The 57,671-nt window shown below is 73.0% G+C and carries 45 protein-coding genes and 1 pseudogene (2 of these 46 only partly in view); 19 read left to right on the forward strand and 27 right to left on the reverse strand.

Features of this window, described 5'->3' with window-relative positions:
* A protein-coding gene (locus ABZ860_RS31690) for a TIGR03086 family metal-binding protein (RefSeq protein WP_357227064.1) crosses the window boundary here: on the reverse strand, positions 1–116 show its start. The gene continues 448 nt to the left of window position 1, outside the view; the window shows 116 of its 564 coding nt (coding positions 1–116); the start codon lies at positions 114–116; the stop codon falls past the left edge of the window.
* 61 nt (positions 117–177) lie between these two features.
* On the opposite strand from ABZ860_RS31690, the gene ABZ860_RS31695 reads away from it, so the two are divergent.
* A complete protein-coding gene (locus ABZ860_RS31695; RefSeq protein ID WP_357227067.1) occupies positions 178–768 on the forward strand; it encodes a TetR/AcrR family transcriptional regulator in 591 nt (196 codons plus the stop codon).
* On the opposite strand, the gene ABZ860_RS31700 is transcribed toward ABZ860_RS31695, so the two are convergent.
* Positions 769–1,416, reverse strand: a complete 648-nt coding sequence (locus ABZ860_RS31700; RefSeq protein ID WP_357227069.1) for an MOSC domain-containing protein — start codon at positions 1,414–1,416, stop codon at positions 769–771.
* Between the two features lie 67 nt (positions 1,417–1,483).
* The gene (gene lepA / locus ABZ860_RS31705; protein ID WP_357227071.1) at positions 1,484–3,307 is read right to left on the reverse strand and encodes a translation elongation factor 4; all 1,824 of its coding nucleotides are present in this window, start codon (positions 3,305–3,307) and stop codon (positions 1,484–1,486) included.
* A gap of 119 nt (positions 3,308–3,426) precedes the next feature.
* Here lepA and ABZ860_RS31710 point away from each other — a divergent pair, with 119 nt between their 5' ends.
* Together ABZ860_RS31710 and rpsT are read left to right on the forward strand one after the other, a co-directional pair.
* Positions 3,427–4,500, forward strand: a complete 1,074-nt coding sequence (locus ABZ860_RS31710) for a hypothetical protein (protein WP_357227073.1) — start codon at positions 3,427–3,429, stop codon at positions 4,498–4,500.
* 137 nt (positions 4,501–4,637) lie between these two features.
* The gene (gene rpsT / locus ABZ860_RS31715; protein WP_030506313.1) at positions 4,638–4,910 is read left to right on the forward strand and encodes a 30S ribosomal protein S20; all 273 of its coding nucleotides are present in this window, start codon (positions 4,638–4,640) and stop codon (positions 4,908–4,910) included.
* A 66-nt stretch (positions 4,911–4,976) separates the two neighbouring features.
* Here the strand turns inward: rpsT and ABZ860_RS31720 are convergent, their stop codons facing one another.
* Positions 4,977–6,182, reverse strand: coding sequence for an MFS transporter (locus ABZ860_RS31720; protein WP_357227076.1), 1,206 nt, complete (start codon positions 6,180–6,182; stop codon positions 4,977–4,979).
* A 66-nt stretch (positions 6,183–6,248) separates the two neighbouring features.
* Here ABZ860_RS31720 and ABZ860_RS31725 point away from each other — a divergent pair, with 66 nt between their 5' ends.
* Complete coding sequence (locus ABZ860_RS31725) at positions 6,249–6,746, forward strand: MarR family transcriptional regulator (RefSeq protein WP_357227079.1); 498 nt, start codon at positions 6,249–6,251, stop codon at positions 6,744–6,746.
* Positions 6,747–6,845: 99 nt separating this feature from the next.
* Here the strand turns inward: ABZ860_RS31725 and holA are convergent, their stop codons facing one another.
* From holA to ABZ860_RS31760, 7 genes are all read right to left on the reverse strand, one after another.
* Complete coding sequence (holA, locus tag ABZ860_RS31730) at positions 6,846–7,811, reverse strand: DNA polymerase III subunit delta (RefSeq protein ID WP_357227081.1); 966 nt, start codon at positions 7,809–7,811, stop codon at positions 6,846–6,848.
* A 64-nt stretch (positions 7,812–7,875) separates the two neighbouring features.
* Positions 7,876–10,452, reverse strand: a complete 2,577-nt coding sequence (locus tag ABZ860_RS31735) for a ComEC/Rec2 family competence protein (RefSeq protein ID WP_357227084.1) — start codon at positions 10,450–10,452, stop codon at positions 7,876–7,878.
* 290 nt (positions 10,453–10,742) lie between these two features.
* On the reverse strand, positions 10,743–11,834 hold the full coding sequence (locus ABZ860_RS31740) for a ComEA family DNA-binding protein (RefSeq protein WP_357227087.1): 1,092 nt from the start codon (positions 11,832–11,834) through the stop codon (positions 10,743–10,745).
* 266 nt (positions 11,835–12,100) lie between these two features.
* The gene (locus ABZ860_RS31745) at positions 12,101–12,955 is read right to left on the reverse strand and encodes a DegV family protein (protein WP_357227089.1); all 855 of its coding nucleotides are present in this window, start codon (positions 12,953–12,955) and stop codon (positions 12,101–12,103) included.
* A gap of 80 nt (positions 12,956–13,035) precedes the next feature.
* Entirely contained in the window at positions 13,036–14,244 is a 1,209-nt protein-coding gene (hutI, locus tag ABZ860_RS31750) for an imidazolonepropionase (RefSeq protein WP_357227092.1), read from the reverse strand.
* 452 nt (positions 14,245–14,696) lie between these two features.
* Entirely contained in the window at positions 14,697–16,100 is a 1,404-nt protein-coding gene (gene hflX, locus ABZ860_RS31755; RefSeq protein WP_357227095.1) for a GTPase HflX, read from the reverse strand.
* Positions 16,101–16,204: 104 nt separating this feature from the next.
* On the reverse strand, positions 16,205–19,552 hold the full coding sequence (locus ABZ860_RS31760; protein WP_357227098.1) for a BTAD domain-containing putative transcriptional regulator: 3,348 nt from the start codon (positions 19,550–19,552) through the stop codon (positions 16,205–16,207).
* 171 nt (positions 19,553–19,723) lie between these two features.
* On the opposite strand from ABZ860_RS31760, the gene ABZ860_RS31765 reads away from it, so the two are divergent.
* The gene (locus tag ABZ860_RS31765) at positions 19,724–21,088 is read left to right on the forward strand and encodes an FAD-binding oxidoreductase (RefSeq protein WP_357227101.1); all 1,365 of its coding nucleotides are present in this window, start codon (positions 19,724–19,726) and stop codon (positions 21,086–21,088) included.
* A 7-nt stretch (positions 21,089–21,095) separates the two neighbouring features.
* On the opposite strand, the gene ABZ860_RS31770 is transcribed toward ABZ860_RS31765, so the two are convergent.
* Both ABZ860_RS31770 and ABZ860_RS31775 read right to left on the reverse strand, forming a co-directional pair.
* Entirely contained in the window at positions 21,096–24,401 is a 3,306-nt protein-coding gene (locus ABZ860_RS31770) for a BTAD domain-containing putative transcriptional regulator (protein ID WP_357227103.1), read from the reverse strand.
* A 127-nt stretch (positions 24,402–24,528) separates the two neighbouring features.
* On the reverse strand, positions 24,529–25,914 hold the full coding sequence (locus tag ABZ860_RS31775; RefSeq protein WP_357227106.1) for an ATP-binding protein: 1,386 nt from the start codon (positions 25,912–25,914) through the stop codon (positions 24,529–24,531).
* 223 nt (positions 25,915–26,137) lie between these two features.
* Between ABZ860_RS31775 and ABZ860_RS31780 the strand changes: the two genes are divergently transcribed.
* Positions 26,138–27,490, forward strand: a complete 1,353-nt coding sequence (locus tag ABZ860_RS31780; RefSeq protein ID WP_357227108.1) for an FAD-binding protein — start codon at positions 26,138–26,140, stop codon at positions 27,488–27,490.
* On the opposite strand, the gene ABZ860_RS31785 is transcribed toward ABZ860_RS31780, so the two are convergent.
* Positions 27,491–28,171: a DUF4097 family beta strand repeat-containing protein gene (locus ABZ860_RS31785; RefSeq protein ID WP_357227111.1), complete on the reverse strand. Its 681-nt coding sequence runs from the start codon at positions 28,169–28,171 to the stop codon at positions 27,491–27,493.
* 145 nt (positions 28,172–28,316) lie between these two features.
* On the opposite strand from ABZ860_RS31785, the gene aceB reads away from it, so the two are divergent.
* The 11 genes from aceB to ABZ860_RS31840 all read left to right on the forward strand — a co-directional run bounded on the left by aceB (position 28,317) and on the right by ABZ860_RS31840 (position 41,385).
* A complete protein-coding gene (gene aceB / locus ABZ860_RS31790; protein WP_357227113.1) occupies positions 28,317–29,906 on the forward strand; it encodes a malate synthase A in 1,590 nt (529 codons plus the stop codon).
* Positions 29,907–29,930: 24 nt separating this feature from the next.
* Positions 29,931–31,382 (forward strand): FAD-linked oxidase C-terminal domain-containing protein, encoded by a 1,452-nt coding sequence (locus tag ABZ860_RS31795; protein ID WP_357227115.1) that lies wholly within the window; start codon positions 29,931–29,933, stop codon positions 31,380–31,382.
* On the forward strand, positions 31,382–32,752 hold the full coding sequence (locus ABZ860_RS31800; RefSeq protein ID WP_357227119.1) for an FAD-binding oxidoreductase: 1,371 nt from the start codon (positions 31,382–31,384) through the stop codon (positions 32,750–32,752). The genes ABZ860_RS31795 and ABZ860_RS31800 overlap by 1 nt, the downstream gene beginning before the upstream one ends.
* Entirely contained in the window at positions 32,752–33,981 is a 1,230-nt protein-coding gene (locus ABZ860_RS31805; protein ID WP_357227122.1) for a heterodisulfide reductase-related iron-sulfur binding cluster, read from the forward strand. The genes ABZ860_RS31800 and ABZ860_RS31805 overlap by 1 nt, the downstream gene beginning before the upstream one ends.
* A 158-nt stretch (positions 33,982–34,139) precedes the next feature.
* The gene (locus ABZ860_RS31810; RefSeq protein ID WP_357227124.1) at positions 34,140–34,925 is read left to right on the forward strand and encodes an IclR family transcriptional regulator; all 786 of its coding nucleotides are present in this window, start codon (positions 34,140–34,142) and stop codon (positions 34,923–34,925) included.
* A 30-nt stretch (positions 34,926–34,955) separates the two neighbouring features.
* Positions 34,956–35,174: a DUF2277 domain-containing protein gene (locus tag ABZ860_RS31815; RefSeq protein WP_142558590.1), complete on the forward strand. Its 219-nt coding sequence runs from the start codon at positions 34,956–34,958 to the stop codon at positions 35,172–35,174.
* Between the two features lie 89 nt (positions 35,175–35,263).
* Complete coding sequence (locus ABZ860_RS31820) at positions 35,264–35,932, forward strand: hypothetical protein (protein ID WP_357227127.1); 669 nt, start codon at positions 35,264–35,266, stop codon at positions 35,930–35,932.
* 104 nt (positions 35,933–36,036) lie between these two features.
* Positions 36,037–37,986: an FHA domain-containing protein gene (locus ABZ860_RS31825; protein ID WP_357227130.1), complete on the forward strand. Its 1,950-nt coding sequence runs from the start codon at positions 36,037–36,039 to the stop codon at positions 37,984–37,986.
* A gap of 109 nt (positions 37,987–38,095) precedes the next feature.
* Positions 38,096–38,797 (forward strand): RNA polymerase sigma factor, encoded by a 702-nt coding sequence (locus ABZ860_RS31830; RefSeq protein ID WP_357227133.1) that lies wholly within the window; start codon positions 38,096–38,098, stop codon positions 38,795–38,797.
* The gene (locus tag ABZ860_RS31835; protein ID WP_357227136.1) at positions 38,794–39,825 is read left to right on the forward strand and encodes a CU044_5270 family protein; all 1,032 of its coding nucleotides are present in this window, start codon (positions 38,794–38,796) and stop codon (positions 39,823–39,825) included. The genes ABZ860_RS31830 and ABZ860_RS31835 overlap by 4 nt, the downstream gene beginning before the upstream one ends.
* An 87-nt stretch (positions 39,826–39,912) precedes the next feature.
* On the forward strand, positions 39,913–41,385 hold the full coding sequence (locus tag ABZ860_RS31840; RefSeq protein ID WP_357227138.1) for a hypothetical protein: 1,473 nt from the start codon (positions 39,913–39,915) through the stop codon (positions 41,383–41,385).
* 10 nt (positions 41,386–41,395) lie between these two features.
* Here ABZ860_RS31840 and ABZ860_RS31845 read toward each other — a convergent pair whose 3' ends face one another.
* The 11 genes and pseudogenes from ABZ860_RS31845 to ABZ860_RS31895 all read right to left on the reverse strand — a co-directional run bounded on the left by ABZ860_RS31845 (position 41,396) and on the right by ABZ860_RS31895 (position 54,728).
* Complete coding sequence (locus tag ABZ860_RS31845; protein WP_357227141.1) at positions 41,396–42,142, reverse strand: HNH endonuclease family protein; 747 nt, start codon at positions 42,140–42,142, stop codon at positions 41,396–41,398.
* A gap of 217 nt (positions 42,143–42,359) precedes the next feature.
* Positions 42,360–43,310 (reverse strand): ABC transporter substrate-binding protein, encoded by a 951-nt coding sequence (locus ABZ860_RS31850; RefSeq protein ID WP_357227144.1) that lies wholly within the window; start codon positions 43,308–43,310, stop codon positions 42,360–42,362.
* Positions 43,311–43,472: 162 nt separating this feature from the next.
* Entirely contained in the window at positions 43,473–44,453 is a 981-nt protein-coding gene (locus tag ABZ860_RS31855) for an ABC transporter substrate-binding protein (RefSeq protein ID WP_357227145.1), read from the reverse strand.
* The gene (locus ABZ860_RS31860) at positions 44,450–46,384 is read right to left on the reverse strand and encodes an ABC transporter permease subunit (RefSeq protein WP_357227147.1); all 1,935 of its coding nucleotides are present in this window, start codon (positions 46,382–46,384) and stop codon (positions 44,450–44,452) included. The genes ABZ860_RS31855 and ABZ860_RS31860 overlap by 4 nt, the downstream gene beginning before the upstream one ends.
* Before the next feature lie 657 nt (positions 46,385–47,041).
* A pseudogene (locus ABZ860_RS31865) lies at positions 47,042–48,064 on the reverse strand (glycine betaine/L-proline ABC transporter ATP-binding protein); the annotation flags it as partial.
* Positions 48,065–48,417: 353 nt separating this feature from the next.
* A complete protein-coding gene (locus ABZ860_RS31870; protein ID WP_357227150.1) occupies positions 48,418–49,179 on the reverse strand; it encodes an SDR family oxidoreductase in 762 nt (253 codons plus the stop codon).
* 70 nt (positions 49,180–49,249) lie between these two features.
* Complete coding sequence (locus ABZ860_RS31875) at positions 49,250–51,526, reverse strand: tetratricopeptide repeat protein (RefSeq protein ID WP_357227152.1); 2,277 nt, start codon at positions 51,524–51,526, stop codon at positions 49,250–49,252.
* Positions 51,527–51,592: 66 nt separating this feature from the next.
* On the reverse strand, positions 51,593–52,360 hold the full coding sequence (locus tag ABZ860_RS31880; RefSeq protein WP_357227154.1) for a hypothetical protein: 768 nt from the start codon (positions 52,358–52,360) through the stop codon (positions 51,593–51,595).
* Between the two features lie 72 nt (positions 52,361–52,432).
* Positions 52,433–53,245, reverse strand: a complete 813-nt coding sequence (gene dapF / locus ABZ860_RS31885; protein ID WP_357227156.1) for a diaminopimelate epimerase — start codon at positions 53,243–53,245, stop codon at positions 52,433–52,435.
* 9 nt (positions 53,246–53,254) lie between these two features.
* A complete protein-coding gene (gene miaA, locus ABZ860_RS31890; protein WP_357227158.1) occupies positions 53,255–54,166 on the reverse strand; it encodes a tRNA (adenosine(37)-N6)-dimethylallyltransferase MiaA in 912 nt (303 codons plus the stop codon).
* Positions 54,167–54,194: 28 nt separating this feature from the next.
* A complete protein-coding gene (locus ABZ860_RS31895; protein ID WP_357227161.1) occupies positions 54,195–54,728 on the reverse strand; it encodes a methylated-DNA--[protein]-cysteine S-methyltransferase in 534 nt (177 codons plus the stop codon).
* 42 nt (positions 54,729–54,770) lie between these two features.
* On the opposite strand from ABZ860_RS31895, the gene ABZ860_RS31900 reads away from it, so the two are divergent.
* Entirely contained in the window at positions 54,771–55,475 is a 705-nt protein-coding gene (locus tag ABZ860_RS31900) for a class III extradiol dioxygenase subunit B-like domain-containing protein (RefSeq protein ID WP_357227163.1), read from the forward strand.
* Here the strand turns inward: ABZ860_RS31900 and ABZ860_RS31905 are convergent.
* Positions 55,448–56,398 carry a ribonuclease Z gene (locus ABZ860_RS31905; protein WP_357227166.1) on the reverse strand — a complete coding sequence of 317 codons (951 nt, stop codon included), beginning with the start codon at positions 56,396–56,398 and terminating at the stop codon, positions 55,448–55,450. The genes ABZ860_RS31900 and ABZ860_RS31905 overlap by 28 nt on opposite strands.
* A 914-nt stretch (positions 56,399–57,312) precedes the next feature.
* On the opposite strand from ABZ860_RS31905, the gene ABZ860_RS31910 reads away from it, so the two are divergent.
* On the forward strand, positions 57,313–57,480 hold the full coding sequence (locus ABZ860_RS31910) for a hypothetical protein (protein WP_357227169.1): 168 nt from the start codon (positions 57,313–57,315) through the stop codon (positions 57,478–57,480).
* A gap of 25 nt (positions 57,481–57,505) precedes the next feature.
* Here ABZ860_RS31910 and miaB read toward each other — a convergent pair whose 3' ends face one another.
* Positions 57,506–57,671, reverse strand: partial view of a tRNA (N6-isopentenyl adenosine(37)-C2)-methylthiotransferase MiaB gene (gene miaB / locus ABZ860_RS31915; protein ID WP_357227236.1) — the 3' portion only. 1,283 nt of this gene lie beyond the right edge of the window; 166 of the gene's 1,449 nt are visible here — the last part of the coding sequence; its start codon lies beyond the right edge, outside the window — the gene reads right to left on this strand; its stop codon occupies positions 57,506–57,508.

Consider the following 57,671-nt stretch of genomic DNA (forward strand, 5'->3'; position numbering starts at 1 on the left):
CGCACGTCCCACTTCCCGCACGGCGTGGGCGCACCCCACTGGTGCTCCTCGATCCCCCTCACGATGCCCGCCGTCATGGCGATGGCCTGGTCGATCCGCTCGATGATGTCGCCCATATCCGCCCCTCAGCTAGACTAACGCACGTTAGCTTACGTGTATAAGGTAACGTACGTAAACATGAGCATCGAGGGACAGCGGGCGCGCAACAGGCGAGGCGAGGGAGGCCGCCTCCGGGAGGAGATCGTCACGGCGGCGACCGCCCTGCTGGAGGAGAACGGCAGCGAGGACGCGATCACCCTGCGCGGGGTGGCGCGACAGGCCGGGATAGCCGCGCCGTCGATCTACGCGCATTTCGCGGACAGGGACGCGATCGTGGACGCCGTCGTCGCACGGGCGTTCGCCGAACTCGACGCCGCGCTGGCCGCCGCCGTCGAGGGCGTGGACGACCCGGGGGCCCGGTTGCGCGCCCTGTGCGAGGCGTATCTCGCCTTCGCCGAGGAGCGGCCCCAGCGCTACCGGGTGGCCTTCGAGCGGCGCCGGAGCGGCCCGGCCGAGGCGCGGGCGCTGGAGGATCTCTCGGGCGGGCAGGCGTTCGGCCGGCTCGTCACCGCCGTCGCGGGGGCCGGCAGCGGCGACTCCCCCGAACTCGACGCCACGGTGTTGTGGGTGGCCCTGCACGGCTACGCCGTGCTCAGCGCCGGCGTCCCGGCCTTCCCCTGGCCGGCCAGGCAGCGAATGCTCGACCGGCTCCTCGCGGGCACTTCGTGATCAGGTCGCGACCACGTCGGGACGGGTGCCGAGGACGCGCTCGGCGATTTGATCCCACTTGTCGCTGTGGCCGGGGAGGGCGAGGATCTGCAGCATCAGGTCCCGGTCGCCGTGGTAGGCCCGGAACGACTCGGCGATCGTCACGCCGTCCGAGGGCCGGTGGAGCACCTCGATCTCGTCGCCGGCGCCGAGCTCGCCCTGCTCGATCACCCGGAAATACGCCCCCGTGCGACCCGCCTCGGTGAAGCGCTTCACCCAGCCGCGTTCGTCCAGCCAGTTGCGGAACACCACGCAGGGGATTCGGGGGGCGGTGACCTCCAGGACGGCCGTGCCGATCCGCCACCGCTCGCCGAGGACCGCGCCGGTCAGGTCGACCCCGGACGTCGTGAGATTCTCCCCGAACTGGCCGTCGCGCAGGTCGCGGCCCATCCGGGGCTCCCACCAGTCGTAGTCCTCCCGCGCGTAGGCGTACACCGCCTGGTCCGGGTGGCCGTGATTGGCGACGTCGGCGCGCTCGTCGCCCGCCAGGCCGTTCTCGCGTACGGCGACCCGGCCCTCGACCTTCCGCTTGTCGATCGCCGTACGCCGCAGACTGCCGGCCCACTCGGCGTCCATGGCTCGGCCAACGTTCACAGAGAGGATGCGCATGAGCAAACGTTAACCGAGGGTCAGGTTTTCCGCGATCGCAATTAAGCTGTGGTCAAACCAGGGACGCCTACTTCTTGTTCTTGTCGGGGGCCTCGGACGAGAGTGCGGCGACGAAGGCCTCCTGGGGCACCTCCACCCGGCCGACCATCTTCATCCGCTTCTTGCCTTCCTTCTGCTTCTCCAGCAGCTTGCGCTTACGGCTGATGTCACCGCCGTAGCACTTGGCGAGGACGTCCTTGCGGATGGCGCGGATGTTCTCCCTGGCGATGACGCGGGCGCCGATCGCGGCCTGGATGGGCACCTCGAACTGCTGCCGCGGGATGAGCTCCTTGAGCTTCTTGGCCATCTCCACGCCGTAGGCGTACGCCTTCTCGCGGTGGACGATCGCGCTGAACGCGTCCACGGTCTCGCCCTGCAGCAGGATGTCCACCTTGACCAGGTCGGCCTCCTGCTCGCCGGACGGCTCGTAGTCGAGCGAGGCGTACCCGCGGGTCTTCGACTTCAGCTGGTCGAAGAAGTCGAAGATGATCTCGCCGAGCGGGAGCGTGTAGCGAATCTCGACGCGGTCCTCCGACAGGTAGTCCATGCCCTGCAGCTGCCCGCGGCGGCCCTGGCACAGCTCCATGATCGCGCCGATGAACTCCGCAGGCGCGAGCACCGTGGCCTTCACCACCGGTTCGAAGATCTGGCCGATCTTCCCCGCCGGGAACTCCGACGGGTTGGTGACGACGTGCTCCCTGCCGTCCTCCATGATCACCCGGTAGATGACGTTGGGCGAGGTCGAGATCAGCGACAGGTTGAACTCGCGCTCCAGCCGCTCACGGACGATCTCCATGTGCAGCAGGCCGAGGAACCCGCAGCGGAAGCCGAAGCCGAGCGCTGCAGAGGTCTCCGGCTCGTACACGAGCGCGGCGTCGTTCAGCCGCAGCTTGTCGAGGGCCTCGCGCAGCTCGGGGTAGTCGTCGCCGTCGATCGGATAGAGCCCGGAGTAGACCATCGGCTTGGGGTGCTCGTAGCCGCCCAGGGCATCCTCGGCGGGCTTGGCCGCGTTGGTGACCGTGTCGCCGACGCGGGACTGGCGGACGTCCTTCACGCCGGTGATGAGGTAGCCCACCTCGCCGACGCCGAGCCCCCGCTCGGACGGCATGGGCTCGGGCGAGATGACGCCGATCTCCAGCAGCTCGTGCTGCGCGCCGGTGGACATCATCAGCACGCGCTCGCGCTTGGACAGATGGCCGTCGACCACCCTGACGTACGTCACGACGCCCCGATAGGTGTCGTACACCGAGTCGAAGATCAGCGCCCGGGCGGGGACGTCGGCGTTCCCGACAGGCGCCGGGACGTGCTCCACGACGTGGTCGAGCAGCTCCTTGACCCCCTCGCCGGTCTTGCCGGACACACGCAGCACGTCGGCGGGGTCGCAGCCGATGAGGCCCGCGAGCTCCTCGGCGTACTTGTCCGGCTGCGCGGCGGGCAGGTCGATCTTGTTGAGCACCGGGATGATGTGGAGGTCGGCGTTCATGGCCAGATAGAGGTTGGCCAGCGTCTGGGCCTCGATGCCCTGCGCCGCGTCGACCAGCAGGATCGCGCCCTCACACGCCTCCAGCGAGCGGGACACCTCGTAGGTGAAGTCCACGTGGCCGGGCGTGTCGATCATGTTGAGGACGTGGCCGTCCCACGGGAGCCGCACGGCCTGCGACTTGATGGTGATGCCCCGCTCCCGCTCGATGTCCATGCGGTCGAGGTACTGCGCGCGCATCGACCTGTCGTCCACGACGCCGGTGAGCTGCAGCATCCGGTCGGCGAGTGTCGACTTGCCATGGTCGATATGCGCGATGATGCAGAAATTGCGGATCAACGCGGGGTCGGTCTGGCCAGGCTGAGTGCGCACCGAGGTCCGTTTCGACAAGATGATTGACTGCTGATCGGGCGGGCCGTCCGCCTCGCCTCGCGCTCGGCGGGCCCTCCCGAGGCTGGCGGACCAGCCACCCTCCATGGTGGCATGTCCGGGTGCTTGCCTTGACCACCAGACGTGTTCTGCGATTAACCGCCGTCGTCGTGGCCGTACCGCTCGCGCTCGCCCTGGCCGGCGCGGCCGCGCTGCGTCTGCAGTTCGCCGGCACGCCCGCCGGATGGGCCGGGACCACCGGCCACGACGCTCTGTGGATGGGCCATGCGTGGGTGGACGGCCGCCGCACCGAGGCCGACGTGCGGGCCCTCGCCGTACGGCTGCGCGCGAGCGGGATCAGGGACGTGTACGTCCACAGCGGGCCGTTCAAGTACGACGGGACCCTGCCGCCCGACCGCTACGCCAACGCCGGGAATTTCCTGAAATGGTGGCGGAAGAGCGTGCCGGGCGTCCGGGTGTCGGCCTGGCTCGGCCAGACGGTGAACGACAACGGCAAACTCCACCTGAGCCTGGCCGACACGGCGACGCGGGCCCGCGTCGTGGCGGGCGCCCGCGATCTGGTCGCCCTCGGGTTCGACGGGATCCACTACGACTTCGAACCGGTCTCCGACGGGGACGGGCCGTTCCTCAGCGTCCTGCGCGAGACGCGGCAGGCCATCGGCGCCCGGCCGTTGTCGGTCGCCACCCAGCAGATCGAGCCGCTGACCGGCATGCGCGCCCCCGCCGCCCTGGCGATCGGCCACGACAAGTACTGGACGCCGGACTACTTCCGCCAGGTCGTCGGCCTGACCGACCAAGTCGCGATCATGACGTACGACTCCGGGACGCCCCTGCCATCCTTGTACGGCGGCTACGTCGCGCGGCAGACCTCGCTCGCCCTCGGCCTGGTGCCCGAGGACAAAACCCTCCTCATCGGGGCTCCGGCGTACCACGATCACGGCATCGCGTACCTCGACTGGGCCGAGAGCGTCGAGGCCGCGGCCGAGGGCGCGCGGCTCGCGCTCAGCGAGCACGGCCCCCGCACCGAGTTCGGCCTGGCCCTGTACGTCGACTTCTCGGCCACGGAGGAGGACTGGCGGGAATACGAGCGGGCCTGGGTGCGCGGCGGCGGAGGGAGCGTGAAGTCGTCGGGCGGGCGGTCCGATGTGCGGACCGCGGCGGCCGCGGCGCGATAGCATGAGCGTGGGCGGCCCTGTCGTCGTGATTTGAGCGGCGACCCGGGCTGTTGGTATCCTGTCCAACTGCGTGTGGCGCGCCCTCTCACCAGCCCGCGCGCCCCATCCGACCAAGACTTAACACTGAGGCTTTCTTCGTGGCGAACATCAAGTCCCAGATCAAGCGCAACCGGCAGAACGAGAAGCGCCGGCTGCGCAACAAGGCCGTCAAGTCGTCCCTGAAGACCGCGGTCCGCAAGTTCCGCGAGGCCGCCGACCAGGGCAACGTCGACGACGCCCTCGTCGCGCTCCAGGCCGCGTCCCGGCAGCTCGACAAGGCCGTCAGCAAGGGCGTCATTCACAAGAACCAGGCCGCCAACCGGAAGTCGGCGATCGCCAAGCGCGCCGCCGCCCTGCAGGCCGCCAAGTAGCGCACCGACCGCGCCGCATCTCCCCTCGCGGGGGATGCGGCGTTTTCGTGTGCCCGCCGCCGGACGTCAGGCGGGCACGGGCTGCGCCGCCTCCTCCGTCGTACGCCGCCGGACCTCGGGCAGGGCGAGCACGGCCAGGTTGACCACGGCCACCAGCACCGCCGCCGTGAGCAGCGGAGCCGTGGCGCCGGCCCAGGCGGCGACCGGCGCCGCCGCGGCGAGCCCGAGCGGCCGGGCCGCGAAGGAGATGAGGGCGTCGAACGAGTCCACCCGGCCGAGGGCCTGAGGCTCCACGCGCTGCTGCACCACCGTCTCCCACAGCGGCATCAGCATCCCCAGGCCCAGCATGGCGACGACGTACGCGGCGGTCACGACCACGGCCGGCGCGGGCAGCGCAGTGGAGAACGCGAAGGCGGCGAGCGGGCACGCGTAGACCGCCGCCCCGACCGCCGCCACGGCGAGGGGCCGCCGGATCGGCAGCCTGGGGGCCGCGAAGACGCCGAGCACCGTCGCCACCGTTCCCGCCTGCGCGACGACCACCCAGACCGCCTCCCCGCCCAGGCTGCGTACGGCGATGACCGGGCCGAGGGTCAGCAGGACGCCCGCCCCGAGGTGCCAGACGCCGTGCCCGGCCACGCTGATCAGGAACCAGCGATGCCGCCGCGCCTCGCGCCACCCTTCCCGCAGGTCGGCGAGGAAGTGATCGCGTTCGGTCGCCGGCCGGGGGGCCGTGACCAGGCCGCCCAGCGTGAGCGCGGATCCGGCGAACAGGACACCGGTCAGCAGGAAGGACCAGCCCGGGCCGAGCAACAGCGTCAGGCCTCCGGCGAGCGCGGGGCCGGCGATCTGGGCGAGGCCGCCCGCCACTCCGATGTGGGCGTTCACCCGCAGCCGGCGCTCCGCCGGCACCACCCCGATGACCAGCGGTGACACCGCCGGGACGCCGAAGGCCACCGCGGCTCCGGTGAGCGCCGCGAGCCCCGCCATCACGGCGATGCCGGGGTGCCCGAGGAGGAGCAGCGACCCCAGTGTCACCTGGGCGGCGCAGCGGACCAGGTCGGCCACGAGGATCACCCGCCTCGGCGGGAAGCGGTCCGCGATCACTCCGCCGACCGGGAGCAGCAGGAGCATGGGCAGCATCTCGGCGGCGAGGACGACGCCGAGATCGAGGGCGGAGCCGGTCACCCTGATGACGGCGAGGGTGAGCCCGGTGGGGATGAGGGCGGTGGCGAGCGCCGCGACCGTCCGCCCGGCGACCAGACGTGCAATCATACGGAGGAAGGTATTTCGCCAGCGAATGTTTCGTCAACGTATTTTTATCTGTCGTAGGATTGTCCTGTGGACGACTCGGTGGACCGGCACATCGCGCGGTGGCGCGGGAAGGCGCCCTTCGACGAGCGTGTGGAGGCGATCGTCACGCGCATGCAGTTCCTGGTGAAGCATCTGGCTCAGGCGAAGGACGGCGCGCTGGCCGCGGTGGGCCTGCAGGACTTCGAGTACGAGACCCTTCATTGGCTCGGCGCCCGGGGGGAAGGCGGCCGCGCCACCCCCTCGGAACTCGCCTGCGAGTTGAGGGTCTCTCCCGCCGGCATGACCGGCCGCCTGGACACCCTGGAGAAGGCCGGGCTCGTCCGGCGCATCCGCAGCGCGGAGGACCGCCGCCGGGTGGACGTGGAGCTGACGAGCGAGGGCCGCGCGATCTGGCTCAAGGCGATGGACCTGCGCGGCGAGGTCGAGGACGCGATGGTGGGCGTCCTGGGACCGGACGACCAGGACGTCCTGGCGGCGCTGCTCAAGCGGATGCTGCTCCGGATGGAGAACCCCGGCCACGCCTGAGCCGGCAAGCGCGGTCGGCGAGCCCCGGGACCAGGGGTCGCGACCGGCTCCGGACGGGTGCCACGGCACCCTCGGCCACGCCCGAGCCGATGGCGGAGGTCAGCGCTTGTTTCGACTGGCCACGATCGTGTGGACGGCCTTCTCCAGCGCGTACGCCGGGTCGGTGCCGCCGCCCTTGACCTGCTCGTCGGCGGTGGCCACGGCCTGCAGGGCGGCGGAGATCCCCTCCGGCCCCCAGCCGCCCAGCTGGCGCTTCACCCGGTCGATCTTCCACGGCGGCATGCCCACGTGGCTCGCGAGCTGGCCGCCGCGCAGGTTGCGGGGCGCCCCGCCCACCTTGGCGAGCGAGCGGAGGCCTCCGGCCAGCGCGCTGACGATCAGCACCGGAGCCACGCCCGTGGCGACGGCCCACCGGACCTGTTCCAGCGCCTCACCCAAGCGGCCCTCGATCGCCAGGTCGGCGATGGTGAAACCGCTGACCTCGGCGCGTCCCCGGTAGTACTTCGCGACCGCCGCCTCGTCGATGTTCTTGCCCTCGGTGTCGAAGGCGAGCTGGTTGCAGGCGGCGGCCAGTTCGCGCAGATCGCTGCCCACGGCGTCGAGCAGCGCCTGGGCGGCGGCGGGCGAGATCGAGCGGCCCTCCCTGCGGACCTCGGCCTTGATGAAGTCGAGCCGCTCTCCCGCCTTGGTCGGCTTGACCACGGTGACGACGTCGGCGCCCGCCTTCTTCACGCCGTCCACCAGGGCCTTTCCCTTGACCCCTCCGGGATGGCCCAGCACCAGCACCGTGTCGTCGGCCGGATGGGCGGCGTATTTGACGATCTCGGCGATGACGTCCTTCGAGAGGTCCTGTGCCCCGCGGATCACGATGACCGACCGGTCACCGAACAACGAAGGGGAGGCGAGCCCGGTCAGCTCCCCCGGCTCCACCTTGCTGCCCTGAAGGTCGTGCAGCTCCGCCCCGGGATCCTCGGCGCGTACCGCCGCCACGATGGAGCCGACGGCGCGATCGGCCAGGAACTCCTCGTCGCCGACGACCAGGGTCACAGGTGCTGGGTTCGCCATGTCACGCAGCATGCCACGCCCAGGCGGCGGGGGCACAACCGCCGCCGGTCCGCCCTCGCCTGCCTCACCTGGCTCGCGGTTCCTTGCCGCGTACGACCACGGCGAGGCCGTTGCGGGTGGCGACGACGGCGATGTCCCCCGACAGGTCCGTACGGTAGGGGCGCATGCCGAGCAGGCGCAGGCGCCGCAGCGTCAGCGGGGCGGGATGCCCGTAGTCGTTGACCGCGCCGACGCTGATGAGGGCGGCCCGCGCCCCCGTGGCGGAGAGGAAGGACGGTGCCTGCCGGGACGACCCGTGATGGGGCACTTTCAGCACGTCGACCCGTGGCAGGCCGCGCCGCACCAGGGCTTCCTGCGCCTCCGTCTCCAGGTCCCCGGCGAGCAGGGCCGCCCCCAGAATCGGCCCTGACGCCGGCGGGGTCCCGAGCCCTGCCGTCGCGCCCTGCGCTCCCTGTGTTCCCTGTGCTTTGGGCATCCCGGGCGCTGCGGCTGCGCCTTGTGCCGCGGCGGATGCCGTGGGCGGATCGCCTCGTGCCGTGGGCGGCCCTGACCAGCGGACCAGCAGCACGACGCTGGCATTGTTGGCCGTCGCCCCCTCGCCGGGGCCCTGCGGCGCCACACCGGGCTCGGGGGCGAGCACGGTGATCTCGCTCGGCCCGAACCGCCACCGCATGCCGGGGGTCGCCTGCCATTCCGGAATGCGCGCGGTCCTGAGCTGCGCGGAGACGCGACCGGCCTCGCCCTCGGGCACCCGGCTCGGGCTCACGACCACCGCTCCCACCGCTCGGCGGCGCAGCACGCCCGGCAGCCCGCCGACGTGGTCGAGGTGGGGGTGGGTCAGGACCACGAGCGGCACCTGCCGCACTCCGAGAGCGCGCAGGCACCGATCGGCGGGGCCCGGCTGCGGCCCGGTGTCGACCACCACGGCACGGCCGGGACCGGCCGCCAGCGCCAGGGCGTCTCCCTGGCCGACGTCGCAGACCACCAGCAGCCATCCCGGCGGCGGCCAGGGCGACACCACCGGCATGGCGACGAGGCCGGCGAGCAGCGCTCCCGCGGCGAGCGCCGCCACCAGGCGTCTTCGCGCACGGCCCCGCAGGACGAGCCATCCCGCGACGGCCGCCGCCGCGAGCGCGGCGAGGCCCGCCCCTCCCCCGAGCCACTCCGCCGAGGCGAACGGAAGGTCCGCCGCCCGCTGCGCCACCGCGATGATCCAGCCCACGGCCCACCCGGCTGGGCGCACCAGCAGCCGGGCCAGGTCCATGCTCACCGGGGCGATCACGGCCGCCCCGAACCCCAGCACCGTCGCCGGCGCCACCGCGGGCTCCGCGAGCAGGTTGGCCGGGATCGCGGCCAGGTCGAGCCGCCCGGACATCAGCACCAGCAGGGGCGTGACCGCCGCCTGCGCCGCGGCGGTCACGGCCAGGGCCTCGGCGAGCAGGCGGGGTACCCGGCGCGCCGTCAGACGGTCACGCCACCGGGGCGCGAGGACCAGGATGCCGCCGGTCGCGAACACCGACAGTGCGAAGCCCCACTGACGGGCCAGCCCGGGATCGAACACGACCAGCCCCAGCACGGTCGCCGACAGGGCGGCCACGCCGTCTCGGGTGCGGCCCGTGCCGAGGGCCACGGCGGCGACGGTTCCCATGACGAGGGCTCGCAGCACGCTCGGCGACGGCCTCGCGACGACCGAGAACGCGATCATCGCGACCACCGCGACGACGGCCCGGAGGGCCAAGGGCAGGCCGGCGAAGCGCCCGAGCACCAGCACGGCGCCCGCCACGATGGCCAGATTGGTGCCGGACACCGCGGTAAGGTGCCCGAGCCCCGCTGTCGCCAGGTCGAGCCGGACCTCCTCGTCCAGGTGCGACACGTCGCCGACGACCAGGCCGGGCAGCAGCCCGCGCTGGTCGTCCGGCAGCACGTCGCTCGCCTCGCGCAGGCCCGCGCGCAGCACTCCGGCCGCACGCTGCACGGCCGAGGGCGTGCCGATCGGCTCGGGCGGCCCCCGGACGAGCATCACCGCCGCGACCGGCTCACCCGGCTCGGCCGGGCCCAACCGCCCGCGCACCCTGACCCGCTGGCTCGGCAATATCGGCCGCCAGCCGTCGGCCGGGCCGAGCAGCACGACGGGCACGTCCACGGAGTACCGCTCCCGAGCGGCCGACACCAGCAGCATCCGGGCCCGGACGACCGCCGTCTCCCGCCGGGACACCCCGCCCTGGTGCGGCCGGATGCGCGGATCATCGGTGATCTCGGCCTCCGCCGTCACCGTGACGTCACGGCGGGCCATGTCCGGCACCGGCCCGGTCGTCACCCGGTGGACCGTGAAGGCCGTCACCACGGCCGTGACGGCCACGGACGCGAGCACCGCCAGTGCGACCCTTGCGGCGGCCCCGCCCGTCCGCCACTGCTCCTCTCCCAAACGGTGCCGCAGCTCCTGGCCTGCCCGTCTCCCTTCCACGGCAAGGCGATCTCCTGCCGGAGCCCGGTCGGGGGTCGCCCCGTGGTTGCGGCGCCGCGGCGCGGCCCACGCCGCGGCCCATAGGACGGCGCCGGCGACAGCCGCGGCCAGCGCCACGACGGCTCCGAAGACGGCGGGGCAGCCGAGCAGCACCAATGCCGCGAGCCAGGAGGCCACAGCAGGAGCGGCCAGAGCAGCCGGACCGGAGACCGCTCTGCCGCACCCTGGCTCGTCACCACCCCGCTCGTCACCACCCCGCTCGTCACAGCCCGGCTTGCCACGGCCCGGCTCGTCACGGCACGCGTCGTCACGATCCGGCGCGTCACGGCCCGATTTCTCGCGCCGCGGCTCCCCACGGCCCGACACGTCACGACCCGGCTCATCGCGGCCCGATTTCTCGCGCCGCGGCTCATCCTGCCCCTGTTCGTCGCGCCTCTTAGGGAGGTCGTGGGGGAAGCCGGCGGTGGTCACACGGAGACCTTGTCGCGCATCTCGGCGAACTTTCTGTCTCCGATGCCCGGAACGTCCTTCAACTGGTCGACGCTCTGGAAGCCTCCGTGCGCGTCCCGGTAGTCGACGATCCGTTGCGCGATCACGCCGCCGATCCCGGGTAGCGCGTCGAGTTGCTCTACGGTGGCGGTGTTGAGGTTCACCACCCCGGCTCCCGGTGTCCCCGGCGCCATGCCCGATCCAGGGCCGGTAGCGGAGCCCGCACCGGCCGTCGCCTGGCTTCCGGCCACGATCTGCTCACCGTCCACCAGACGCCGGGCCAGGTTGATCCCACCCGGTTTCGCGCCCTTCCGCAGACCTCCCGCGGCCTCGATCGCGTCGGCGACCCGCGCGCCGGACACGAGGACGAACACCCCCGGGTTGCGGACCTTGCCCGTCACGTAGACCACGACTCGCGCCGATGGACCGGGGGTGGCGGCCGTGGGACCACCGGCGCCCGCGACGTAGGCCGTCGCGCCCTGCCCGCTATCGGCTCCGGGGCCCGGCACCGCAGGCGAGGCCGCACCCGGGGCCGGGGCCGGGCCGGCGGCGGAATCCGCGGCATGATCGACTGCGGGGTGGAGGTCGCGAACCGCGGCGGCCGGGAGCGGCGGGGCGATGGGCTCGGCCACCGGCCTCGACTGCCAGGCCAGGATCCCGGTGACGAGCGCGGCGAGCAGCCCGGCGGCCACCAGCACCCGCAACCCGGGCATTCCGGGGTCGAGCCGTGGCAGGGCACGACCGAGAGCCGCCCGTCCGAGCGTCCGCAGGTCCCGCACGGACGTTCCCGGCCCGTCCACTCCTCCTTCCCGCCGATCGGCGACCTCCTCCGGCATGTCCAAGAACTCCTCCCGATAAGGGCCGTCCTCGGCCTCCGACGGATGCTCCGGCAGGTACGTCTCCGAACGGACGACGTGGGGAGCGCCGAACGACGGCGGCGGCCCGGGCGGGGACGGCGTCGACCGCAGGCGCGCGGACGGGGGAACCGGATCGAGCGGGCGCAACAGCCCGCGCAGGCGGGACTCGCCGACGACGCCGCGTGCGGCCCCGCGAAACTCCTTGCTTCGCACGCCATGGACGGTAGGCAGACGCGAGGGCCTCACCTGGCGCCGAACGCGATTCTGTGGACAACCCACGAACCGGACAACTGACGAACCCCTGAGGGTCCGCCGGGCGAGGGACGAGGGGTCCGGACTACCGACCAGTCGGCGCGACACAGCACGCGGCACGACCAGCACAGCATCCGGCACGGCAGGGCAGGGCGCGGTCGGCACCGGCACTGCAGAGCGCGGCACCGGGTGGGCGGCGCGGGGGTGAGATGCCGCCCCCGGACGGCTCAGTCCACGGCGGCGGGGGCGATGGTGACACCCAGCATGCCGGGGCCGACGTGGGCGCCGAGGACCGGCCCGATCTCGGCCACCCACATGCGTACGAGCCTGGGCAGTCGTGCCGTCAGGCCCTTGGTGAGCGCCTCGGCCCGCTCGGCCGCCATCAGGTGCTGCACGGCCACGTCGACCGGCCGGTCCCCGGCCACCTCCACGGCCAGGTCCTCCAGGCGGGCGAGGGCACGGCTCCCGGTGCGGACCTTCTCCAGCACGCCGATCTCGCCGTCGGCCATGCGCAGCAGCGGTTTGATCGACAGCGCCGATCCCAGGAGGTTGGTCACGCGGCCGATGCGACCGCCGTGCCGCAGGTAGTCGAGCGTCTCCACATAGAAGAACGTGCTCGCGGCAGCGGCCCGCCGCCGGGCCACCTCGGCCACCTCGGTAGCCCGGGCTCCCGCCACGGCCGCCCGAGCGGCGGCCAGCACCGCGAAGCCGAGTCCCATGGCGATCGACCCGCTGTCGACGACCTCGACCGGCACGGGGGCCTCACGCGCGGCCAGACGCGCGGAGTCCGCGGTGCCGGACAGCGCACCGGACAGGTGGACGGAGACGATCGCGGTCGCACCGTTCGCGGCGGCGCTCCGGTAGGCGTCCGCGAAGCGCTCGGGGGCCGGGCGGGAGGTGACGATCGGCGAGCGGCCCTTGAGCGCGTGCGCGAGAAGACCGGCGTCGAACGGGGTCACGTCGTCGATCTCGCGATCGCCCAGGACCACCTGAACCGGTACGACGGTGATGTTCCATCTGCCGGTCGCCTCGGCGCCGAGGTACGCCGTGGAATCAGTGACGACAGCGACAGATGGTGACATATCGCGAGATTACCCGCGGATGATCGCCCGGCAACCTCTTCGTGAACGGCAACCTCTTCGTGAACGTCAGTCCGCGCCGGTCACTGGACCGGCACGCCGCCCCGCCAGACACGGCGCGGCTTGAGGCCGAACGACCAGGCGAACGCGCCCTCGTGGTCGGCGTCCCACTGGACGATGTCGGCGAGGCGGCCGGGAGCGAGGATGCCGCGGTCGGGAGCGCCGAGGACCTGGGCGCCGCCCAGCGTGGCGGCCCGCAGGGCGTCTCCGACGCTCATCCCGAACGCCGCCACCGCGAGGCTGATGACCAGGGACATCGAGGTAATGCCGCAGTGGCCGGGGTTGTGGTCGCTGCCGAGCGCCACGGGGACGCCCTGGGCCAGCAGCCGGCGCACCGGCGGGAGGTGGCCCACCTGCAGGGCCGCGCCCGGGCAGACGACGGCGGGCACGCCGTACCTCGCCATCAGGGCGACGTCCTCGTCCGAGGCGTGGTGGAGCAGGTCGGCGGAGGCGCAGCCCATCTCGGCCGCGAGCTGGACGGCGCCGCGCCGGTTGTAGGCGCCCGCGTGGATACGCGGCAGCAGCCCGACGTTGCGGCCGGAGGCCAGCACCCAGCGGGCCTCCTCGGCGGTGAAGTGGCCGTCGTCGCAGTAGACGTCCACGCTGTCGGCCCCGGCCCCGGCGGCGTCCGCGCACCACGAGGCCACGGCCTCGACGTAGTCGCGCTGGCGGCCGAAGTATTCCGGCGGCACCACGTGGGCGGCCAGGAACGTGACGTGGACCCGCGGCATCATCGGCTCTTTCTCGAGCTCGCGCAGCAGCCGCACGTCGGCCAGCTCGCCGTCGCGGGTCAGGTGGTAGCCGGTCTTGGCCTCGACGGTCGTCGTGCCGCCGAGCAGCCACTCCCGCAGCCGCTCGCGGACCCCGTTGCACAGCGTCCAGGGGTCGGTGCCGCGCGTCACGGTCACGGTCGAGCCGATGCCGCCGCCCGCCGCCGCGATGGCCGAGGCGCTGGACCCGCCGGAGCGCATCGCCATCTCGGCGTAGCGGTTGCCGGCGTACACGGGGTGGGTGTGGGCGTCGATCAGGCCGGGCGTGACGAGCGCTCCGCCGAGGTTCTCCACGTGGTCGACGTCGACGATGTCGTCCACGACCCCGGGAACGCTCTGCGGGAGGTCGGCGGCGCGCCCGACCCACGCGATCCGGTCGTTGTGCACCAGGATCGCCGCGTTGCTGCACACATCGTGCCCGGTCCAGAGCCGGCCGATGTTGGTAAGAAGGCGCACGGTCATCCGACCACCTGCCAAACACCCCGGGACGACGAACGGCCCCCGCCTGCGGGCGCCTGGCCCACCGGGTCCGCTTCGTGTCCGGACGTCATTGGGGGGTCTCCTGCCTCATCGCGCACCGATGTTGTGCGATGACCCTACCGCCGGGATCTCGAACCCGGGCGATTCAGTTCAGTTACGGTATTTCACTGGTGGGCTTGATGTACAGGGTTAGCGACAGAAACGTACGCCGGTCTCATGCGCATCGCCGCGCATCAGTAGTCTCACACGCTGCGGCGAGATCTGGTTCGACGCGACCGATCCGATGTCCGCGAACGCCTTGGAAAGGGTGACCGCACTGCCTGGAGTCATGTTGTTACCCACGCCATAAGGTCCCATTAGGCTTTCCTTATCGTAGCAAGGGCAACCCTTGGCGGGCCACCGACACGCCGGAGGTGACCCGCCGATGAGAGGCGTCAGACGGTCTCGACGGGCTTGGCCACGCGGTCCAGCTCCGCGAAGAGGTCGGCGAAGACCCGGGCGTGCAGGATCGTGCCGTCGCCGGTGTGCTCCAGCGACAGGACCTCGCCCTCGCTGTGCGCCCGCGCGATCAGGTCGCCCCTGTCGTACGGCACCAGCATCCTGACCTCGTGGTCGAGGTGGGGAAGCTCCCGCTCGATCACGGACATCAGCTCGCCGATCCCGGCCCCGGTGCGGGCGGAGACGACGACGCTGTGCCGCTCCTTCATCGTCAGCCGGGTCAGCACGACGGGGTCGGCGGCGTCGGCCTTGTTGACGACCACGATCTCCGGAATGTCCCGCGCGCCCTCGATCTCGGCCAGCACCTCGCGGACGGCCGCGATCTGCGATTCGGGGTCGGAGTGCGACCCGTCCACCACGTGGAGGATCAGGTCGGCGTCCGCCACCTCCTCCAGGGTCGAGCGGAACGCCTCGACGAGCTGGTGGGGCAGGTGCCGTACGAAACCGACCGTGTCGGCCAGCGTGAACAGGCGGCCCTCGGGCGTGCGGGCCTTGCGCACGGTGGGGTCGAGGGTCGCGAACAGCGCGTCCTCGACCAGCACGCCTGCGCCGGTCAGCCGGTTGAGCAGCGACGACTTGCCGGCGTTGGTGTATCCGGCGATCGCCACGGCCGGCACCTCGCGGGCCTGCCGCCGGTGCCGCATGGTCTGCCGTGCGGTCGACATCTCCTTGATCTGCCGCCGCAGCTTGGCCATCCGCTCGCGGATCCGCCGCCGGTCCAGCTCGATCTTGGTCTCACCGGGGCCGCGGCCGCCGATCCCGACGCCGCCGGCGGCGCGGCCGCCGACCTGACGGGACAGGTTGCCACCCCAGCCTCGCAGGCGCGGCAGGAGGTACTGCAGCTGCGCCAGCTCGACCTGCGCCTTGCCCTCGCGGCTCTTGGCGTGCTGCGCGAAGATGTCGAGGATCAGCGCGGTCCGGTCGATGACCTTGACCTTCACGATCTCTTCGAGCTGGCGGAGCTGACCGGGGGTCAGCTCGCCGTCGCAGATCACGGTGTCGGCGCCGCTGGCGGCCACGATGTCCCGCAGCTCGATCGCCTTGCCCGATCCGATGTAGGTGGCGGGGTCGGGCCGGTCGCGACGCTGGATCAGACCCTCCAGCACCTGCGATCCGGCGGTTTCGGCCAGCAGCTTCAGCTCCTGCAGCGAGTTCTCCGCGTCCAGCGCGGTGCCGCCCGCCCAGACGCCGACCAGGACGACGCGCTCCAGCCGCAGCTGCCGGTACTCGACTTCGGTGATGTCTTCGAGCTCTGTCGACAGACCCGCTACGCGGCGGAGCGCCTGGCGCTCTTCCAGTTCGTAATCGCCCACGGCGAGGTCTTCGGGCTCGTTTCGCATATATGTCATCTCTACTAGACAGAACAGTCGGACACCCCGATGCCTTCCCGGCCCCGGATGCCTTCCGTCGATGGTGACACGACCCCCGGGACCTACGCACTCCCTTATGCGCCCAGTTCGGCCAGGAGTCGCGCGCTCCGCTCCGCCCAGTGGTCCAGCCCCAGGCGGATGTGGATCTCGTGGGCCCGCCGCGCGTGGTCCAGGGCCCGCTCCCGGTCGCCCATCGCCGCCGACAGCATCGCCAGCGCCTGGTGGATCGAGCCCCAGCCGACCGTGCCGCTGCCGTGCAGGGCCAGCCGGTCCCCGTACGGCGCCAGCCTGGCGTACAGGCCCGAGGGATCGGGGACGCCGAGTTGCGCCGCCACGTACGACCAGACGACGGCGACGAACTCCCCCGACCAGTCGTCGGGGACGGCCGTGCCCCATCGGGCGATCAGGTTCCCGGCCAGCTCCCGATCGCCCACGTCGAGCGCCGCGAGCACGGCTATGGGACGCAGCGGGTCGTTGTGCGGCTGCGACGCCGCCGCGATGACCTCATCGAGGATCTCGGCGACCCTGCCCTGTCCCCGGCGGCAGGCGTAGAGCATCGTCGGCCGCACGATGCCCAGGCCCCACATGCTGCTGTCGCCGAAGACCTCGCCGAGCTCGCCGGCGAGGCGCTCGACCTCGTCCCAGCGGCCGTCCAGGGTCAGCCGCGCGGCCTCGGCGATGCGCACCATGGCCGTCAGCTCGGATCTCCTGACCTCCTGCAGCAGATGCTCGGCGCGGGCCAGATCCCGCTCCCATCCGGTCAGCTCCCCCGCCCTGAACAGGCACGCCATCCGGTGCACCCGGGCCACGATCTCAGCCGCGGCGGGAAGATCGGGCACCGTGAGCATCTCCTCGGCGGCACGGCGCCGTTCGTTCTCCCGCTCCGGCACCCAGGACGCGATCATGTAGTTGTTGAGCACCTGGACGAGCAGGGCCGGGTCGCCGATCCCGCGGGCGATCTCCACAGCCTCCGCCACCATCGCCTCGCCTTCGGCCCGGCGGGGCCCGTAGTTGAGCTCGATGCCGAGAGTGCCGAGCAGTGCCGCCCGGTGGGCGTCGTCCAGGGGGCCCGCCAGCAGGTTCTCGATCAGGGCGATCGTGTGGTCGTCGACCACTCCGTACGACCGCCAGTTCCAGACGCTGAGGGTGCCGAACACCGCCACGGCCTCCACCAGGGCCTCCCGGTCGGCCGTCTCCTCCGCCAGCTCGATGGCCTCCTCGAGTGCCGCCCGTGCCCGCGCGGCGTCCCCGACCACGCGCAGCGACCGGCCCAGCTCGATCAGCAGGCGGCATCGCCTGGCCGGATCGCGCGTGCCGAGGGCGAGCAGCGCGTCGTCCCACAGCTCGACCGCCTCGTCGTACGCGCGCTGCGCGGTCGCCTGCCTGGCCGCCCTGGCGGCGTAGCCGACGGCCTTGTCCGCTCCCCCGACCCGCGCCGCCATGGCGAAGTGGTGGGCGAGGACGGGCAGGCGCGCCGCCTTGTCGTCGCCGGGCGGCGCTGTCGGCAGGGACTCCAGGGCCTCCGCCACGCTCAGGTGGAGCCTGGCCTTCTCCAGGCGGCCGAGCCCGGCGTAGAGCGCGTCACGCACCAGGGCGTGTGAGAAGCGGTAGTCGAAACCGTGCGGCGCCTCGGCGAGGAGGCCGACGGCGACGGCGGGCTCCAGCAGCGACATCACCTCCTCGGCGGGGGTTTCCGTGAGCGCCTCCAGCACGTCGAGGCTGACGTCGCGGCCCAGGACGGCGGCCCGCCGCAGCAGTTCCCTGGTGGCGTCGGGCAGCCGCGCCGCCCTCCGCTCGATCACCTCCATGACGCCTTCGGGCACGCCCAGCGACGCGGCGTCGAGCCGGCGCTCGCTGCCGAGCAGCCGCAGCAGCTCGCCGAGGTAGAAGGGGTTGCCGCCGGTGCGGCGGTAGAGCACCTCGGCGAGCGCGGGGTCGGTCAGGTCGTGCCGCCGCAGGAAGGCGCCGACCTCCTCCGCGGTGAACGGCGCGAGGGTGAGCCGCTCGGCGCCGGGCTCACGGGTGAGGGTGGCGAGGGTGTCGCGCAGCCGCTCGGGCTCCCTGCCCGGCTCCGGCCGTACGGTGGCCAGCACCAGCACGGGCCTGCGATGCAGCTCTGCCGCGAGGAAGGCGAGCAGCCGCAGCGAGGCGGCGTCCGCCGCGTGGAGATCGTCCAGCACCACCAGCGTCGGCGTGCCGGATCGGGCGAGCGCGGCCAGCACGCCCTCGTACAGCTCGAAGAGCGCGGCCTCTGGGTCGGCGGCGGCGTCGCCCTCGCCCGCGAGGAGCCGCGCCGCGGCCCGGCCCCGGTCTCCCAGCTCGCGCAGCGCCTGCAGCCAGGGCCAGAACGGCGGGGCCGCCTCGGCCTCCACGCAACGGCCCCAGATCACCGTGACGCCACGGGCCTCGGCCTCCTCGGCGGCCAGCTGGGCCAGCCTGGTCTTGCCGATTCCCGGCTCGCCGGTCACCAGCAGCACGCCGCCGCGGCCCCGCCGTACGGCGTCGAGCCGTTCGCCGAGGCGGGCGAGTTCGTGCTCGCGTGCGACGAGGGCCGCGGACGGCGGCGGCTCGGCCGCGGAAAGGACCCGCTCCCTCGCGGGCGGGGCTGCCGGGCGCGCGACGGCGGGTGCTTCCAGGGGCGCGGGCGCGTCCAGGGACGGCGCCTGCTCCAGCACGGCCTGCTCCAGCCGCCGCAGCTCGGGGCCGGGCTGCAGGCCCATCTCCTCGGCGAGCAGGGCCCGCACGCGGCGCAGCGCGCCGAGCGCGTCGGTCTGCCTGCCCGACCGGTAGAGGGCGAGGACGAGCAGGCTCCACAGCCGCTCGCGGTAGGGGTACGCCTCGACCAGCCGCTCCAGGTCGGCCACACACGAGGGCCCGTCGCCCATGGCGAGCCTGGCCTCGAACCGGTCCTCGACCGCCACCGCCCGCAGCTCGGACAGGCGTGCGATGACGGGCTGGGCGAACTCGTAGGCCGCGAACTCGGCGAGCGGCTCGCCCCGCCACGTCTCCAGCGCCCGGTCGATCAGCCCGAGCACCGCGGCGTACTCGCGCCGGGCGAGCGCCCTGCGGCCGTCCTCGACCCAGGAGACGAAGCGCGCGAGGTCGACCTGGCCGGGCGCGACGGACAGCAGGTAGCCGGGCTCGCGAGTGAGCAGCACGGCCGGGGGCGTACGCGGCCGGCGGCCCGGTTCCAGCGCCTTGCGCAGGTTGGAGACGTACGACTGCAGCGTCGCGGTGGCGCTGGAGGGCGGCTCGTCCGCCCACAGCTCGTCGATCAGCCGGTCGAGGGAGACGATCCTGCCGGGTTCCAGCGCGAGGACGGCGAGCACCGCCCGCTGCTTGCGCGGGCCGAGGTCGATGACGCGGCTGTCGTCGCCGGTGACCTCGAAGGGGCCGAGCAGCCGGAAGGACAGCGAGTTCATGACCGAAAACCCCTCTGATTGCGCTGCGGCAAGCGTAGAGCCGGGACGACCCCCACCGGAACGGTCCACTTGGGGGCGACTTGGACGGTCTCCAAGCCACGCCCATGCCCGCTCCGGTCCCCGTGTTCCACGGTGGTCCCGCACGAGGAACCCACGATGGGAGGAGAAGAGATGGACCAGGTGAAGGCGCTCGGCGCCGATCTGCGCCGGGTGGTGCGCGGCCGGGTGCTGGTGCGCGGCGACGAGGGCTTCGACGCGAGCCGGCGCCCCTGGGACACGGCGGTCGACCAGCGGGTCGCGGCGGTCGTCGAGGCGCGGGACGAGCACGACGTCGCGGCCGTGGTCGGCTACGCGGGCCTCGCCGGGTTGCGCGTCGCCACCCAGGCGAACGGGCACGCCCCCGCCGCCTTCGACGACGCGATCCTGCTGCGCACGACGGCGCTACGCGGCCTGACCGTACGGCCGGGTGAGGGGGTGGCCCGGGTGGAGGCCGGCGTCTCGTGGGGCGAGGTGCTCACGGCGGCGGGCGAACACGGGCTGACGCCGCTGGCGGGCAGCACGGGGGCCGTCAGCGCCACCGGGTTCACCGTGGGCGGGGGCCTGAGCTGGTTCGGGCGCAGGTACGGCTTCGCCGCCGACAGCGTGCGCGCGTTCGAGGTCGTGGACGCCGCCGGCGAGCACGCCACCGTCACGGCCGGCAGCGACCCCGAGCTGTTCTGGGCGCTGCGCGGCGGCGGGGGCGACTTCGCGGTGGTGACCGCGATGGAGTTCGACCTGCACCCGGCGCCGGTGCTGTACGGCGGGCGGATCCTGTGGCCGGCCAGGCGGGCCGCGGAGGTGCTGGCCGCCTTCCGCGCCACCACGGCCGAGGCGCCGGAGGAGCTGACGGTCTGGTTCCACCTGCTGCAGTTCCCGCCGCTGCCCGAGCTGCCCGAGCCGCTGCGCGGCCTGTCGGCCGTGACGATCGACGTGACCTACCTGGGCGACCCGGGCGAGGCGCGGGCCCTGCTGCACCGGTTCGACCGGATTCCCGAGCCCGTCTTCGACACGCGCGGCCGGATGCCGGTGGCGAACCTCGCCGACATCTGCGCGGAGCCGACCGACCCGACGCCCGCGCTGCTGCGCTCGGAACTGCTCACCGGGCTCGGCGACGCCGAGGCGGCGGCGCTGCCGGCCGCCGCCGGGCCCGGCACCATCGCGCCGCTCGCCTACGTGCAGATCCGTCACCTCGGCGGGGCGCTTGCCCGGGTGGACGAGAAGGGCGGCGCCTGCGGCCACATCGCGGAGCCCTACCTGCTGAGCACGCTCGGCGTGCTCGCGGCCCCCGGCATAGAGGAGGCCGTCCGGCGGCGGCAGTCGGCCGTCGCGGAGGCGGTGGCGGGGGTCGCGAGCGGTCGCACGCCCTTCACCTTCCTCGGCCACGGGGAGCCGGCGGCGTCCGCCTTCCCGCCCGAGGTCCTGGCCCGCCTGCGCCAGGTCAAGCGCCGCCGCGACCCCCACGGCGTGATCCTCGGCAACCATCCCGTCCTCGGGTGACGGCGGCTCATCCCTCCAGTTCGGCGAGGAGCCGGCTGCTCTCCCCCGCCCAGTGGCCCAGCCCCAGGCGGGTGTGGGTCTCGTGTGCCCGGCGCGCGTGGCGCAGGGCGAGGCCGCGCTCGCCCGTGGCGTCCGCCAGCCCGGCCAGGACCAGGTGGGTGGAGCCCCAGCCGGCGCCGCCCATGCCGCTGACCACGAGCCGTTCCCCGTACGGCGCGAGCCTGCGATAGAGGGCGGCGGGGTCGGGTACGCCGAGCCGGGCGGCCACGTGACCCCACACGACCGCGAGGAACTCGGCGGTCCAGTCGTCGCGGATCTCGCCGCTCCAGCGCTCCGCCAGCCGCCGGGCGAGCGCGGCGTCGCCCGCGTCGAGGGCGGCCAGCGCGGCGACCGCGCGCAGCGGCACCATGTCGGGGTCGTGCGCCCGGGACACGAGCCGGTCGGCCAGCTCGTCCACCCGGCCCTGCCCGCGCCGGCAGGTGTAGAGGGTGATCAGGCCGGGATAGTCGAGGCCCCACATGCTGAACCCCGCGATCAACGCGGTGAACTCCTCCGCGAGGCGCTCGGCCGCCGCCCAGTCGCCGCGCATCGTGCGGCCGGCGGCCTCGGCGATCCGCGCCATCCCGGTCATCTCCGGACGCCTGATCTCGTCGGCCAGCCGCGCGCAGCGGGCCAGGTCGCGGTCCCACTCCGCGAGCTCGCCCGCCCGCAGCAGGTGCGCCATGCGGAAGACGCGGGCGACGGCCTCCGCCGTCGCGTCCAGGGGAAGGGTGAGCATCTCCTCGACCGCCCGGCGGCGCTCGTCCTCCCGCTCCGGGACCCAGGCGGCCATCACGTAGTTGTTGAGCGAGCGGGCGAGCAAGCGGGAATCCCCGGTGCGGCGGGCCAGCCGCACGCCGTCGGCCGCCAGCCGCTCCCCCTCGGCCCTGCGCGGCGAGTAGTACAGCTCCAGGCCCAGGGTGCCCAGCAGGGTGGCCCGCTCCGCGTCGCCGAGCGGCTCTTTCAGCAGGCCCTCCAGCAGGGCGACCGACTCGTCGTCCACGGCGCCGTAGTGGCGCCAGTTCCACACCGAGATGCCGCCGAACACGGTGACGGCCTCGATCAGCGTCGCGCGTTCGCCGATCCCGGCGGCGAGGCCGATCGCCTGCTCCAGGGCCGACTTCGCCCCGGCGACGTCGCCGACCGCGCGCAGCGCCTCGCCGCGGCGCACCAGCAGCGCGCACCGCCGGGCGGGGTCCGCCGGGCCGAGGGCGGCGAGGGCCCTGCTCCACCACTCCACCGCCTCGTCGTACGCGCAGCCGGCGGCGGCCTGCCGGGCGGCCAGGACGGCGTACTCCACCGCCTTGGCGGCGCCGCCCGCCCGGGCGGCCGCCACGAAGTGGTGGGCGAGCACGGACGCCTCGACCCCCGGAAGCGTCTCCAGCGCCTCGCCCGTGCGCAGGTGCAGCCGCGCCGCGCGCACCCGGCCGAGACCGGCGTAGAGGGCGTCGCGGACGAGGGCGTGCGAGAACCGGTAGTCGAAGCCGGGCGCCTCGACGAGCAGCCCCGTCGCCACGGCCGGTTCGAGCCGCAGCATCACCTCCTCCGCGCCCGCGCCGCTGGCGGCTTCCAGCGCATCGAGGCTCACCTCGCGGCCGAGTACGGCGGCCGCCTCCAGCAGCGCGCGGGTCTGCTCAGGCAGCCGTGCCACGCGGCGGCCGATGACCTCGCGCACCCCCTCGGGCACGCCGACCGAGGCGGCGTCGAGCCGGTGCTCGCTGCCCAGCAGCCGGATCAGCTCGCCCAGATAGAAGGGGTTGCCCCCGGTGCGCTCGTGGAGCAGCGCGGCGAGCCGCGTGTCCGGCAGGTCGCGCCCGGCCAGGTAGGAGGCCACGTCCTCCCGGGTGAACGGCGGCAGCGTGAGGCGCTCCGCGCCGCGTTCGCGGGCGAGCGCGGCCAGCGTGTCGCGCAGTTGCTCGGGATCGCCGCCCGGCTCCGGGCGGATCGTCGCCAGCACCAGCACCTGCGACCGGTGCAGCTCCCCCGCCGCGAACGCGAGCAGGCGCAGGGACGACGCGTCGGCCCAGTGGAGATCGTCGAGGACGACGAGCGCAGGCCCCGCCGCCCGCACGGCCGCCGTCACCCGCTCGTGCAGCTCGAACAGCGCGGCGCCGGGGTCGCCGCCCGGCGACTGCCCCGGCGTGCCCCCGGACAGGGCGGCCAGCGCGTCCGCCGCGTCCGGGCCGAGGTCGCGCAGCACCCGCAGCCAGGGCCAGAAGGCGGGGGCGCCGGTGTCCTCCGCGCAGCGGCCCGAGGCGACCGCCATCCCCAGGGCGGCCGCCTCGTCGGCCGCCGCCTCCGCGAGGCGGGTCTTGCCGATGCCCGCCTCCCCGGCGACCAGCAGCACGCCGCCCCGGCCGCGACGGGCCTCGGCCAGGCGGGCGGTCACGCGTCCGAGCTGCTCGCGCCGGGCGACGAGCCCGTCGTGAACGACCGGCGCCCGCGCGGTCCCGGGCGGAACGGCCGTCACCGGCGCGGCGGCGGGGGCGAGCAGGACCGGCCCGGGGCCGTCGAGATCCGGCGACTGGCCGAAGACGGCCTGCTCGAGCCGCCGCAGCTCGGGGCCGGGCTCCAGGCCCAGTTCCCCGGCGAGCAGCGCCCTGACCCTGCGCAGCGCGGCGAGGGCGTCGGCCTGCCGTCCGGACCGGTAGAGGGCGAGCACGAGCAGGCTCCACAGCCGCTCCCGGTAGGGATGGTCGTCCGTCAGGCGTTCGAGGTCGGGCACGCACGATCCCGCGTCGCCGAGCGCCAGCCGGGCCTCGAACCAGTTCTCTGTGGCCGTGGCGTGCAGCTCGGTCAGCCGCGCGACGACCGGCCGGGCGAACTCGTACGCGGCGAATTCGGCGAGCGGCTCGCCCCGCCACGTCTCCAGCGCGGCGCGCAGCGACTCGGCCGCGGCGGCGTGCTCGCCCCGGGCGAGCGCCCGCCCGCCGTCCTCGGCCAGCGCGGTGAAGCGGACCAGATCCACCTGGCCGGGCGCCGCCGCCAGCAGGTAGCCGGGCTCGCGGGTGACCAGCACCTTCGGCGGCGTGCGCGGCGGCCGGCCGGGTTCGAGCGCCCGGCGGAGCTGGGAGACGTACGCCTGCAGCGTCCCGGTCGCGCTCGACGGCGCCTCCCCCGACCAGAGCTCGTCGATGAGCCGGTCGAGGGAGACCACGCGACCCGGCTCCAGCGCGAGCATGGCCAGCACGGCGCGCTGCTTGGGCGTGCCGAGGTCCACGACCCGGCCGGTGGCGTCGGTGACCTCGATCGGGCCGAACAGGCGAAAGTCCATCGTTCCTCTCGGGGACGGAGTGAACGCTTCGTAGCGTATTGCCGGATTCACTCCCTGCCGACCGGGCGTGTCGCCCGGCCGTAGGCCGTCGGGGTGACCGCGGCGCGGGTCGCGCGGACCCGGGGGTTCAGCCCGGCGAGGCCGGCGGAAGCAGGAGCAGGAAGCAGGCGCCCCGGGGACTGTTCGTGATCACCAGCGCGCCGCCGTGGCTCTCCGCGATCTGGCGGGCGATGGGCAGCCCGAGCCCGGCGCCCCCGGCGCTCACACCGCCCGCCGAGTCGAGCCGGGTGAAGCCCTGGACGCTCGTCCCGCTGCGATCGCGGCCGCCGGCCGCGCCGTCGTTGAGCACCTCCAGCACGGCGGCCCCCGCTCGGAACCGGGGATCTCCGTCGACAGGCCCCTCCCATCGCACGGAGACCGTCAGCCTGGACTCCGCACGCCGTTCGGCGTTGTCGAGGAGGCTCGCGATCAGCTGGTCGAGCCGGGCGCGGTCGCCCGTGACCGTCACACCGCTCTCGAGACGACGGACGATGTTCCGCGTGAACCGGCGGGCGTTCAGCTGCGCGGCGACGAGTTCGGCCAGATCGAGCCGCTCGCGCTCGCCCGGCACGCCCTCGTCCAGACGGGTGAGCGTGCGCAGGTCGGCCGCGATCGCCTGGAGCCGGTCCAGGCTCCGCAGGACATCCCGTCCCAGCGCGTTCAGGTCGGTGTCCTCCGGTGCGAGCATCGCGCTCTCGATCTGCGTACGGATGGCGGTGATCGGGCTGCGGAGCTCGTGCGAGGCGTCGGCGGTGAAGCGGCGCAGCTCCTCGAACGCGCTCTCGAGCCGGTCCAGTGTGTAGTTCACGCTCTCCGCCAGGTGACGGACCTCGTCCTTCGCCACGAACACCGGAACCCTGCGGGCGAGGGTGGTTTTGTGGATCTCGTCGAGCTGGGCGCGGATCGCGTCGACGGGCTTGAGAGACTGGCGCACGACCCGGTGGGCGCCGTACACGACGGCGGTGGTGGCGACGACGGTCCCGCCGATCAGCAGCGCCAGCAGACTCGGATAGACGTAGAACGGAACCGTCGGCACCGCGCTGTACACGGTCCACGTGCCGTTGCGGTAGACCTGCTGCGCGACCACGATCTCACACCGGTCGGGGCCGAAAACGTGGTCGCATACGACGCCGAGCGCACTCCGGTGGGGGGCCTTCGGCAGGAAGCGCGCCATAGGCGGCTTGCCCTGCAGGTCCGCGGTCGCCGCGACGACCCTGCCGTCGGGATCGACGACCTGGATGGGGCGGATCAGGGAGGGCGGGATCGACGGAAGCGGGTTGCCGACCTCTCCCCGGTCCAGACGGTAGGCGATGAGGTCGCCGGCGACGGTCGCCTCCCTGATGAGGTTATGGGTGTTCAGCCGGTGGAGTGCGAACAGCAGGACAGCGGAGAACAGAAGGCACAGGACGGCCACACTCCCGCCGGTGACCAGCGACAGGCGGGTGTTGATCGGCCATGTTCCGGCACGGTTCACGTGGGCGCCAATCGGAAGCGGGCTCAACCGGTCATCTGCCCCGAACCTCCTCGCCGCGTCTCCATCGGCAGGTGAAGAATTCGTATCGACGGCGGTGAGCTCGGCACCAAAGGTGCCTCGCCGGCAGGACGACTAGCCCGTTCCTGGCCGATTCCTAATCGATCGCAAACCTTTTGCTTCATGCTCTGAATCGATCCCGAAACGTGTGAAGCAGGAGGAGAAAGTGACAACCCTGGGAACCGACCTTCGCCGTACGGTACGCGGGCAGGTCCTCGTCCCCGGCGACGACGGCTTCGAGGCCGCGCGGCTGCCGTGGAACCGGGCGGTCGACCAGCGGGTGGCCGCGGTCGTGGAGGTCGAGGACGCGGCCGACGCCGCCGCCGTGGTCCGCTGTGCCAGGCTGGCCGGCCTCGCCGTCGCGGCGCAGCCGAGCGGGCACGGCGCCACCACCCGCCTCGACGGGACGATCCTGCTGCGGACCGGACGCCTGCGCGGCATGGAGGTCATGCCGGAGCGGCGGACCGCCCGCGTCGAGGCCGGCGTGCAGTGGGGCGAATTGCTGACCGCGACCGGCAAGCACGGGCTGACCGGCCTGCCCGGCAGCTCTCCCGTGGTCAGCGTCACCGGCTACACCCTCGGGGGCGGGCTCGGGTGGTTCGCCCGCAGGCACGGCTGGGCGGCCGGCGCCGTACGCGCCTTCGAGGTGGTCGGCGCCGACGGCACGCAGGCCCGCGTCACGGCCGACTCCGACCCCGACCTGTTCTGGGCGCTGCGCGGCGGCGGGGGCGACTTCGCGCTGGTGACGGCGATGGAGCTGGACCTGCACCCGGCGCCGCTGCTGTACGGCGGGCGCATGCTGTGGCCCGCCGAGCGGGCGCCCGAGGTGCTCGCCGCCTACCGGGAGGTGACCGCGGCGGCGCCCGCGGAGCTGACCGTCTGGTTCACGATGGTGAAGTTCCCGCCCGTGCCCCAGGTGCCCGAGCCGCTGCGCGGGCTCGCCGCGGTCGCGGTCGACTCGACGTTCCTGGGCGGCGAGGAGGAGGGGCGCGACCTGCTCCGGCGGTTCGAGGACATCCCCGGCGTGCTGAGGGACAGCCGCGCGGCGATGCCCCTGGACGCCCTGGGCGGCATCTGCGCCGAGCCGACGCAGCCGGTGCCCGGCGCGGGCCGCGGCGAACTGCTGACCGGTCTCGGCGACGCCGTGGCCGGCGATCTGCTCGCGGCCGCGGGCGGCGTCGCCCCCTTGGCCACTGTGCAGGTGCGCCACCTGGGCGGCGCGCTGAGCCGGCCCGCCGAGGCCGGCGGGGCGTGCGGACACATCGCCGAGCCGTACCTGCTGAGCATGATCGGGCCGGTCATGTCGCCGGAGGGCGGGCAGGCGGTCACGGCGCGGATGGCGGAGATCGCGCGGGCGATGGCGCCGCACACGACCGGCCGCAAGCCGTTCACCTATCTGAACGGCGACGAGAAGGCCGCCTCCGCGTTCGACGCGGACACGCTGGCCCGGCTGCGCGAGATCAAGCGCCGCCGCGACCCCGACGGCGTCTTCCGCGCCAACCAGCCGGTGCTCGGCTAGCTACGCCTTGTGCACCTCGGCGTCGCCCGATCCGGTCCTGACCGTGATCGTGTGCGGCGCCGAGTCGTTGTCCGGCACCTCGATCCTGCGGTCGCCGCTCCCGGTCGACGCGTTGACGTTGTAGGCGCCGTCCGGCACCCAGAGCCGGCCGTCGCCCGATCCCGTCACGGCCTGCACGTCCGTGGGGACGGCCGAGAACCTCAGGGTGATGTCACCCGAGCCCGTCCGCGTGTTGACCCGGGCAGAGGCGAGCCCTCGCGCGTCGACGTCGCCCGAGCCGGTGGAGGCGTTCACCTGGCCGGTCAGGGAGCGCAGCGTGATGTCTCCCGACCCGGTGTCGATCTTCATGGTGAGACCGCGCGGCACCTCCACCTTGTAGTCCACCGAGCAGTTGCCGCACTTGTAGGCCAGCGTGAGCGTGTCCCCGTCGACGGAATGGCCGTTCGCGGGTTTGTCCCCGTGCCAGCGCAGGGTCTCGGTGACGTGGACGCCGGACCTGTCGCTCTCGTTCACCACGATGTCGCCAGAATCGGCGCGGGCGTCGAGGACGGCCACCTTGTCCGTCACGTCGTAGGACTCCACGGCCTGCTGCCCGCCGAACCCGATCCGCACGTCGCACGCCGCGACGAGCAGGCTCATGCCCAGGACGGCCCCCGCGACGGCCATCGTCTTGTGTCTCATGCCCCGATCTTCGGCCATGCGTGGGGCGTCTCCCATCGGGGAATTCCCGGAGCGCCCCCTGAGGGACCCCCTGCGTTGACCCCCGGCCGTCTCCTGAAGTAGCGTCGATTCCATCATTCAGAACTATTTTTCCGGAAGGTGGAAAATGACGGAAGGCGTCGAGATCAAGGGCCCCCTGCTGGACCGGTTCGACGAGATCCTCACTCCCGAGGCCCTCGGCTTCGTGGCCACCTTGCAGCGCGAGTTCGACCCCAGGCGCAGGGAGCTGCTCGCCGCGCGTCAGGCGCGGCAGGAGGAGCTGTCCGCGGGCGGCATGCTCGACTTCCTTCCCGAGACCGCCCACGTCCGCGAGTCCGAGTGGCGGGTCGCCCCGCCCGCTCCGGGGCTGGAGGACCGCCGGGTCGAGATCACCGGGCCGGTCGACCGCAAGATGACGATCAACGCGCTCAACTCCGGCGCCAAGGTCTGGCTGGCCGACTTCGAGGACGCCAACTCGCCGACCTGGGAGAACACGATCAGCGGTCAGCTCAACCTGCGCGACGCCCTCGACCGTACGATCGACTTCGAGTCGGGCGGCAAGACCTACGCGCTGCGGCCGGACGAGGAGCTGGCCACGGTCGTGGTCCGCCCGCGCGGCTGGCACCTGCCGGAAAAGCACATCGTGGTGGACGGCTCGCCCATGTCGGGGTCGCTGCTCGACTTCGGCCTCTACCTCTTCCACTGCGCCCGGCGGCAGATCGGCAAGGGCCGCGGGCCGTACTTCTACCTGCCGAAGATGGAGTCGCACCTGGAGGCGCGGCTCTGGAACGACGTGTTCGTCCGGGCCCAGGAGCTGCTCGGCATCCCCCGGGGAACGATCCGGGCGACCGTGCTCATCGAGACCTACCCGGCCGCGTTCGAGATGGAGGAGATCCTCTACGAGCTGCGCGAGCACTCCGCGGGCCTCAACGCCGGCCGCTGGGACTACCTGTTCAGCGTCATCAAGAAGTTCCGCACCCGGGGGCGGGAGTTCCTGCTGCCCGAGCGCAACGCGGTGACGATGACCGCGCCGTTCATGCGGGCCTACACCGAACTGCTGGTGCGCACCTGCCACAAGCGCGGCGCGCACGCGATCGGCGGCATGGCGGCCTTCATCCCCTCCCGCCGCGACCCCGAGGTCAACAAGGTCGCGCTGGAGAAGGTGCGGGCCGACAAGACCCGCGAGTCCGGCGACGGCTTCGACGGCTCCTGGGTGGCCCACCCCGACCTCGTGCCGATCTGCCGCGAGGTGTTCGACGGCGTGCTCGGCGACCGGCCCAACCAGCTCGACCGGCTGCGCGAGGACGTCCACGTCACGGCCGAGGACCTGCTGTCGGTGTCCAAGACCCCGGGTGAGATCACCGAGGCCGGGCTGCGCAACAACGTGGACGTCGGCCTGCGCTACCTGGCGGCCTGGATGGGCGGCAACGGCGCCGCGGCGATCCACAACCTGATGGAGGACGCGGCGACCGCCGAGATCTCCCGCTCGCAGGTCTGGCAGTGGATCCACAACGACATCACGCTGGCCGACACCGGCGCGGTGGTGACACGGGAGCTCGTCGAGCGGATCATCGAGGAGGAGCTGGCCGGGATCGCCGCCGGGCCCGGCTACGACGAGAAGCTCTACGCCCAGGCCACGGCGCTGTTCAAGGAGGTCGCCCTTGACGACGATTTCGCGGAGTTCCTTACGCTTCCCGCGTACGAGCGGATGCCATGACGACGTGAGGGGAAGCGGGAGCCGATGTCCGAGCTCGAACGGCTGACGGCGCGGCTGGCGGCCGTACTCCCGCCGGACGCCGTCATCACCGACCCCGTACGGCTGCGCACCTACGAGTGCGACGGGCTGACCGTCCACCGGGCCACTCCCGGCGTGGTCGTGCTGCCGGAGACGGCCGAGCAGGTCGCCGCGGTCGTACGGCTGTGCGGCGAGCACGGCGTGCCGTTCGTCGCCCGCGGGGCGGGCACCGGCCTGTCGGGCGGCGCCCTCCCCCGCACGGACGGCGTGCTGATCGTCACCTCCCGCATGCGGCGGATCGTCGAGATCGACATCCCGAACCGCCGGGCCGTGGTGGAGCCGGGGGTGACGAACCTGGCGATCAGCGAGGCGGTCCGCGACCGGGGGTACTACTACGCCCCCGACCCCTCCAGCCAGCAGGTCTGCTCGATCGGCGGCAACGTGGCCGAGAACTCGGGCGGCGCGCACTGCCTCAAGTACGGCTTCACGGTCAACCACGTGCTCGCCGCCGAGATCGTCACGCCGGACGGGGAGATCGTGGAGCTGTCGGACCGCGACCCCGGCTACGACCTGCTCGGCGCGTTCATCGGCTCCGAGGGCACGCTCGGCATCGCCACCAAGATCACCGTACGGCTGTCGCGGGCGCCCGAGGCGGTCACGACCCTGCTCGCCGCCTTCACCGGCATCGAGGCCGGCGGGCACGCCGTGTCGGCGATCATCGCGGCGGGCGTCGTGCCCGCCGCCATCGAGATGATGGACGCGCTGGCGATCGAGGCGGCCGAGGCCGCCGTCGACTGCCGCTACCCCGCCGGGGCGGGAGCCGTACTTGTGGTGGAGCTGGACGGCCCGCGCGCCGAGGTGGAGCACCAGTTCGCGGCCGTCGAACGGATCTGCCGCGACAGCGGCGCCTTCGAGATCAGGGTGGCCGCCTCCGCCGAGGAGCGGGCGGCCATCTGGAAGGGCCGGAAGTCGGCGTTCGCCGCCGTGGGCCGGATCAGCCCGGCCTACATCGTGCAGGACGGCGTGGTGCCGCGGACCGCGCTTCCGCGCGTGCTCGCGGGGATCGACCGGCTGCAGGAGGAGTACGGCATCCGCGTGGCCAACGTCTTCCACGCGGGCGACGGCAATCTCCATCCCCTCGTGCTGTTCGACGACTCCGTGCCGGGCGAGGCCGAGCGCGCCGAGGCCGTCAGCGGGCGCATCCTCGACCTGTGCGTCGAGCACGGCGGGTCGATCACCGGGGAGCACGGCGTCGGCGTGGACAAGGCCCGCTACATGCCCCGGATGTTCAGCGAGGACGACCTCGACACCATGCAACTCGTGCGGTGCGCGTTCGATCCCCGGGGGCTGGCCAACCCGGGCAAGGTCTTCCCCACCCCGCGCCTGTGCGGAGAGGCGCCGGGTGTGCGCAGGGGCGCCCATCCCCTGGTCGAGGCCGGTCTGGCGGAGCAGTTCTGATGGACGAGCGGGACGTCCGGGACGCGCTGGAGGCCACCGGTGTGGCCGTGCGCGCGGCCGGCGACGGGGACGAGGTGGCGGGCGTGCGGCCGCGCTGGGTGGCGCTGCCCGAGTCGGCCGAGGAGATCGCGGCCGTGATGCGGGTCTGCGCCGCGCACGACCTGGCCGCCGTCGCGACCGGCGGCGGGACCAAGCTGCACTGGGGCGCGCCGCCCGCGCGCTGCGACGTGCTCGTGGACCTGTGCTGCATGAACCGGATCCTGGAGCACGCGGCGGGCGACCTCGTCGTCCGCGCGCAGGCCGGGGTGACCGTCGAGGCGCTGGCGCGCGCTCTCGCCGAGGAAGGTCAGGAGCTCGCGCTCGACGTGCCGGTGCCCGGCACCACGATCGGCGGGCTGCTGGCCACCGGGATCGCCGGGCCGCGCAGGTTCCGCCACGGCACGGCCCGCGACCTGCTCATCGGCGTCACGGTCGTGCTCGCCGACGGCACCATCGCCAAGTCGGGCGGGAAGGTCGTCAAGAACGTCGCCGGATACGACCTCGGCAAGCTGTTCAACGGTTCGTACGGCACGCTCGGGACCATCGCGGACGCGACGTTCCGCCTGCATCCCCTGCCCGCCGCCCGCGCCTGGGTGACGTTCACCGTCGAACGTCCGGTTACGGAGACCGTCAGGCCCGTTGTGTACGAGGGTAAGACGATGGAGGGCACCTCCACGGACGCGGCCGCGTCCCTGCGCGCGGTGATCCCGGCGGTCACCGAGTCGCCGTTGGAGCCGAGCGCGGTGGAGGTGGACTGGCCGGATGTGGCGGGCCCCTGCACGGTGGCGATCCTCGTGGAGGGCACCGCCGCGGCCGAGCGCGCCAAGGCGCTGTGCGCCCTCATGGACGGCGCGCTGAGCGACGCGCAGGTGACCGAGGAGCCGCCGCCGTGGTGGGGGCTCCTGCCCGAGCCGCCGGTGCCGGACGGACCGCCCGGCACCGGGGACGGGGGCGCGGGCGGCGGGGAGATCCTGCTGGAGGTCAGGAACATCCCCTACCGGCTGGCCGGCAGCTTCGTCGGTCCCTTCCTGGCGGCCCGTGAGGCGGGCGTGCACGCGGCGGTGCGCGGCTCCCTGGCCGCGCAGGTGTTCCACGTCGCGCTGCCGCCGGGCACCGACCCCGGCCGGGTCGCCGCCTTCACGGGCGACCTGCGCGACCACATGGAGACGGACGGCGAGGGCCGGGTCGTCGTGCTCACCGCGCCGCGGGAGGCCGCGCGCCGCCTCGACCGGTGGGGGCACGTCGGCGCGCTGCCGCTGATGCGCCGGGTCAAGGAGCGGTTCGATCCCGATCGCCGGCTGTCCCCCGGTCGTTTCGTCGGAGGCATCTGATGGATCCCGAGCTGATCAAAGACTGCGTCCACTGCGGGTTCTGCCTGCCCACCTGCCCGACGTACGTGCTGTGGGGCGAGGAGATGGACTCCCCGCGCGGGCGCATCCACCTCATGGGCCAGCACGTCGAGGGCACGCCGCTCACCGACGCGATGGCCGGCCACTTCGACGCCTGCCTGGGCTGCATGGCGTGCGTCACCGCGTGCCCGTCCGGCGTGCGGTACGACCGCCTGATCGAGCAGACCCGCGCGGTCGTCGAGCGCGAGCACGTGCGCCGCCCGGACGAGCGCGCGATCCGGGCGCTGGTGTTCGCGCTGTTCCCCTACCGGCGCAGGCTGCGGGCGATGCGGCTGCCCATGCGGCTGAGCAGGCGCCTGCAGCCGTTCCTCGAACAGGTCAACCCCTCCCTCGGCGCGATGGCCGAACTGGCGCCCGACGCCCCCCGGCCCGTACGGCTGCCGCCGCTGGTGCGCGCGAGGCGGCGGCGCAGGGCGCGGGTCGGCCTGCTCACCGGATGCGTGCAGGGCGAGTTCTTCCCGCAGGTCAACGCGGCGACGGCCCGGGTGCTCGCGCTGGAGGGCTGCGACGTGGTCATCCCGCCCCGGCAGGGCTGCTGCGGGGCGCTGTCGCTGCACTCGGGCCGCGAGGCCGAGGCGCGCAGGTTCGCCCGCCGCACGATCGCCACCTTCGAGCGGGCCGGCGTGGAGGCCGTGGTGGTGAACGCGGCCGGCTGCGGGTCGAGCATGAAGGACTACGCCGAGGTGCTGGCCGACGAGCCCGGCTGGGCGGCCCGCGCCGAGGCGCTGCGGACCCGCGACCTGGCGGAGTTCCTCACCGAGCTGGGACCTGCGGCGGAGCGCCACCCGCTGCCGGTCACGGTGGCCTACCACGACGCCTGCCACCTGGCCCACGCCCAGGGCGTGCGCGCCCAGCCGCGCGCGCTGCTGCGCGCGATCCCGGAGCTGGAGCTGCGGGAGGTCGAGGAGTCCGCGATCTGCTGCGGATCGGCGGGCACCTACAACCTGTTCCAGCCGGAGGCGGCCCGGCAGCTCGGCGACCGCAAGGCCGAGCGCGTGCTCGCCGCCGGCGCCGACGTGCTGGTGTCGGCCAACCCGGGCTGCACCATGCAGATCGCGGCCTCCGTCCGCAGGGCGGGCAAGGGGGAGATCCGGGTCGCGCACACGGCCGAGGTGCTCGACGCCTCGCTGCGAGGGCTGGGGAGTGTCTGACAAATGCTGCCCGTCGCGAGCGGGGTCCAGGTGGATGCATCGCAAGGCGGAGGAGGAGGCCGGAGCGGAGCCTCCGGCCGACGACGACAACGCCGCGAGGCGCCGCCTGGGCCACGCGCAGCAGGGCTTGATTTGTCAGAGACGACCGAGAAGCGGGCATGCTGGGAGGTCCCCGCGTTGAGGATGACACCGCCGAGGAGGAGGACGCGGTGAGCGTGCAGAGCGTCGACCGGGCGCTGGACGTGCTCGAGGCACTGTCAGAGCACGGCGGCCAGGCCGGTCTGTCGGAGATCGCCGCCACGACCGGCCTGCCGTACGGGACGATCCACCGGCTGTTACAGACGCTGCTGGCCCGTGGGTACGTCCGGCAGGAGTCCGACCGGCGCTACGCCCTCGGCGGCGCGCTCGTGCGGATCGGCGGCGTGGCCGAGCGGATGCTCGCGGTCTGGGCCGAGCCTTATCTCGCGAGGCTCGTGGAACTGTCCGGCGAGACCGCCAACCTCGCCGTGCTGGAGGGCGACTACGTCGTCTACATCGCCCAGGTGCCCTCGCCGCGCAGGCTGCGGATGTTCGCCGAGGTCGGCCGCCGGGTGCTGCCCCACAGCACGGCCGTCGGCAAGGCCCTGCTGGCCGCGCGGGACGACGCGGAGGCGGTGTTCACGCGCACCGGGCTGCCCCGCCGTACCGACCGGACGATCACGGCGGTCGGCGAGCTGATGGAGGAGCTCGGCCGGGTGCGCGCCCGGGGGTACGCGCTCGACCTGGGCGAAGAGGAGAGCGGGGTGCACTGCATGGCCGTGCCGGTCCACGACGGCGGGCGGGCCTTCGCGGCGATGTCGGTGTCCGGACCGGCCGAGCGCATCGACGCGATCGACCGCGAGGAGCTGGCCGCGATGCTGCGCAAGGTGGCCGAGGACTTCGGCGCCGCCGTCTTCCACTCCTGACCCGGTCCTCGGATGGGTCAGTATGGGGTCATGTGCCGAAGCATCAAGACCCTGCGCCCGCCGTTCACCGACGAGGTGACCGAGGAGGACATCCGGGCGGCGGCCCTGCAGTATGTCCGCAAGATCTCCGGCTTCCGCGCGCCCGCCGCGCACAACGCCGAGGCGTTCGACCGCGCGGTCGAGGAGATCGCGCAGGCCAGCACGGCGCTGCTGGCCTCCCTCCAGGTCCGCGGCTCCGCCGCCCGATAAGGACCGGGCTCCGAACAGCGGGTCCGAGCGCCGGGCCCCGAACACCGGGGTCCAAGCCGGCCACAAGTGCCGGGCGCGACAGTGGGCGCATGGGTATGATCTCCGACTTCCTCATGGCCCGGCGGCTGCGCCGGGGGCCCACACTGCTGCTGCCGTACGCGCCCGATCCCGCGACCCTGCTGGAGACGGTGCGCCTGCACGACCCGCAGGCCGGGCCGTACGGGCGGGGCTTCAAGATCGGCGAGAACGTCGAGCTGCGCGGGCCGATCGCGCTGACCCCGGAGCTGGCGGCCAGGGCGGGTCTCCCGGCAGGCTGGCCGGCCGCGTTCTTCGCGCGCAACATCGACGGCGACGCGGGCGGCGAGTTCGCGCGCCTGAGCCTGCTCGTGCGCGGCCTGGCCGAGCGGCTCGGCGGCCGGGAGCACCCGGAGTGCCAGGAGCCGCCGGAGGACCTGGCCGAGGTCGCCGGCGGGCGGCTCGTCCCGGTGGACGAGGTGATCGGCCTGCTCGCGGACGACGTGCCCGGCCTGGCCGTCACGACGGTGACCGACGCCGGCACGACGCTGCTCACCAGCGCCGAGAGCCCGATCGAGGTCTTCGTCACCGAGTGGGACGCCGACGACGTCACCTACGAGCTGTCCGCGGACGGCGGTTACGGCACGGACGTTCCCGCCACCGCCCGGCGGGCCGCCCTCGCGATCGCCGGACGCGCGGGCGGGGTGCCCCGCGACCACAACGGCTTCCTCATCATCGGGTGAGCGCATCGTGATTGCCTGTCCTGACTGGGACGCTTTGCAGCAGACGGGAAGCGTGTCACGATAAATGATCGCATCGGCGGTTCCGAGGGAAAGGGGGCGGACCGATGCCACCTGCGATCGTCGGGCATGAAGGTCCCCTTGCCGGTCAGCGCTTCCCGATCGACGACAAGCCGATCACCTTCGGTCGCAGAGGCGACAACAGTGTGGTGATAACGAGTGAGAGGGCCTCGCGCTTCCATGCGGAGGTGCGCCGCGAGGCCGAGGGCTACGTGCTGCTCGACCGGGGCAGCAGCAACGGGACCCTGGTCAACGGCAGGCGTGTCACCACGCATGTGCTCCGGCCCGGCGACATGATCGCCATCGGAGGGGAGACGTTCCGCTTCGAGGTGTTCGACGACGCCGAGACGGTCATGGACACCTCCCTGATGCAACGGTTCCGCCGGTCGTTCCCGGACGTCGAACCGGAACAGGTCCTGCACGTCACCATCTCCGGCGGCGGGCCCGTCGGGCTGGCCTTCGCCCTGCTCCTCGAACACCTCATGGGGCACCGGGTCGCCATCACGATCTACGACGGCCGCTGGACCGAGGACGGGCCGCGGATCGTGTGGAAGAACGCCACGCAGGGCAACAACCGGCGGCAGCAGGTCGTGACGGTGCAGAGCCGCCAGTATCTGAACCTCCCGGAGGACGTCCAGTCGCGGCTGTTCACCGAGGGGTCCTACAGCGAGATGTGGCCGGCCGGTCCGGACTCGATCCGCGACTACCGCCCGCGGAACATCCGGATCGCCTACATCGAGGACACCCTGCTGGAGATGGCGAACGAGAGGTCCGCCCGCATCCGCCTGGTGCCCGAGATATTCGACCCCGCGGAGCGCCAGGACGCCGTGGCCAAGGAGCACGTGCTCGCCATCTGCGAGGGAGGGCGCTCGCGGACCCGCGAGCACTTCACCGACAGGTTCGGCCGGGCCGACGACTCGATCTTCTCGCTCGACGGCCGCCACCTGCAGGACGTGGTGCTGGGGCTGCGGGTGAAGTCCAGCCTGCCGGACCCGGCGATCGTGCTGCTGACCGTGGCGCAGAACCGGTTCCTCCTGAACTCCCTGCGCGGCGAGGGCTTCCTCAACATGCGGCTCACCGACGACGAGGCCGCGGAGGTCGTCGGCATCGACCCCGTCCGGCACGTGTTCGAGGAGTGCGTCGCCTCCAGTCCCTGCCTGATGGAGCGCACCGAGGACGGGGACTTCCACTGCTCAACCCACCACACGCTGTTCCTGCCCGCCCTGATCAGGGGTTCGGCACTGTGGAGGCGGGCGAAGGAAGGGCTCGCGCTCTTCGGCGTCGCCGACGGCGACGTGAGCGCGGTCACCGCCTTCCGGCTGGACATGGTGCAGCGGCCGCGGTTCACCGCCCGGTTGTACTCCCCCACCTCGACCACCCCGGGGACGTACGGGTTCCTCCTCGGGGACGCGGCCAACGCGATCCACTTCTGGCCGGGGCGGGGCCTCAACAGCGGGCTGGCGTCGGCCATCTCGCTGGCCCGGTCGCTCAACCGCAACTGGCGCGGCAGGCCGTTGCGGGACGCCGACTTCGTACGGCACGAGGCGGCGATGTCGATGCTGCAGTATCGGCACAAGAGCCGCGCGTGGAACGCGATGGTGACCACCGACGAGCAGGGGGTCACCCGGGCGATCAAGGACACGATCGTCCAGGGCATCGAGGAAGGCCACGCCGCCCCGGACAGGGAAGCGGACATCGACGCCCTGATGGAGCGCCTGCGGCAGATCCGCGACCGCCTGTCACCACGTGTTCCCGGCATGCCCGACGACGCGACCCTCATCCGGCACCTGCGTGAACTGCGGAGCGAGACGCTGCGTACCCTGCTGGTGAGCGGAGCCTGGGAGACGCTGACGGTCGGCGGCGAGGAGGTCGACATCGACATCTTCGACCAGCCCGTCTCCGCGGCGTCCCCCGTGGCGACCCCTGCCGAGGGGGCGCTCGTCGCGCGGCAGGCGGACGGACAGACCAGGCGGCCCGGCGGCACGCCTGCCGGCTGACGTCGCTCCGGCGAACCACGGAACCGGCCCGGGCCGTCCGGCGGAGTAGGGGTGAAGGGCGCGACGGCGCCCACGGAAGGACTTCCCCTATGAACGGACAAAACGGGTGGTGAGGACGGTCTACGGCGACACGCACCTCCCCGCGGCCGCCGAGACGGACGGCGCCGACCCGGACGGCACCCGCGACGCTGACGAGGCGAACGACAGCGGGCCGGAGCGCGCCCTGATGACGTATCCCGGCGTCGCCGGCGCGGAGCCGAGCGACGCGGGGTTGATCGAGGCGTCGCTGACGGCGCCCGAGCGGTTCGCCGGCGTCTTCGACCGGCACGCGGACGAGATCCACGCCTACGCCGGTCGCCGTCTCGGCCCCGAGCACGCCGACGACGTGACGGCCGAGACGTTCCTCGTGGCGTTCCGCAAGCGGCACCGCTACGACACCTCGCGGCCGGACGCCCGGCCCTGGCTGTACGGCATCGCCGGCAACCTCATCTCGGGGCACCGCAGGTCGGAGGTGCGCCGGTTGCGGGCGCTGGCCCGTGCGCCGCGCGACGCCGGCGAGCGCGGCGCCCACGAGGAGGAGCGCGGGGCGGAGCGGGCGAGCGCCGCCGCCCTGCGGCCCGCCCTCGCCGCCGCGCTGGCCAGGCTGTCGGCCGCCGAGCGTGACCTTCTCCTGCTGGTCGCCTGGGCCGACCTCTCCTACGAGGAGGCGGCCGAGGCGCTGAAGATCCCCATCGGCACGGTCCGCTCGCGCCTTCACCGGGTGCGGGCGAAGCTGCGCCGCCATCTCGACCTTCCCGAGGAGAACGTATGATGACCGACGAGATCGACCTGGTGGCGCGGGAGCGGCCCGACGTCGCGCCCTACTCCCTGGCGGCCAAGGCGGCCGTACGGCGGCGGCTGGCCGCCCCCGCGGGGCGTCCCGCCCGCCCGCGTCCGCGTCCGTACCTGTTCGTGGCGGGCGGGACGGCGCTGCTCGCCGCGGCGGCCGTCGCCGCGGTCGCCACCGTGCTGACGGAACCGGAGGCCCGGCCGGCGACGGTGAGCCCGGGGGTCGTGACGCTGCCGAAGGTGTCGGCCATGTCGGCCGAGGAGGTGCTGGGCAGGGCGGCCCGCGCGGTGACCGATCTGTCCCCGCGCGACGACCAGTTCGTCAAGGTCGGCTCGCAGACGATGTACGAGGCCGACATGGTCGGCGAGAACGAGAAGGAGTCACGCTACCTCTACCGGACGAAGCGGACGATCTGGCTGTCCGCCGACGGCACGAGGGACGGCGCGCTGAAGGTCGAATATCTGGAGCCCCATGCCTACCCCGGCTGGCCGATCCCGCCGGAGGCGTACAAGGAGAAGGGCACCGAGTGGATGCGGCTCCCCGCCTGCGACAGCGCGCGGGACACCGCCTACACGAACCTGAAGAAGCTGCCCGCCGACCCGGAGAAGATGCGCGCCTACCTGTACGACCGGCCGCACGGCGACAATCCGCCCGACACGGGGGCGTGGACGGCCGTCGGCGACCTGCTGCGGGAGACGTACGTGCCGGCGCCCCAGCGCGCGGCGCTGTTCAAGGCCGCCGCCACGATCCCCGGGGTCACGGTGACCGAGAACACCGAGGACGCGGCCGGACGGACCGGCATCGGCGTCGGCCGGGTCTCGGGCGGGGTGCGCGAGGAGATCATCTTCGACCCCGCCACCTACGAGCTGCTCGGGGAGCGCGGCATCGTGGTGGACGAGAAGGAGGCGAAGGCGCCCGCCGGGAGCCTGGTGGCCTCGACCGCCCAGCTGGAGGTCACGGTCGACGACACCGCGCCCGAGGTGAAGGACCCTCACTCCGGCTGCCTCTGACCCGCGCCCGGTCCTTCCCGGCCGGCCGCGTCCGGCGGGAACCGATCTCCCCTAAGATCGTCCTTCTTGTCCGGGAAAGGGCGCGGGGTGTCACGAGAGCGTGCGGGGTGGATGGCGGCCGGGGTCTACCTGGCGGTGTCGGCCGCCGGCGCCGTGGTCACGGCCGTCACCGGGCGTCTCGACGCCCTCTGGGCGGCCGTGCTGTGGTATCCCCTCGACGACTACTCCTCGAGCGGTTTCGCCGAGTCGCCCGTCGCCGCCCTGGTGGGGGCGGTGGGCCTCCTCGCGATCCTCGCGCTCAAGACCTGGATGCTCCGCCAGGTCTTCACCTTCCCCCCGCGTGCGCCGCGGCCCGCCGAGCGGCGGACGGTCTGGCTGCGGCGCCTGCTGTATCTGGCCGTCGCCCACGCCCTGCTCCCCCGGCTGCCGGCCGCGCCGCTTCCCGGCGTCGTCGGCGAGGCGCTCACCCTGGCCCTGTGGTGGCCGCTGCAGGTGCTGTTCGCGCTGACCCTCCGCGGACGGCTCCGGGTGCTCGCGCTCGTCACCGCGTGGCCGGGGTCGGTGGGCCTGGCGATGATCGCGATGGACGAGGTGACGGGGGTGCGGGCGCCCCGGTTCGTCCTGTTCGCCTGCCTGGCGCTGGCGGCGGCCTGGCAGGTGGCCGTCCTCTTCGGCCAGCACCGCGACGGCCGCTGGAGCCGCGACACCGTCACGGCCGGCTGGCGCCACGTCACCGTGACGCTGGCGACCCCCCTCGCCGCCATGGCCGTCCTCTCGGCGTTCAGCTACAACGACGTACCGCTGATGAGGATGCTGGAGGAGTTCGACGTCTTCCTGGCGGTCTGGCTCGCCCGGTCCGCCCGCGAACTCACCGGCCCGCGCGGCACACCCCCGGAGCGTACGCCGCTCCGCCCGCCAGGGCCGATCCTGCTGGCGGCCGTCCTGCTGCCGTTCCTCGTGCTGGTCGGGCCGGAGGCGGCACCCCCGCCCGCCGCCTACGGCTGGCAGCCCGAGCCGCCGCGTACGGGGGACGGGCAGGCCGCGGACACGGAGGACTACGTCGCGGAGGCCAACGCCCGCTGCCGGGACCCCTGGCCGCGGGTGCGGGCCCGGCGGCAGGGCACGGCCGCGTACTTCCTGTTCGAGGGCGGGGGATACGGCGTCCACGACCCGGACGACACCACCGAGGGCGAGGACCCCTACGCGAGCGTGGACGACGGGTTCCTCGGCGCGGCGGGCAGTTCGGCGGTCGTGATGACGTACGGCGAGAACGAGCCGATGTGCCTGACCGTGAAGGCGTTCGGCTCCGCTCCCCCGCTGCGGCTGAAGGGCTGGGAGCAGGTGGCCGAGGTCGGCGTGGTCAGCCGCAGCGGCCGCCTGCGGGTGCCCTCGTACGTCGACGGCGGCGACGAGGGCGCCGGGGCGCGGCTGCCCAACCTGGCGGTGAAGGGCCCCGGACGCTACCGGCTGCGCGTCTACGCCCGGGCGGCCGAGAGGGGCGAGGAGCACCTGGTCGTCGTGTTCCCCGGCCGGTCGGCCGAGAAGATCGTCTACCGGTGAGACGGGCCTTCTATTTGCACTGCTCCAGCATGGCCGCCTTGTCGGCGGAGGTCACCGGCAGGTCGTACTTGAGTGCGACCTGGGCGAACCGCACGGCGTAGGAGCAGCGGATGTCGCGGCGGGGCGGCAGCCAGGTGGCCGGGCCCGAGTCGCCCTTGGAGCCGTTGGTGGAGCCGTCCACGGGGATCAGGTTGAGCGGATCGTTGGCGATCTGCTTGCGCTTGCTCTCGCTCCACCGCGACGCGCCCATCTGCCAGTCGTACGACAGGGGCATGACGTGGTCGATCTGGACCTCCGCCGCGTCCGACTTGCTCCAGTCGATGGTCTTGCCGGTGTACGGGTCGTTCAGGGTCATGGAGACGATGACGCAGTTCGACCCGCTGCGATACTTGACGTCCTGCCCGTCTCGCTTGAGCAGGTCGTTGCGGGTGTCGCAGCCGTTGCGCCCCCACGGGACGTCGTCCACGTTGTCGGCCCAGGCGTAGCCGAACTTGTCGCGGTCGTAGCCGGTCTTCGCCCCGCGGCCCTTCGTCGCCACCTTGTCGATCAGGTCACGCGCCTTCGCCCGGTCCTTGTCCGACGAGATCGCCTTCAGGCCGGGGCCGGTGCCGTCGGGGTTGTCGAGCGGGTTGACGCCCCGCTCCGTCCCCGAGCCGCCCTTCGCGTCACCGCCCTTGCCCGTGGGGTCGCCGTCGAGTTCCGGCATCGGCCCGCACCCCGCCAGTACGGCCACCGCCACCGAGATTCCAGCGATCAATCGGCTACCACGCCCGCCCACTGCCACCCCTAGGTAATGAAATATCCCCCTCAGATATAGCAAAGTGCAAAAAAGTGGCAAAGGAGGCGCGCACGAGAACCGTGACATACGACGAGGGGCGCGGCACGCCGTGCGCGCCACGCCCCTCGATCGGACCCGGTGAACGACCCCGCTTGATCAGATGCGCTGGATCAGATGCGGGATCGGATGCGGTGGATCAGGCGGGGATCCAGTCCTGCCAGACGATCTTGTTGGCCTCGACCCACTTGCGGGCGGCGTTCTCCGCGCTCATCTTGTTCACCGCCATGTCGTAGGCCACGGCGTTCTGGTCGTCGTTGGTCCAGACGAAGTTCTTGATCAGCTCGTACGCCTGGCCGCCGGTCTTGGAGAACTTCACGCTGACGATCTTGTCGAGCAGGTACGGCGGATAGTCGCACTTGATCGTCTTGACGTTCGCGTCACACCCGATGGCGTACGGCGGAAGGTTGATCTTGACGAGCTTGAGCTGGTTGAACAGCCACTGGGGCTCGTAGAAGTACATGAGCAGCGGGGTCTCGTTCTCGGTGGCCTTGCGGGCCGCCGCGATCAGCGCGTCCTCACTGCCGGAGTAGACCACCTTGTAGGGCAGGTTCAGGTTCCTGATGAGCGCCTCGTCGTTGGTCACGAAGGACTTGTCGCCGGCGAGGAACTGCCCCAGGCCGTCGCTCTTGTCGGTCTTGAACAGGTCCTTGTACTTGACCAGGTTGTGCCAGTCCGTGATGTCCGGATACTTCTTGACCATCCATTCCGGCACGTACCACCCGATGACGCCCTTGTTGCCGTTCTCACCCGCGGTGATCGCGACCTTCTTGTCGTCGATGTACTCCTTCTTCAGCTCCGGGTGGCTCCAGTTCTCCAGGACGACGTCGACCGTGCCCTTCTCGAAGCCCTTCCAGGAGTCCGCCTCGGCGCTCTCGATCTTCTCGACCTTGTAGCCGAGCTCGTGCTCGAGGAGATAGGCGACGACCGCGGCGCTGGCCTCGTAGCCGATCCAGGGGTTGATCGCGAGTCGTACGGTCTTCGTGCCGCCCCCGGCGCCTGCTCCGGCGGCGTCATCCGAACTCCCGCCACTGCAGGCGGTCATGGCCAGCGCGAGCGTCAGCACGCCGGCAAGGAGACGGATCCTCATATCTAGCCTCATCTGATGTCGTACGGGCGGCGAACGCGAGCGGCGGGGCCGCGGCGACACCGGCAGAGTATTCCACAACAAGCGGGATCGGCCGCGATCGCGGAGATCGCGGCCGACACGTGCTCGGCGCCCGGGCGGGCGGACGGGGTCGTGATCCTCAGATCACTTGGGCATCCAGGCTTGCCACTTGGCGGTGTTGGCCTCCACCCACTTCTTGGCCGCGTCCTCGGCCGACATGCCGTTGTTGGTGATGTCGTCGGCGACCGCGTTCTGGTCGTCGTTCGTCCACTGGAAGGCCTTGACCAGCTCGTACGCCTTGCCGCCGGTGTCGGCGAACTTCTTGCTCACGATCTTGTCGAGGTCGTACGGCGGGTAGTCGCAGTCGACCTTCTTGGGGTCGCTGTCGCAGCCCTCCTCGTACGCCGGGAGGTTGACCTTCACCAGCTTGACCTGGTTGAACAGCCACTGCGGCTCGTAGAAGTACATGAGCAGCGGCTTCTTCTGCTCGGTCGCCTGCTTGGCCGCCTTGATCAGCGCGGCCTCGCTGCCGGCGTAGACCACCTTGTAGTCGAGCTTCAGGTTCTTGACCAGCGCCTCGTCGTTGGTGACGAAGGACGGGTCGCCGTCCAGCATCTGGCCCTTGCCGTCCGACTCGGACGTCTTGAACAGGTCGGCGTACTTGTTGAGGTTCTTGTAGTCGGTGATGTCGGGGTACTTCTGCACCATCCACTCGGGCACGTACCAGCCGATGACGCCCTTGTTGCCGGTGCTGCCCGCCTCGACGGCGACCTTCTTCTCTTCGATGTACTTCTTCTTGAGGTCCGGGTGGCCCCAGTTCTCGATGATGACGTCGACGTCGCCCGACTCCATGCCCTGCCAGGACGGCTCCTCGGCGAGCGTCACCTTCTCGACCTTGTAGCCGAGCTCGTGCTCCAGCAGGTAGGACACCACGGCGGCGCTGGCCTCGTAGCCGACCCAGCCGTTGATGGCCATCTTGACCGTGCCCGCCGCGGACGCGCCCGCGGAGCCCGCGGCGCTCGCGCTCGGCGCCGCCTTGGAGTCGTCCTCGACCTTGGCGCCTCCGCAGGCGGCCGCGCTGAGACCGAGAACGAGAACCCCTGCGATTAGGCGTAACTTCTTCATGCGTTCCTCTTCTTGTGGGGAGAGCGGCGCCCGTTGGCGCCTTGCGTGATCCGGTCGAGCATCACTCCGAGGAGGACCAGGGCCACGCCGGCCGCGAGGCCCTTGCCGTAGTCCTCCTGCTGCGCGAACCCGGCCACGACGTCGTATCCAAGGGCGCCCGCGCCGACCAGCGCGCCGATCACCACCATCGCCAGCGTCATGACGATGCCCTGGTTCGCCGCCAGGAGCAGCGAGCCGCGAGCCATCGGCAGCTGCACCTTCCACAGCAGCTGCCGGTCGGTGGAGCCCGCCGACCTCGCCGCCTCCATCACGGTGCCGGGGACCGCCCGCAGGCCGTCCTCGACCACGCGCGCGACCACCGGCACCGCGTAGATGAACGCGGCCATGATCGCGGTGAAGCGGCCGTTGCCGAACAGGGCCACGGCGGGCAGCAGGTAGGAGAACGACGGCATCGTCTGCGCGGCGTCCAGGATCGGCCGCAGCACGGCGGCGAACCACCGGGACCGCGCCGCCGCCACGCCGAGCGCGAGCCCGGCGGCGATCGTGATCAGCGCGCCGACCAGCACCATCGTCAGCGTCTGCATGCCGTGCTCCCACAGGCCGAGCGCGGCGACGCCCAGGAGGCAGGCGGCCGCGACCAGACCGGCCACCAATCCGCTCACCCGCCAGGCGAACACCAGCACCGCCGCCGTGACCAGCCACCAGGGGGCGCTGGTCAGCACGTCCTGCAGCGGGTTGAGCAGGCCGTACGCGACGGTGTCGTTGAGGAAGCCGGTGAAGGTGTACCAGTGCGCCTCGATCCAGTCGGCCACGTCGTTGATCGGCCGGATGATCTGCACCTGCCACTGCTCGGGGAACTCCTGCGCCAGCACCGGGGTCAGCGCGAGGCCGGCGGCCGTGAGGACGGCGAAGCCGCCCCAGCGGGCGGCCCTCGCCCGGGTCCCGCCCTCGCGCCGCTGCGCCGCCGCCCGCGTCATGCGGTCGAGCACGATGGCGATCAGCACGATCGCGATACCGGGCACCAGCGCGGCACCCACGTTGACCCGGGCGAGCGCCCGGATCAGGTCCTCGCCGAGGCCCGGCGCCGCGATCAGCGCCGTCAACGGCACCATCGACAGAGCAGCGGCGATCGTCTGGTTGACGCCCAGCATGATCGTGTTCAGCGCCAGCGGCAGGCGGACCTTGCGCAGCGTCTGCCAGCGCGTGGCGCCCAGCGACTCCGACGCCTCCACCGTCACACCGGAGACCCGCTCGATGGCCAGCGCGGTGATCCTGATGGCGGGCGGCATCGCGTAGATCATCGTCGCGATCGTCGACGACGCCGACCCGATGAGGAACAGCAGCACCATCGGCGACAGGTACGAGAACGTCGGCATGATCTGCATGACGTCGAGCACCGGCGTCACGATCCGCCGGACGCGCGGCGAGCGGCCGGCCCAGATCCCCAGCGGGATGCCGAACAGCAGCGACAGCACCACCGCGGACAGCGTCAGCGCGAGCGTCTCGACGCTCGCCTCCCAGAACCCGAGCACGCCGAGCCCGGCGAAGCCCACGAGCGAGACGAGCGCGATCCGCCAGCCGCCCGCGAGCCAGCCGAGGCCGGCGGCCAGGCCGATGAGCCCGGGCCACCCCAGCGCGACCAGGGCGCCCTGGATCAGCGCGAAGACCTCCGCCGCGCCCAGGCGGAGGTAGTTGACGGCGTACAGGAAGATCGGGCTGCTGTTGCGGTTGGCGTCCACCCAGTCGCGGGCGTCGTTGAGCCAGTGGAACAGGGTGGCGTCGTCGTCGTGCGGCAGCACGGCCGTGCCGCGGAAGGCCACGTAGAGGGCCACCCCCGCGACCACTCCGGCGACCGGCGCGACCCATCGCGGCAGGCGCCGGACCCGCGCCGGGGCCTGCACGGGCGGGGCCGCCTGCACAGGTGCGCTCACCACTTACGCCTCCCCGGACGCGCCGGCGGAGGCGACGGCCGCGCCCCCGCGCGTGCTCTTCTTCACGGGCGCGGGCGCGTCGTCCTCGCCCTCCGCCGAAGGCTGCTCCGACGCCTTCACCGTGCGCGTGCGCCTTCTGGTCTTGGGAGCCGCCGGCGTGTCCTCCTGCGCCTTCGCCGCCGACGCCCGCGGTTTCCTGCCACTCGCGGCGGCGGGTGCGTCGGCGGACGCGTCCGCCCCGCCCTCGGCCGGGGGCTTCGGTGCCTTCTTCGTGGCGGTGGCACGCGTGCTCGCGCGCCTTCTCTTCGGCGGTGCGGCGGGAGTGTCGCCCTCGGCCGGCGGCTGCTCCTGTTCGGCCGAGCCGGAGGCGACGGGCTCGTCACCGCCGGTCTCCGCCGAGTCAGTGGGCTCTTCGGTGCCGGCCGCCTCCTCCGAACCGGCAGGCTCCTCAGGGCCGGCGGACTCTTCGGTGCCGGTGGGCTCTTCGGTGCCGGTGGGCTCCTCCGGAGCGGCGGACTCCGCCGAGCCGGTCGGCTCTTCGGTGCCGGCGGGCTCCTCGGCGGGCTCCTCAGCGGGGCTCTCGGCGTGCTTTTCGCCGGCTTCCTCGGCGGCTTCCCGGGCGGGGGCGGCGACGACCACGGGCTCGGTCCCGGGCCGCACCGCGCCGAGGAGATCGACGCGGCTCACCACGCCGACCAGTTCGCCGTCGGCGACGACCCGGATGGGCCGGTCGGACGCCATCGCGGCCGGGACCGCGTCGTGGATCACGGTGTCGGCGGGGAGTTCGGGACCGTCGAGCGGCTCGTCGGGCTCGGGGGCGCGGGAGATCCAGCGCAGCGACAGCACCTGCGCCCTGGGAACGTCCCGCACGAAGTCGGCCACGTAATCGTCGGCGGGCGCCCCGACCAGTTCCTCGGGGGTGCCCACCTGCACGATCGCGCCCGCTCGCATGATCGCGATGCGTTCGCCGAGCTTGAGCGCCTCGGACAGGTCGTGGGTGATGAAGACCATGGTCTTGCCGACCTCGCGGTGCAGCCGGATGACCTCGGCCTGCATGTCGCGGCGAATCAGCGGGTCGAGCGCGCTGAACGGCTCGTCGAACAGCAGCACCTCGGGGTCGACGGCGAGCGCCCGGGCCAGCCCCACCCGCTGCTGCATGCCGCCCGACAGCTGCTCGGGATAGGAGTCCTCATGGCCCTCCAGCCCGACCAGCGACAGGATGCGCCGGGCCTTCTCGTGCCGCTCGGCCTTTCCGACGCCCTGGATCTCCAGGCCGTAGCCGACGTTGTCCACGACCTTCCGGTGCGGCAGCAGCCCGAAGTGCTGGAATACCATGCTCACCCGGTGGCGGCGAAGCTCCCGCAGTTGCTTGGCCGACATCGCGCGCACGTCCTGACCGTCGATGCGCAGTTCGCCCGCCGTCGGCTCGATGAGCCGGGTGAGACAGCGCACCAGCGTCGACTTGCCGCTGCCCGACAGGCCCATGACGACGAATACCTCGCCCGGGCGTACCTCGAAGCTGACGTCCCTGACGGCGGCGGTGCACCCTGTCTTCGCCCGCAGTTGCGCGGGCTCCAGGTCGGCGTCGGGGCTGCCGATGATCCGGTCGGCCTTGGGACCGAAGATCTTCCAGAGCCCGCGAACCTCGATCGCGGCTGTGCCCACTCTGATTCCCCTCACTTGGCGCTCGCCCGCGAGGCGGCGTGGACGCCCGGGAACGCCAAAGCACGGCGCGAGGGCTGCCGCTCGCACGCCGTGAATGAAGAGCGGGGGGCCAACGACTCCTCAGGGCACACGCACAGGCGTTGCGCTAGGCGCAACACGGATCCTGTTTTGACAACAGGTCTGAGGCTAGGGCCCTGCTGCCCCTCATATGGTGAAAAATGCCACCTAATCTCCATATCGTGATCGTCCGGTGATCTTTCGCCCCACGGGCCGCACCGGGCAGTGAGGGCGCGGCGGCGCGGTGTGAGGGAGGACCCGCCCCCGCGAGGCGGCAGACGGGAGACAGGCGGCAAACGGGAGAACCGGCCTCAGGTGGCGAGAATGCCTCCGTCGACCGGGAGCACCGCCCCGGTGACGTACGAACCGGCGTCGGAGGCGAGGAAGACGGCGGCGGCGACGAGTTCCTCCGGGTCGCCCGAGCGCTTCATCAGGACCCGCTGCTCCCGCATGCGGTCGAGGTAGCCGTCGGGATACTGCGCGGTCATCTCGGATTCGAAGAAGCCCGGCTCCAGGCAGTTGACCCGGATGCCCCGGCGCGAGGTCCACTGCTGGGCGAGGTCGCGGGTGAGGCCGACCACGGCGGCCTTCGACGCGCTGTAGGCCGCCTGCGGGAGTCCGGCCGTGGTCTCGCCGAGCACGCTGCCGATGTTGACGATCGACGAGCCCGGCCGCATGACCCGGGCGCAGGCCTGGGCCATCCAGTAGGTGCCGTTCAGGTTGACGTCGAGCACGCGCCGGAACTCGCCGGGCGACTCCCGCAGGGCGGGCACGGCCGTCCCGACGCCCGCGTTGCTGATCAGCACGTCGACGCGGCCGAACTCGCCCATGGCCGCGTCGACGAGGGCCTGGCACTCCTCGGGAACCGACACGTCGGTCGGGACCGCCAGGCAGCGGCGGCCGGTCTCCTCGACCAGCCGCCGGGTCCGCTCCAGTCCCTCGGGGCGGCGGGCGCCGATCACCACGTCGGCACCCGCTTCCGCCAGGCCCCTGGCGAAGGCGACGCCGAGCCCCGACGAGGCCCCCGTCACGATGGCCACCTTGCCGTCAAGACGGAACCGGTCCAGGATCACGCCGCCTCCTCGCTCACGAATCGAACATCGACACTAGAGCAAGGTTTCGCCAGGACGACGGGCGGGCGGATCAGAGGCCGTACTCCTTGGAGATCCGCTCGTGCCGCTCGGCCTCGATGCCGACCTCGCGGGCGAGGTCGAGCCACGCCAGCGGGTGCGACCACTGCTCGGTGACGTCGTCGAGAACGGCGTCCAGCTCCGCCGGCCGCACGGTGGGCGGGATCGCGATCCAGCCGAACACGCCGGGGAGCTGCTCGCCGGTGGCCGGGTGGGTGACGCGGTAGTTCTCGTCGCTGTAGACCCACATCGGCCAGCCGCGCTCGGCGAGGACCTCGTTGAACTCGGCCCACTCGTCCTCGGACGGCGCCGCGCCGTCGAAGAACCAGCTCGTGTAACCGCCCGGGCGCAGCATCGTCACCCCGGCGAACGGGATGACGAAGCTCTCCCGCTCCTGCTCGTTCTCCGGGATCGGCTCCAGCGGCCGGGGGTCGATCACGACCACGTCGCCCGCGTTGTACTCCATGCCGCGCGGCTGCGGGATCGCCAGGCGCGCGGTGGCCGGGCCGGTCCGTACGGCGAGCACCTCCCGCTGGCTGCCGTCGGGGGCGGGGAGGATCACCCGGACCAGGTGCCACTCCTCCTCGATCGGGCCCTCTCCCGGCTCGATCGGCATGCCGAGCTTGGCGCCCGCGGCGCGGACGGTCGCCCAGTCCTCCACGGCGGTGGACAGGACGATGAGCCGCCAGACGTCCTCCTCCTCGCCCTCGCCGGAGTCGAGCAGCGGCTTGAGGATCTCGGCCGCCTTGGCGTTGTCGCCGAGCTGCTGCGCGGCGCCCGACCACAGGCGGCGCGCCTCCAGCCCGCCCTCGTGGGCGACCGCCTGCTCGGCCTCGGCCGCGGTCTGCTCCCAGCGCTCGCGCGCGCGGTGGAGCCGGGCGAGCGCGAGGTGCGAGCGGGTCTCCGGCAGACGGGCCGCCAGGGTCTCCACCCGCTCGTCCTGGTGGGCCTCGATGAGCAGGCCGGTGAGGTAGGAGATGTCCTCGTCGCCGGCGGCGGCCGGGTCGCCGTCCTCGACGATCGTCTTCCAGTAGATGTCGGCGCCCACCGGGGCGTAGCCGAGGAACCCGAGCGTCGTGGTGTGGCGCCGGGTGGACTCGAGGTCGGTGCCGGACAGCGGCCACAGCCAGCCGACCCACCGCTCGGGGTCGGCCGTGCGGCCGTCGGCGGCGTCGAAGTAGGCCACCAGCTCGTCGCGGGGGCCGGGCGGCGGCAGTTCCTCGGCGGCCTCGGCCGCGGCGCGCAGCTCGGCCACCCGCTCGGCGAGTCCCTCGCTCACACGGAGGTCGGCGATCGCGGCCTCGGCGTAGTCGGCCAGCAGGCGGGCCTGCCACAGACCCTGCCGGGCGACCGCCAGGTGACCGGCCGTCAGCGCGAGCTCGAACCTGGCGCGGTGACCGCCCACGCTCTCGAAGTAGGCGATCCACTGACGGAGGATGCGGCCGAGCTGCCAGGTGTTGGCGATGCCCTCGGTGAGCATGCGGACGGTGCGCGCCCACTCCACCCATTCGCGCGCGTGGTCGCCCACCACGTCGAGGTCGGGCAGCGCGTCCACGGCCTCCTGCACACGGCCGAGGGTGGCCAGCACCTGCGACCTGAGCAGGGTCTCGCGGCGGCCCTTCGCGACCGGGTCGTCCGGCTTGAAGCCGGTCGAGGCGTCGAGCGCGGCCAGGGCGTCGTCCGGGCGTCCGGCGGCGAGCAGGGCCCGCGCGGAGGCGGCGCCCAGCTCCCAGCTCGCCTCGCGCCCCTCGCCGCGCAGGCGCTCGACCGCCGCCTCGGCGTACGCGACGGCCTCGGCCGCCTGGCCCGCGTCGATCAGGGCCGCGACGTACTGCGTGGCCAGGCCGGAGAAGGCGAGGGAGTCGGGTCCGACGCCGTCGAGGGCCGCGCCGAGGGCGGCCAGCCGGGCCTCGGCGTAGCCGGGGCCGTCGGTGTTGGCCTGGGCCATCGCCAGGACCTCCACCGCGCCGGGGGCGGCGGGACAGTCGCGGACGTCGTCACGCTGGGCGAAGTCCGCCAGTGCGACGGCGTCGTCGAGCGCGGCCGCGCCGATCGCCCGGTCACCCACCCGGCCGAGCAGGTGCCAGTAGCGCGCGAAGAACTCCAGCCACGGCTTCTCCAGCGTCTCGGCGTGCTGCGCGATCGCCGGCGCCACGACGTCGAGCTGGGTGAAACGGCCCTCCAGCGCCTGCGCGGGCACGTCACCCAGCGCCATGGCCAGCCCCGTGTTGCCCGCCTCGTGCAGTTCACGCTGGGTGCCACCGACCCAGGCCCAGATGTCCACGTCCATGAGCAGTCAGTCTGCCAGGTCGCCGACCATGACCCAAACGAACGCGGCCTTCGGCGCACCGGCGCGTCAGCGCGCCCGGGCCGCCTGCGACGCCTCCCGGAGCAGGCCGCACAGCTCGGCGAGCTCCGCCGGGCCGAGCGCCGCGTAGGCGTGGGCGACGAGGTCGTCGGTCAGCTCCTCCGCTCCGGCCCTGCGCTCCGCCGCATCCGCCGACGGCCGGGGGTAGGGCTCGGGCCAGGCGAGGAAGCGGGCGACGTCGGAGGCGCGGTCGTACGGGAGCGTCGTCCCGGCGTCGTCCGCGCCCACGAGGGTGGCCTCCAGCGGGCCGAGTCCGTGCGCCACCACGGCCGTCGCGTGCCGGGCGCCGCGCAGCTCCCGCACGACGTGCAGCAGGTGGGCCGCCAGGGCGGGCCCGCCGGCGGGCCGGGGCATGGCCCGCCATCCGGCGAACAGCGGCGCGCACAACGGAGCCGCGCCGTCGGCGACGGCGGCGAGCAGCTCCGCCAGCCGGTCGGCGTTCCCGAGCCGGGCGAGCCTGCGCCGTCCCCAGTCGTGGCAGGCGCCGGCGTAGAGGGCTGCGGCCTCCTCGGCCGGGAGCTTGCGCCCGCCCTCCCACGACTCGCGGACGTGCCCGGCCGGGAAGAAGACGACCGCCGCGAGCACGACATCGGCGTCCACCTCGCCGAGGACGCCGCACCTGCCCCGGAAGTACATCTCCCGCGAAGCGAGGCCGTGACGCTCGCACAGCGCCTTGACCTCCCGGGAGATCATGAAGCCTCCGCCGAGGGCCCAGACGGCCGCCTTCGTCTCCACCACCGCGTCACGCGGGTCCATGGGCCCTCCTAAGTCCATTCTCTGGACCCAGGGTGGCGGATCAGAACAAGATTCTGCAAGTCTCTGAAACGATCAGAGGACGGCGGGCCACTCCCCCGAGGCGACGAGGACGGCCGGCCCCGACAGGTAGCTCGTGTCCTCCTCCAGCGTGACGGTGACCGTGCCGCCGAGCACCCGGACCTCCCAGGTGCCGGTGGTCTCCCCGGCGGCGTGGGCGGCGGCGACGGCCGTCGCGACGGCCCCGGTGCCGCACGAGCGCGTCTCCCCCGAGCCTCGCTCGTGCACCCGCATGGACACCTTGTGGTCGCCCACGGCGTTGAAGATTTCGACGTTGACGCCCTCGGGGTAGACCCCGCGATCGAAGTCCGGCTCACGGCCCAGGTCGAAACCGGCCACCGGCTCCTCCACGGCGCACGCCAGATGGGGGTTGCCCATGTTCACGTTCACGCCGCGGCACTCGCGCCCGTCGACGATCGCGCGGCTGTCCCCCAGCACCCGCGGCCTGCCCATGTCCACGGTCACGTCGCCCGACGTGCCGAGCCGTACGCGCTTGAGGCCCCCGCGGGTGGCGACGGCGAACTCGCCGGGCGCCGCGAGGCCCGCGTCCACGAGGTAGCGGGCGAAGACCCGGACGCCGTTGCCGCACATCTCGGGGATGCCGCCGTCCGCGTTGCGGTAGTCCATGAACCACTCGGCCTCGCCGGCCAGCGCGGCCACCTCGGGGCAGAGCTTGGTGCGCACGACGCGCAGCACCCCGTCGGCGCCGATGCCCGCGCGCCGGTCGCACAGCGCCGCGACGTCCGCCGCGGACAGGTCCAGCGTGGCGTCGGCGTCCGGCAGGATGACGAAGTCGTTCTCGGTGCCGTGGCCCTTCAGAAACCGCATGCCAGCAGTCTAGGAGGCGCCGGTGATCAGGGCGATCGCGCGGTCGGCCAGATCGGGCGCGTCGAACGGCAGCCACACCACCCGGGGGTCGCGGCGGAACCACGACTCCTGCCGCCGGGCGAACCTGCGCGTGGCCCGCACCGTCTCCTCCCGCGCCTGCTCCTCGGACCACTCCCCGGAGAGGAAGCGCAGCACCTGCGCGTAGCCGAGCGCCCGGCTGGCGGTCCTGCCCTCGGCCAGGCCGCGCGCGGCGAGCGCGCGCACCTCGTCCACCAGCCCGGCCTCCCACATGAGGGCGACCCGGCGCTCGATCCGCTCGTCCAGGACCGGCCGCGGCACCTCGACGCCGATCTGCACGCTGTCGTAGACCGCGTCGTACGACGGCATCGTGGCGGAGAACGGCCGCCCGGACAGCTCGATGACCTCCAGCGCGCGGACGATCCTGCGGCCGTTGCTCGGCAGGATGTTCTCCGCGGCCACCGGGTCGAGGCCCTTGAGCCGTTCGTAGAGGGGCGCCGGGCCGGTCTCCGCGAGCTCCTTCTCCAGCCGGGCCCGCACGTCCGGGTCGGTCCCCGGGAACTCCAGGTCGTCGATCGCGGCGCGCACGTAGAGCCCGGAGCCGCCCGCGAGCACGGGCACCCGGTCGCGGGAGCGCAGGTCCTCGATCAGGGGACGGACGAGCCGTTGGTACTCGGCCACGCTGGCGGTCCGCGTCACCGGCCAGATGTCCAGCAGGTGGTGGGGGACGCCGCGCCGCTCCTCCCGGGTCAGCTTGGCCGTGCCGATGTCCATGCCCTCGTAGAGTTGCATGGAGTCGGTGTTGATCACCTCGCCGCCCAGCCGGAGCGCGAGCTCGACGGCCAGGTCGGACTTGCCCGCCGCGGTCGCGCCCACGACGGCGATCACAGGTAGCTGCCCCACACCCTCCAGTGTCCCAGCGGCGGGGAGGTCAGATGTCCCAGTCGAGGGTGGGAGGCAGGTGGCCCTCCAGGGTGAGCAGCCACCGCTTGGACTCCACGCCCTCGCCGCCGCTGAAGCCGCCGAGCCCGTTGCTCGCGACGACCCGGTGGCACGGCACGATGATCGGAATCGGGTTGGCGCCCATGATCGAGCCGATGGCCCGCGCCGGGACCCCCGTGCCGCTCCGCGCCGCCAGCTCCCCGTAGGTCACCACCTCGCCGTACGGGACGGTGGCGAACAGCGTGCCGAGGACCTGCCGCTGCAGCGGCGACATGAGCCGCCAGTCCACCGGCACGCGGAACTCCTTCAGCTCGCCCCGGAAGTACGCCGCCAGTTCCTCCCTCGCGGCGTCCGTACGGACCGGGTCGTCGGCGACGGCCATCCCGAGGCGATCGGCGATGCGCTCCCTGAGCAGGGGGCCGTCCCGGAAGTGCGTCGCGGCGACCCCGTCCTCGGTGACGGCGGCGAGCACGTCGCCCAGTCTGGTCGGTACGGTCGCGAACGCCACCGTGCTGCTGTCCATACGTCCCATTCTGCGCGTGGCCGACCGGGGTAGGGTGATCGGGTGCTGGTCGCCGCTGCCGTCTGCCCGCATCCTCCGCTGCTCGTCCCGCAGGTCGCCGGGGCCGCCGCGCCCGAACTCGACGATCTGCGCGCGGCCTGCGCCGCCGCGGTCGGCTCGCTCCTGGACGCCCGCCCCGACGTGCTGGCCGTGGCCGGCGGCGCGGAGGTCACCGCGTCATTCCCCGCGGACGCCGCGGGGACGCTGCGCCCGTGGGGCCCCGACGTCCGGGTCGGCCCGGGGGATCTCGTCCTGCCCCTGTCGCTCACGATCGGCCGCTGGCTGCTGGAGCGGGCACGCGGTTCCGGAGGCGACCTGCCCGCGCTGCGGTTCGAGGCGGTCGGATTCGACGCGCCGCCCGCCGAGTGCGCCGCGCTGGGCCGCCGGCTGGCGGAGCCGGAGCGGCGGGTGGCGCTGCTGGTCATGGGCGACGGCTCGGCCAGGCGCACCGAGAAGGCCCCGGGTTACATCCATCCCGACGCCGTGCCGTACGACGAGATGCTCGCCGGCGCCCTCGCCTCGGGCGACACCGGTCGTCTGCTCGGCCTGGACCCGGACGAGGCGCGGGAGCTGTGGGCGGCGGGCCGGGCGGCCTTCCAGGTCCTCGGCGGCGCGGCGCAGGGGGCGCCCCCGCCGGCCGCCTCCGAGCTGCTGTACGACGACGCGCCGTACGGCGTGGGCTACTTCGCCGCCCGCTGGACCTGGTAGTCCGCGCGCTTCGGCACGGGGACCCGCATGAGGTCGCGCGCCGTCACGACGTCCCCCGCGTAGGACTTGCGCACCTCGTCCACGAAGCGCGGCTCGTCCGCCGCCGTGTACCGCTCGGAGAAGTGCGTGAGCACGAGCCGCCGCACCCCGCAGGCCGCCGCGATCTGACCCGCCTGCGCCGCCGTCAGGTGCCCGTACTGCGCGGCCATCGCGCTCTCTTCCGACAGGAACGTCGACTCGATCACCAGCAGGTCGACGCCGTCGGCCAGGGCGAACGCCTCGTCGCACACCCGGGTGTCCATCACGAAGGCCGCGCTCTGTCCCGGCCTGGGGGCGCTGCACTCGTCCAGTGTGACGGTGGAGCCGTCCGGCATCGTCAGCGAGCCGTGCCGCTGGAGCTCTCCGATCATCGGCCCGCGCACCCCCCGCCTCGCCAGTTCCCCGGGCAGCATGCGGCGCCCGGCCGGCTCGTCCACGCGATAGCCGTACGACTGGACGGGGTGCGACAGCGGCCGCGCGGTCAGCGTCACGGGGCCCGACGGCCATCGGACCACCTCGCCGGAGACCGGGCGGGGCGTGATCACGTCGGTGTCGGCGAAGGCCGACGCGTTGCGCAGCCTGCGCCAGTACGTCTCGCCGCTCGCGGGATAGGCCGCCCGCACCTCGTGGCTCACCTTGTCCCTGGCGATCCGCTGGACCACGCCGGGCACCCCCAGGCAGTGGTCGCCGTGGAAGTGGGTGACGCAGATCCAGGTGACGTCGTGGGCGCTCACCCCGGCGTGCAGCATCTGCCGCTGGGTGCCCTCCCCCGGATCGAACAGGAATCCCTCGCCGTCCCAGCGCAGGAGATAGCCGTTGTGGTTGCGGTGACGGGTGGGCACCGCGCTCGAGGTGCCGAGGACGACCAGCTCACGAACGGACACACCGCCGATGCTAAGCCGTGTCCGGCGATCGGGCCCCGCCCCGCCCTGACGGAAACCCCGTCATGCGCGGCCTTTCCCCTGCCCTGGGAGCCACTCACCATTATTCACGATATTTCTTACGATAATGGCCGGGCGGTGTATTTGGAGTTCCCGGAAATCGGCGGAACCACCGCGGGAATTCGCGCTCGGCGGGCAGACTGAGAAATCGGAAACAACCGACCGCCGCATGGAAGAACACGACCTTGCCGGATTTCTCCCCCACCCCACGGCACCGGCGCGACGGTCATCCCGTCCTCGCCCTGACGGGCGTGATCGGCGTGACCGCCCTCGCCGGGCTCGGCGTCGTCCTGGCCGTCCTGCCCGCCCGGGACCCGGCGCCCTCCGCCGCCCGGCCGGTGGCCGCCGACCTGGGCGCGCCGCCGGCACGTCCGGCGCCGGGCTTTCCCGCCGCCGGCCCCTTCTTCGCACCGACGACCGCCCCACGGCAACCCGCGTCCGAGCGGCCGGAAACGGAACCGGAGCGCGCGGCGGAGCACCGGGAGAAGACGGAGGAAGCGGCCATGCGAGACGGCCCGGAAAACGATCCGGAAAACGATCCGGGGCACGGTCCGGAAAAGGGTCAACCGGAGAGAGGACAACCGGTGCGTCGACGCGGTGCGCTGCCGCCCGGTCACGAGGCCGAAGCGTCGCGATCGTCCGCGCGCCCTACTCGGACGGCGGGCCCCTCCTCTCGTCCGCGGCCGCCCTCACCGGTCTCGTCGTCCCGGCGCGGCCCAGGCGACTCCACCGGTACGGCAGGCCGTGCCGGGACCAGGGAGGCGCATCGGCCGCGGCCCGCCCACGGCACGCCGACGGATACCCCGAAGCCGGCCGCACGAGGCTCCGCGGCCGGGGACACAGCAGCCGAGAACGGCGTGGCCGAGGACGCGGCCGCCCGGGACACCGGCACGCGCGCCGCGACCGTGCCCCGTGCCGGAGCGGACGGCGCGGCGCGCACCCGGATCGAGGACCCCTGCCTGCGGTTCGACGACGACCTGCGGCGCGCCTACTGCTACGAGGTCCTGCGCAGCCTCGGCGGGTGACCCGGCCGCCGCGGGACGCGGCGCGTCAGACGGCCGAGCAGGCGGACGGCTCAGCGGGCAGCGGAGCGGGACGGCCGATGGCGGGCATCCCCAGGCTGACCGCACTGCCCCGCTGCGGGGCGGCCTGCCGCGCCTCCCACGCGTCGCCCGCGCGGGTCCGCCGTACGGACAGGACCTTGTCGGCCACCAGG

Source organism: Microbispora sp. NPDC046973, assembly GCF_040644495.1.
Lineage (GTDB): Bacteria > Actinomycetota > Actinomycetes > Streptosporangiales > Streptosporangiaceae > Microbispora.

Bases quoted from the DNA above. Each gene is read 5' to 3' on its own strand.
- ABZ860_RS31695 (WP_357227067.1), top strand. From the start codon at position 178: ATGAGCATCGAGGGACAGCGGGCGCGCAACAGGCGAGGCGAGGGAGGC.
- ABZ860_RS31700 (WP_357227069.1), bottom strand. From the start codon at position 1,416: ATGCGCATCCTCTCTGTGAACGTTGGCCGAGCCATGGACGCCGAGTGG.
- ABZ860_RS31720 (WP_357227076.1), bottom strand. From the start codon at position 6,182: ATGATTGCACGTCTGGTCGCCGGGCGGACGGTCGCGGCGCTCGCCACC.
- holA (WP_357227081.1), bottom strand. From the start codon at position 7,811: ATGGCGAACCCAGCACCTGTGACCCTGGTCGTCGGCGACGAGGAGTTC.
- ABZ860_RS31745 (WP_357227089.1), bottom strand. From the start codon at position 12,955: ATGTCACCATCTGTCGCTGTCGTCACTGATTCCACGGCGTACCTCGGC.
- hutI (WP_357227092.1), bottom strand. From the start codon at position 14,244: ATGACCGTGCGCCTTCTTACCAACATCGGCCGGCTCTGGACCGGGCAC.
- hflX (WP_357227095.1), bottom strand. From the start codon at position 16,100: ATGCGAAACGAGCCCGAAGACCTCGCCGTGGGCGATTACGAACTGGAA.
- ABZ860_RS31760 (WP_357227098.1), bottom strand. From the start codon at position 19,552: ATGAACTCGCTGTCCTTCCGGCTGCTCGGCCCCTTCGAGGTCACCGGC.
- ABZ860_RS31765 (WP_357227101.1), top strand. From the start codon at position 19,724: ATGGACCAGGTGAAGGCGCTCGGCGCCGATCTGCGCCGGGTGGTGCGC.
- ABZ860_RS31770 (WP_357227103.1), bottom strand. From the start codon at position 24,401: ATGGACTTTCGCCTGTTCGGCCCGATCGAGGTCACCGACGCCACCGGC.
- ABZ860_RS31785 (WP_357227111.1), bottom strand. From the start codon at position 28,171: ATGAGACACAAGACGATGGCCGTCGCGGGGGCCGTCCTGGGCATGAGC.
- aceB (WP_357227113.1), top strand. From the start codon at position 28,317: ATGACGGAAGGCGTCGAGATCAAGGGCCCCCTGCTGGACCGGTTCGAC.
- ABZ860_RS31795 (WP_357227115.1), top strand. From the start codon at position 29,931: ATGTCCGAGCTCGAACGGCTGACGGCGCGGCTGGCGGCCGTACTCCCG.
- ABZ860_RS31800 (WP_357227119.1), top strand. From the start codon at position 31,382: ATGGACGAGCGGGACGTCCGGGACGCGCTGGAGGCCACCGGTGTGGCC.
- ABZ860_RS31805 (WP_357227122.1), top strand. From the start codon at position 32,752: ATGGATCCCGAGCTGATCAAAGACTGCGTCCACTGCGGGTTCTGCCTG.
- ABZ860_RS31810 (WP_357227124.1), top strand. From the start codon at position 34,140: ATGCTGGGAGGTCCCCGCGTTGAGGATGACACCGCCGAGGAGGAGGAC.
- ABZ860_RS31815 (WP_142558590.1), top strand. From the start codon at position 34,956: ATGTGCCGAAGCATCAAGACCCTGCGCCCGCCGTTCACCGACGAGGTG.
- ABZ860_RS31820 (WP_357227127.1), top strand. From the start codon at position 35,264: ATGGGTATGATCTCCGACTTCCTCATGGCCCGGCGGCTGCGCCGGGGG.
- ABZ860_RS31825 (WP_357227130.1), top strand. From the start codon at position 36,037: ATGCCACCTGCGATCGTCGGGCATGAAGGTCCCCTTGCCGGTCAGCGC.
- ABZ860_RS31835 (WP_357227136.1), top strand. From the start codon at position 38,794: ATGATGACCGACGAGATCGACCTGGTGGCGCGGGAGCGGCCCGACGTC.
- ABZ860_RS31850 (WP_357227144.1), bottom strand. From the start codon at position 43,310: ATGAGGATCCGTCTCCTTGCCGGCGTGCTGACGCTCGCGCTGGCCATG.
- ABZ860_RS31855 (WP_357227145.1), bottom strand. From the start codon at position 44,453: ATGAAGAAGTTACGCCTAATCGCAGGGGTTCTCGTTCTCGGTCTCAGC.
- ABZ860_RS31875 (WP_357227152.1), bottom strand. From the start codon at position 51,526: ATGGACGTGGACATCTGGGCCTGGGTCGGTGGCACCCAGCGTGAACTG.
- ABZ860_RS31880 (WP_357227154.1), bottom strand. From the start codon at position 52,360: ATGGACCCGCGTGACGCGGTGGTGGAGACGAAGGCGGCCGTCTGGGCC.
- dapF (WP_357227156.1), bottom strand. From the start codon at position 53,245: ATGCGGTTTCTGAAGGGCCACGGCACCGAGAACGACTTCGTCATCCTG.
- ABZ860_RS31895 (WP_357227161.1), bottom strand. From the start codon at position 54,728: ATGGACAGCAGCACGGTGGCGTTCGCGACCGTACCGACCAGACTGGGC.